Raw genomic sequence first — 56501 nt, 5'->3', positions numbered from 1 at the left:
ATCGAATTGGAGAAAGGATGCCAGGATGGACGAGGAACTGCGGCGCTATGAGAAGATACGTGGCGCATACCGGTCGGTGGGGCGGCTTGCGAGTCTCTATGACGGGATGATGACGTATTCGACGCTGTCGGGCAAGTTCGTCTCGCGGCTCGTGTGGGGATTGGACCGCAGCGGTGTGCAGCGCTATGTGACGCTGGCGCTCCGTGCGGCACACGAGGGGTTCGCGGGGCGGCTGCTCGAGGTACCCGTGGGGACGGGGTGTCTCTCGCTGCCCATCTATGCGGAACTGCCCCATGCGGAGATCACCTGCCTCGACTACTCGCCTGCGATGCTCGCAGCGGCGCGCGCCCGTGCGGCGGCGCTCGGCATTCAGAACGTTACCTTTACGGAGGGGGACGTCGGGCATTTGATGTTCGACGATGCTGCCTTTGACGCGGCAGTTTCGATCAATGGGTTTCATGCCTTTCCCGACAAGGAGGCGGCATGGAGCGAGGTGCACCGCGTGCTGCGTCCCGGCGGACGCCTGACGGGGTCGGTGTTTGTCCTGGGGGAGAATGCGCGGACGGAATTCGTGGTGACACAGCTCTACACGCGCATGGGATTCTTTACCCCTCCGTATGACACAAAGGAGAGCCTGACAGAGCGGCTGAAGGCCCTCTATCGCGAGGTTTCCGTAGAGTGCGTGGAGTCACTCGCCTGTTTTTCCTGTGTGAAGTAGGGGGATGCCTACTCAAGTGAAGGAGGATATTCTATGAAGTCTTGTACCCTTTCCCGTTTCCTTGCTGCCGCTTTTGTCGCCGGCAGCGCGTTCATTGCCGCGCCTGCGGTCTATGCGGCGGATGCACCTGCCGCACAGGCGCAGGAGGAGCAGGCTCCGTTCCAGGGCGATGTTGTCCAGCAGCACATGATGGCGACGATTGAGCGCTTTGAAAAGGGCGACATCGCAGGCCTTCAGGCTGAGGCAACGAAGGATCTGCGTGATCATCTGACGTTAGATCAAATCAATGAGGCCAAGGGGCAGTTCGCACCGAACTGGGGGACGCGTGTCTCTGTCGGCAAGACGTATATGACAGCGGGACAGGAGAACAATGCCTGGTTCGTTGTCTGCGAGATCGCCGTCGGCTATCAGTCCACGGCTGTCGTCTATCGTCTCAGCTACGATGCGAATATGCAGCTCGCAGGATTCTACGTCCGCTGAGCCATTACCTGCGAAAGAGCGCACATGGCAAACGCCGTGTGCGCTCTTTGCATGGTCGCCCCGAATAATAAAAATGCCGCATCTGCCGCGCCAAAGCGGGGGCAGATGCGGACACGATGATGTTTAAGCCGCGTCGTTATAGACGCTCTGGTCATTTGTGCTGTCGGCCTTGATCGGGATGGGGGCTGCATCGCGCTGGAACGGTGCTGCGCTGTCGTAGGTGGTCTGTACACCGAAGAGCGTCGTATCACTCTTTGTTTGGATGTAGAGCTCCGTACCTGCGGGGAGATCGACGTTCTTGCCGTGGACGAACGCGCCCGCGACAACGCCGATGGGACCGAGGACAACGATGCCCGCGAGGGATGCGCCCGCAGCCATGGCGAGGTGCTCCATTTCTTTCTTCGCTTCTTCGCCGATATAGGTCGTCACGTATGTCCCGTCGAGTGCTTTCGTCTCCTTGAAGTCGATCTGTACCTCTGCATTGCGGCCGAAGTTGCGTGCCTGCCGCACCTTCGTGACAGTGCCCTCACCGCGCGAGCCCTTCGTGAAGACGAGTACGTCGTTGACGAAGACATCATCCGCGATCTGGTACTCAATGGTGTCGCCCACTTTGAGATTCTTCGCGTTGACCGGGGTGACAAGGGCAATCTTGATGAGTGTGTTTGCTGGGACGGAGACGGGCATGACGGGGATCTCTGCACGTCCAAAGGATGCGGTCGAGAGGGCGGCAATGCGCTTTTTGAACGTACCCTCGGAAGTCTTGCCGAGGAGTGCCGTCTCGAGTTCGCCGACGCGCTCCTGCACGGAGCGCATGCTCGTCTCGTGGTTGATGTTCCACTCGATGGCGTTGAGATCCATTAGAACGGACGGCGATGCGCTGTTCGTATAGACCTCCTCGTAGATCGCATCGATGCGCGCCATGAGGCTGCCGCCGCGATGTTTTCCGTCGTAGTCGCGCTCCAGGCGGTTGATGCGGTCGATGAGCGCACCCGTCTGCTCGCGTCCGTAAGTGTCCTGCTCGATGAGGGAGAGTTTTGACTGGACGGCATTCGGCGGCTCAGCGGCAAACGCCGGACCAGCGGACGTGAGTGCCATGACGAGGGCCAGCACAAGGGCGCAGATTTTCTGTCGCATGGATTCATCCTCCTATGTTGCCTTTGGCTGCTTTGCCAGCAGCTCTTCGATAAAATCCTCGATGCTCTGCATCGGCGAGGTGATGGAGTAAGGCCGCGGTGCCTCCGCTGCCTGTGAGGTACGCAGCACCTCCTTGGTGTCATAGACACAGACCTGTATGGACAGAATCTGATAGGTACACACCTGCCGATTGAAGCGCATCCGATAGAGGTAACGGCGATTCTCCGCAGCCTTGATGACGGCGACGGTGGCCTCCCGCTCTGCATCCGAGAGGGGGACAATGCTCGCGGCATCCACGTAGTAGCCTGTATCTCCGTTCGCGTCGGCAAAGCGCATATCTTCTGCCGCCTCGCAGGTACTGAGACTGAGGCATAAAACGAGGGCAACGAGCAGCCCGCCAATCGAAAAATGCTGCATGTGGGGAATCGCCTCCTTTGCTTTCTCTCTGATTCCGATCTATTATAGAGGAATTTTTTTGATGCGTCAAATGTAATCTGCCCCGCTTCCGCGGATGGAGCGGGAGTCACAGCGCTCTTTTCAGTTGCGAAAATTCCGTTTATGATGTAGTATAAGAGCGTCAAATCACTTTTAAAAGACATCGAAAAGACAGGAGAACGCGCCGATGACCACAGCCCTTACTACGCGTATTTTGCTCGCACTGACCGCCGCATGTGCGGTTCTTCCGGGTGCTGCACACGCATCGTACAATGGGGACTCGGACACGGGATTTCAGCATTTGGATTTCGTCGAGAATGAACGTCGTGAAGCACGTGCAAATCGCCTCTCGCCGGAGCAGGAGAAGCTGCTCGCCGATGCAGCAGCCCTGAAGAAACACCTGCGCCATCCCGTTGCCGCAGATCAGCCCTCGCCCATTGCGTTTGAGGGCGACGATCTGACCTATGATGAGAGCACGGGCGAGTTTACCGCAAAGGGACATGTGGATATTGTTCAGCTTGAGGCGCGGCGCTTTCAAGGAGACTATGTCGAGGGCAATACACAGACGGGGGATGTCTCCGTTCCCGATCGTGCACATGTGCTTCAGCTGACGCAGGGAATGCCGCGTGTTACGCTCGACGGCTATCGCATCAACTATAACTATCAAAAGCACACGGGGTCGATGGAGAAGGCGGACGGCAAGGCCGGTGCCTACTATATGACGGGCAAACGCTTTGAATTCTATCCCGACAAGATCGTTGTCTATGACGGTACACAGACGAAGTGCGGGGCAAAGAATCCGGACTATCACCTCAGCGCGGAGAGGGCGGAACTCTACCCCGGAGATCACCTCGTTCTGCACAACGTAAAGTTTTGGCTGAAGAACAAAGTCATCTATACGAAGAAAGAACATGAGGTTGATGTTGCGCACCCGATGCAGCGTAATTTCCCGCGCGCAGGCTATGACAGCAATGACGGTGCATGGGTGGAGCAGACCTTTGAGCAGAATGTTGCGCCGCGTGTAACAGCAGCCGAGCATATTCGCGTGACAGCCAAGCGCGGCTGGCGCAGTTCCTATGATCTCGGGTGGGCAAATGCCGGTGCCCGAGCCATGGTCACCTACGGCATCTTCGAGGACGGCAACAGCGAGTGGGTCAAGAAGATGCCGTCCCTTCTCACGGACTACAGCCATCGGCTTGGCCGATCGCCGATCACCTATCGTCTCTTCTCGGAATACGGACGCTGGTACGGCAGCGGAATCCACAGCAATCATTGGCAGTACGGCGTGTCGCTCGTGCATGATACCATCCCCTTCCACGGCTTTCGATTGGATCTCGCGGCAGGATATTCCATTACACGTGAGAGTCACGACCATTCACGCGTGCAGGGCATGAACGTCAGCGCTTTTCTTGCAAAGGCATTCAATGACCGCTTTGCTGCCTATGTCGGCGGTGTATACACGAAGAGCTCCAAGGAGAACGCCCTTTTCTCCTACGATCAGGAGGACTACTCCCGCGTGCTTATGAGCGGGCTGAGTTACCGCATCGGTGAGCGTGACCGCATTGCGGTCGGCACGAAATACGCCATGGAGCCGCACCGATGGACGGATGTCGATTACTATTGGTTCCACGATCTGCACTGCTCACAGATCATTCTGCGCTATCGTTCAAAGCAGAATACGTGGCGGATTAAATGGGAGTTTACGCCATGGTAAATGCTCTTGCACGCCTAAAGGATGCCGCCGTACTTGTCGTTGGGGACATGGTGGCGGATGTCTACCTCGACGGAACAATCTCGCGCATCTCGCGCGAGGCACCCGTGCTCGTCCTCGAGCAGCGCACGGAGCGCGTCGTGGCGGGCGGTGCGGCAAATGTGGCAAACAATGCGGCGACACTCGGCGGGCGCTCGTATGCTGCGGGGGTTTGCGGCACGGATGCAGGAGGCGATGCCCTCTGCTCCGTCCTTGGGGAGAATGGAGTCGATACGACGGGCTTTGTCCGTGATGCGGCGCATCCGACCATCACGAAGACGCGCATTATCGCGGGCGGACGGGCGACGGTCAGTCAGCAGATTGTGCGCGTTGACCGCGAGTGGCATACACCGCTTGCAGCGGAGGCAGAGGAGCACCTTTTGGCAGAGATCACGCGCCTCCTCCCACAGGTGCACGCGGTTGTGCTCTCGGACTACGGATCGGGCACGGTGACGGAGCGCGTGCGCCGCACGGTGATCGCAGAATCACGGCAGCGGAGGATTCCGAGCATCGTGGATGCCCGCTATGACATCCTCAGCTATGGGGGCATCGGCTACGTCAAGCAGAACGATGCGGAACTGGCGGCGGCGCTCGGGCGCGAGCTGCGTTCGGCGGCGGATATTCATGCGGCAGGCCGTGAACTCCTGACGCGGCTTTCGGCGGTCGGCGTGCTCATCACGCGCGGTGCTGACGGCATGACACTCTTCCTCGCGGACGGGTCGGCGACGGATATTCCCGTGAGCGATCACAGCGAGATCTTCGACGTCTCGGGAGCGGGGGATACGTGCGTCGCCGTGATGGCACTCGCCCTTGCTGTGGGCGTTGATCCCGTGACAGCGGCACGCCTCAGCAACACGGCGTCCGGCATTGCTGTGCGGAAACGCGGGACGGCGACGGTAGCATGGGCGGAGCTGCATGCGGCGCTCACGGCGGAAGGGGACGGTCATGCTCATACCTGACGAACACATCGAGGCGTATGCGGCGGCACTGCGTGCGGCAGGGGTACGTGTCGTCTTTACGAACGGCTGCTTTGACATCCTTCATGCGGGACATATACGTTATCTCACGGCGGCCCGTGCGCAGGGGGACCTGCTCATCCTTGGGCTGAACAGCGATGCCTCTGTACGGCGGCTCAAGGGGGAGACACGCCCCGTCAACAGCGAGCAGGATCGCGCGGAAGTCGTCGGAGCACTTTCCGCCGTCGATGCGGTGGTGATCTTCGGCGAGGATACGGCGGAGACACTGATCGCGAAGGTGCGCCCTGCGGTCTACGTAAAGGGCGGCGACTATACGCGTGAGACGCTGCCCGAGGCGCGCATCGTCGAGGCGTACGGCGGCGAGGTTGTCTTGGTCCCGCTCGTCGCGGGGAAATCCACGACGAACATCATCGAAAAGGCAGGGAGAAAATCGTGAAAGGAGGGCAGTTCATGAAGAATATCTTGGTCGTCAAACTGAGTGCGATCGGCGATGTGATTCATGCGCTGCCCGTTTCCTATGCCGTCAAGGAGACCTATCCCGATGTACATCTGACGTGGGTGGTCGAGCCGCCCGCCTATCCCCTGCTTGAGGGGAATCCCTGCATCGACGACATCATTCTCTTTGACAAGGCGAAATTCCGCAGCGTCGGCGGATTCTTCCGTGAATATCCGCCATTGCGCCGCCGCCTGCGTGCACGCCGCTATGATGTTTCGCTCGACCTGCAGGGGCTCTTTAAGTCGGCGGCGATCGTCTATACGGCAGGGGCAGCGGAGCGCGTTGGTACGGCGAACATGCGTGAGGGGGCGGATCATGTGAGCCGCCCCGTGCGCGGTGCACACGCACATGGACACATCGTTGAACGCTATCTGGATGTGGCGCGTGCCATCGGCTGCCGCGTGGATGCGGTGCGCTTTCCCATCGCCGTCTCGGATCGTGACCGTATGGCGGCGGAGACCCTGCTGCGCCGTGAGGGCGTGCCGGACGAGCGGACGTTTGTCGCCTTTGCTGTCGGCGCGAACTGGCCGAATAAGCGCTGGCCGGCGGAATCCTTTGCCGCGCTCGGTGACCGCCTCTATGGGCAGCATATCGTGCCTGTGCTCGTCGGCGGGGGACATCTGGATGAGACAATCGCCGCCGATATCATGGCAGCGGCGGAAATTCCGCCCGTGAATCTCGTCGGACGGACGAACCTGAAGCAGCTCGCGCAGATCTTTACGCATGCCGCACTTGTTCTGGGCGGTGATACGGGACCTGTGCATCTCGCAGCGGGACTCGGGCGGCCGACCGTCATGCTGATGGGGCCGACGGATGCGAACCGCAACGGGCCATACGGGCAGAAAGGGAACGCCATCGAGGCTGACCGATCCTGCCGCGGCTGCTGGAAACGCGCCTGCCCGAAGGGGCTGGACTGCCTTGCGGCGATCACGGTGGATGAGGCGGCAGAAAGGATCGGGGCAGCACTTCGTCATGCGAAGCAGCCGCATAGGGAGGAGCACCTTGTATAAGAATATACTGGTCATTAACCTTGCGTTCATTGGAGATATCGTCCTCGCCGTACCTGCTGTACGAGCTTTGCATGAAACTTTTCCGGACGCCCGTATCACGATGCTGACGGTACCGTTGACAGAAAGCATTGCACGGATGAACCCCTATCTTGACGATGTGCTCATCTATGATAAAAAAGGCCGTGACAAGGGAATACTCGGGATGCTGCACATGGCACGCCGCCTTCGGGAACGCCGCTTTGATCTTGCCGTTTGTATGAATTTTGCGCCGCGTGGTGCAGCCGTCGCATGGCTTGCGCGGATTCCAAGCCGATTTGGTTACGATGCACAGCATGGAGGCTTCTTCTTGACGAAGACAGCACCGGCAGACCGCTCCCAGCCAAAGCATGAGGTGCAAAACCAGCTGGACTTTCTGCGGACATTTGACATCACCACGTGCGATGCCAGCCTGGCGCTCCATATACCGGCGCAGATTGAGCATTCATTTCGCGAAAAGAGTAAGCCCCTGGGGCTCGCTGACCGGGGCTGTCTTGTCCTGTGTCCCTGCGGCAGAGTCCGGCGGCGCAGTCTCGGCGCGGAGACAACAGCCGCCTTGATTCATGACTTTTCCAAGACGGAGGGAGCACGGCCGGTCTATCTGATCGGCAGCGCGCAGGATCGGAGCTTTCTCATGCAGATTGCGCAGCGGGCCGCACTGGATGAACACCATGTTCTGGCGGGGACCTTCTCCCTTCCGGAGATTGCGGTTCTGCTGCGCGATGCAGATGTCCTTGTCTCGGTGGATACGGGACCTGCGCATATCGCCCAGGCAGTGCATTGTCCCGTCGTGGAGATCTTCAGTACCGGCGACCCGCGTATCTGGGGCCCGCGGGGAGCACATGATGTCGTTCTCGTCGAGCCGCGCGATCCTGCGACGGGGGCATTGCCCGCGACAGAATGTATCGAGAGCATTGCGGAAGAACGCATTCTCACTGCCGTCCAGGATATCCTGCGAAAGACGGCACATGAAAAAAAGAGGTGAGCAATGGCTTCGCAGATCTACCGCAACATTCTTGTCATCCACCTCATGCACCTCGGGGATCTCATGCTCGGTACGCCCGTGCTCGCCGCCCTGCGTCAGCAGTATCCTGCGGCGCGCATCACCCTCCTCGCGGACAAGAAGCTCGCAGATGTCGTCGCCGCAAACGAGCATCTCGACGAATGCCTTCTGATTGACAAAAAGGGCGCGGACGGCGGCATTCGCGGTATCCTGCGCTGTGCGATGCGCCTGCGGAAGCGGCACTACGATCTCGTCATCAATCTCCACCGCAACGAGCGCGCTTCAGCACTCGCCGCGCTCAGCGGCGGACGGCGCATCGTCGGCTACGCAAAGCCCGGCTTCTCCCTCGCCTTTGACCATGTCAGCCCAAGTCAGAATCAGGTGATGCACGAAGTGCAGTCACACTATGCGGCACTGCGGGCGGCGGGCGTGCTCGCTGCGGACGGGACGGCGGGGCTCGAGATGTGGATTCCGCCTGCCGCGGCAGAGGAGGCAGAGCGGCTCTGGACGGAGCACTTCGCCCCGGCCGACAAGGTGATCGCACTCAATATCGGTGCGAGCTGGGCGACCAAGCGATGGATCGATGACTACTTTGCCCGCGTCGCCGACACCTACCTCCGCCGCGGCTATCACATCGCCGTCATGGGCGGGCCGATGGATATAGCGATGGTGGAGGCCTGCCGTGCACACATGCAGGAGCGCGGGAATCCTCATCTGCATGTCTTTACGGGGCAGGTCAGCCTCGGCGTACTTGCGGGACTCCTCTCCCGCTGCATCCTCTTCATCACGACGGACTCGGGGCCGATGCACGTCGGCGTCGCGATGCACGTTCCCGTGATCTGCATGTTTGGCGCATCGCCCATTCCCGGGTTCTACCCCTACGATGCGCGGAGCATCTCCGTCCGTGCGCCCGTCCCGTGCCACCCCTGCCGCATCCACGAGTGTCCGCTCGGAGGCGAGGAGCACATGATGTGCATGAAACGGATGCCGCCTGACCTCATCTTGCAGTATGCCGATCAGATCCTGCATGAGCAGGAGGAGCGTCCCGCCTGTGACCTGCCCGCGCCGACGGACCACGAGACGCGGGTCGTGGAGATGGCGGACGGGGGATTTGTCCTTGCGCCCAAGGGAGCAGCAGGGCGGGTCGTCCGTTCGAGTTTACCGCAGAGCAGATAGGAGTATTTTCATGGATATGGAAAAAATCCGCCGTGTCGTTGCCGAAAAAAGCACGCGCAGCAACATCCTCGTCGTTGGCGATGTCATGCTCGACAAGTACTATACGGGCGAGGTGACGCGCATCTCGCCCGAAGCACCGGTGCCGATCACCCACGTGACGGGGACGCGCGAAACGCTCGGCGGGGCGGCAAACGTCGCACACAACCTTGCGCTCCTTGGGACGAACGTCAGCATCGCGGGCTACGTCGGCAGGGATGCGCACTGTGACAGCCTGCTGGGGAAGTTTCAGGCGCGCGGCATCGACTATGCGGGGCTCATCCATACGGAGCGCCCGACGACGACGAAGATCCGCATCATCGGCGGGCATCAGCAGATGCTGCGGCTCGACTTTGAGGATGTAAAGCCCATCGACGGCGCAGATGCGGAACAGTACCTCGCCTACATCGAGCAAAAGCTGAGCGAGAGCATGGACTGTGTCATCATCTCGGACTATGGCAAGGGTGCATGCACAGAGTACGCCTGTCAGCACATCATCCATGCCGCGCACGATCACGGCGTGCCCGTCATCGTCGATCCGAAGGGCCCGCAGTGGGCAAAGTACAAGGGGGCGGACTATGTGACGCCGAACCTGAAGGAGATCAACGAGGTTCTCCTGGAGCCGATCGCCAACGAGAACGGCGCGGCGGAGCGCGCGGCACACTATGCCATACGCAAGTTCGGCGTGAAGAACGTCATCCTGACGCGCTCGGCAAAGGGCATCTCGCTCATCCATGGACAGGAGGCCGTCCACATCCCGACGCGGGCACAGGAGGTGTTCGATGTCTCGGGTGCGGGCGATACGGTGATTGCCGTCTTTGGACTGGCTCTTGCGGGGGGACTGAAACCCGCAGACGGCGCGGCACTCGCGAACCTCGCGGCGAGCGTCGTCGTCTCGAAACTCGGAACGTATGCCGTGAGCCGTGAAGAACTGCTCCGCGTGCTCGATCGGCAGGAAGGGGCAGATCTATGATTATCGTTACCGGCGGTGCCGGCTTTATCGGCAGCAATATCGTCCATGCGCTGAATGCACGCGGCTATCGCGACATCCTCATCGTCGACGATCTGGAGGACGGCGAGAACTACAAGAATCTGCGCGGTCTCCATTTCATCGACTATCAGCACAAGGACGATTTCCTCCACCTCGTCGAGGAAGGCGACTTTGACGGGACGGACATCGATGCGATCTTCCATGAGGGCGCGTGCTCGGATACGATGGAGTATGACGTCAACTATATGATGAAGGTCAATTACGCCTACTCCAAGGCACTCCTGCACTTTGCGATGGGCGCGCGCATCCCGTTCTTCTATGCCTCCTCCGCCTCCACTTACGGCGGCGGGGCAAATGGCTTTACCGAGGGCGATGCGTGTGAGGACGCCCTCAATCCCTATGCGTTCTCGAAGCTCGCGTTCGACCGCTATGTGCGGCAGGTCATTCCCGAGGCACGCAGCCCGATCGTCGGCCTTCGCTACTTCAACGTCTATGGTCCCCAGGAGCATCACAAGGGCAAGATGGCGTCGATCTTCTATCAGCTCTATCATCAGATTCTCGATGTGGGCGAGGCGCGTCTCTTCCGCGGGACGGACGGCATCGCGGACGGCGAGCAGCGGCGCGACTTTGTCTATGTCGGCGACGTCGTGCGCGTCAACCTGCATTTCTTTGAAAATGGCGGGGAGAGCGGCGTTTACAACTGCGGCACAGGTACGGCACATACATATAACGAGGCGGCACATGCCGTGATCGCCGCACTCGGCAAGGGGCAGATCGTCTACCGCGATTTCCCCGAAGTGCTGCGCGGCAAGTATCAGAACTACACACAGGCGGACACACGAGCACTCCTCGCAGCGGGCTATACGGGCGGCTTTACCCCAATGGAGCAGGCGGTGAAGGAATACTGCGACTTCCTGAACGCGGGGGGCTACTTCTCCTATGCCGAATAAGGCCATCTTCTTCGACCGCGACGGGACGCTCAATGTCGATGTGCACTACCTCCACGATCCTGCGGAATTCGCGTGGACGGAGGGGGCGGTCGAGGCGATCCGCTGGGCGAACGCACACGGCTTTCTTGTCATTGTTGTCACGAACCAGAGCGGTATTGCGCGCGGCTATTACGGTGAGGACTCTGTCCGCCGCCTGCATGACTGGATGAATGCTGAGCTTGCACAGCATGGTGCGCATATTGATGCGTTCTACTATTGCCCGCATCATCCGGCGGGACGTGTCCCTGCCTATACATGTACGTGTGACTGCCGCAAGCCTGCGCCCGGGATGCTCCTGCGTGCGATCACGGAGCATGATATTGACCCCGCCGCATCGCTGATGATCGGCGATGCGCCGCGTGATATGGCAGCGGCAGAGAAGGCAGGCGTGCGGGGAATGCTCTACGAAGGAGGAAACCTTTTGGCAACGGTGCAATGTGCGGCAAAGTCGCTGCTGGGGGAAGGATATGACCATTGAAACGCTGAGCGACCTAAAAAGAACGCCTGTGGTGCGGCTTCACACGTGCGCATTTTATTTGCTCTGCGGGTTTGGTCTTTTCAGCAGCATATCAATTGGTGCCAGCAATGTATTTCTGGGGATGCTTACCATTGTTTTTCTGTGCCGTCTTTTGCTGAAACATGATGATTGGAAGGATGTATTGCCGAGCGGACGGATCCGCACGGCCTTTTTGGCTCTGATGGGGGCGGTGCTGCTTTCTGCGGTCTTTTCAACAGATGTTATCCTCAGCCTGCGAAGGTTTGTCGAGTACTATGGATATCGTATGATTGGTCTGTATGCTGTTCTGCTGATGGTACGTGAAAAACGCAGATTGTTGTGGATCGGTATATGTATTGCCGTCTCGTTTATTATCAATGATTGCGCAATTGTCTTCCAGGGAATTCAGGGAAACTTCCGGGCAGGCGGTTTTGCTTTCAGCATGGTTGCAGGAGCGACTCTGTCAATGTTCATCCCCGTATTGCTGATATTTTTGCATGAGAAATATTCCGACAGACGCTGGCGCGCCGCCGTGTCGGCGGTGCTTATTCTCAGCGGTGCGGCTCTTCTCTATAACGGTACGCGGGGGGCATGGGTTGCTGTGCCAATTGTTTCGTTTGTCTGTGCAGTTTTTATGATTCGGCAGAAGAAAAAGCTATTTGCCGGGGCGGTTCTGATACTGGCTGTGTTCTCCGCGGCATTTGCCCTGTCCCCCACGCTCTCGGCACGGCTTGTTTCAATTACGGATATAAACGTCCAGACCAATTGGGAGCGTATCCTCCTTTGGAAGAGCGCCTGCCACATGTTCCAGGATCATCCGATGTTTGGGGTTGGTTTTGGATGTTTTGAGAGACAATATCAGGAAACATATATCCTGCCCGGCGCGAAGGAACCTCAGTTGTTCCATGCACACAGCAATGTCATGAATACGCTTGCTGAATGCGGTGCCATTGGTCTTGGCGCGTTGCTTTTTTTCTGGTGTGTGCTGATTACCTATGGATTCCGTACGTGGCTGGCAACGCACAACATCGCCGCGCTGATCCTTTCTGCTGTCTTGCTCGGATTGATTTTGCAGGGGCTGACGAACTATAATATGGGGACTTCCATGGTGATGAAACTGCATTGGCTTTTGTTGGGGCTTTGCTTCTCCTGGCTGAGAGCGGATGCTGTGAGATAATTTTGATCGAGCTGCTTTTGTCGTCTTAGAGTGGAGAGAATATATGAAAATCGCTATCTTTGAGAATATCATGACACCAGGGGGACATGAGGTCGATTTTGATCGTATCCTTGTGGAGGAGTTAAAAACTCTTGGTCATGAAGTCTGTTTTTATGTCCCAGAAGGATTTCAATTTAGCATGGACTATCATGTTCCCGTGAATTATCTCAAGGGCAAGGTAGCTCCTTATACGACGGCACGCGGCTTCGGCAAGCTGATGGTTTCATTGCGTCGTATGCGGCGGCGCTTTTCTTGGTACCGTCAGCTTTACCATGCAGCAACAGAGAGAGCATTCGATGCACTCATTGTACCGACAGCTACATATCGTTATTTGCGCACGCTAAGACATAGTGTCCTGCGTTGTTCACCGATTCCGGTTTTGTTCTTTCATCATGGGATTACACCGCGTGATGCATCAGCTTTTTTCGATGCCGTCAAGTATTTATTGCCTTATCCAAATATTCGCCCTACGGTGATTACATTTGGGGAAAAAATATTTCATGAACGACTAACGAACCTTCATTACATTACTCCACCAACTTATATTCCTCGTGATATAGAGACTGCTTTACGTCCTCCTGTGAAAGCAGATGAACCGATTGTCATTGGCTTTTTTGGGCAGTTTCGCCGGGAAAAGCGACTTGAGGATTTGCTGAAAGTTTATCTTGCAGGGAACTATACGCGTCCCGTCCGCTTGTTTGTCCAGGGAGCAACAATGCATGAGGAGGACGCGAAGGAATTTGAACGCATCATATCTGCATATGCAGGAAATGGTATCGAGTTTCTGCACCGTGGATTAATCGGGGCAGAGTGGCAGCGCGCTATCGCGAGTGTCGATGCCTTGCTTTTACCATATTCGGCGGCGCGATATCGCTATCAGTGCAGTGCCATGCTCTTTACAGCGATTGGGTTTCAAAAACCTGTCTTGGTCAGCGATGACATGAATCCTGAAGTGCTGACGCGATTTCCTATAGGTGTTACCTTTCCGAGCGGTGACGATCATGCGCTTGGCAGAGCTTTGGAAACGTTTATCAATGAGTATGACTGTCGTGCACCGCAGTGGCATGATGCTCTTGTGCATGCAGAAAGCGAATATTCTCCTGTGCGCTTTGCGCAAAGCATCGTTGCGGTTATAGAAGGAGCTTTGTAAAAATGACACAGCCAGAGGAAAAGGAAGGTCTTATGAGTCTGAATGTATCGGTACTTATTCTCGCAAAAAATGAGGAGAAGAATATAGAGGCCTGTATTCGCAGTGCCTCCTTTGCAGGAGAAGTTCTTGTTATTGATGATTTCAGCACAGATCGGACGGCAGAATTGGCCAGAAGCCTTGGTGCACGTGTTTTAACACGGGCACTGGATGGAAACTGGGGAGCACAGCAGACTTATGCGATTGAACAGGCGCAGTGCGATTGGGTATATTTCCTGGATGCGGATGAGCGAATATCTCCGAAACTTGCAGAGTGTATTCGAAAAGTTGTTACGGAAGATGATCGCCGATATGTATATTTCAATGGACGTCTCAACTATTTTTGGGAACAGCCGCTTCGTCATGGTGGCTGGTTTCCAGGTTACGGCTTACATTTAGCTCCGAAAAAAGGAACAAGTGTAACGGGCTTTGTCCATCCGACAATCTGTCACTCTTATAAGATTCGAAAATTTCCCTCGGATGCATATCTTGTTCACTATCCCTATCGTGATTGGGAGCATCATTTGAACAAACTGAATTTTTATACGACCCTTGCAGCGAAAAAGCGCTATCAGGAGGGATATCGTGCACATATGTTCGATATTATCCTGCGACCGATTTGGGCGAGTTTTCGTATGTATTTCTTACGAGGGGGCTTCCTGGATGGACGTATCGGTTTTATCCTTGCTTCTTTTCACTTTTTCTATACAATGGAGAAGTATGTGAAACTCTACTACATCGATAAAACAAATAATCATGTCGGCGATTTCTCATAATAGAGGATAAACGACGTACGGACCAACGCAATACCTGTCATCCGCAGTACATCTTTTTTGCCTGCACTTTGGCGGAAAATTTAGTGCAGAGCCCCCCTCTCTGCATAACGGTTCTGCACCTTGTTCTGGAAAAGATCTACGTCAATCTGAGGGGCTGTTTTATCAGCGATTTCTTAAAACACCCGACCATAAGAGCGCATTGCTCTTGTGGTCGGGTGTTTGTGTACAGCTTATTTTTCACTCGTTGCAGGCGGTGTGCTCTGCACGCTCTCCACATTCAGTCCCGGTGTAATGCCGCGTGTGTAGCGGCGTTCCATGCGGTCGTGGACGTGGGCGTATTTCGCCGTGACCTTGGGGCTGCGCTGGCGCAGGGTTTCCTGTACGACACGCAGGTCTTTGGTCTCCTGATAGAGGTTCGTACCGCAGCTGTGGCGGAAGAGGTGGCATGCATAGCCGGGCTGCTTAAGCCCCGCCTCGGTGAGCGCCTTGTTGATAACGTAGCGGATGCCGACGCGTGAGATGCGCCCCTTGGGATTGTTGTTCGCGCAGGAGATGATGGTCGGCGTGAGACGGCTCTCGGGCGGAACAGCACCGCGCTTCTCGATGTATGCACGCAGAATGCCGAATGTCTCCTCACAGGGGTAGATGATGCCCGCGTGTCCCTTGCCGCGGATCTCGATGCGTCCGCGCTGCCAGTCGATGTCCTCGTCGGAGAGACGCATGACCTCGACGACGCGCAGCCCCTCGACGCCCATGAGGTAGACGATGAGGAGGTTGCGCAGACGGCGCAGTTCGTTCTTGTCAGCGGCAAGCCCCTCGCAGATCTCCTTGATCTGATCGACGGTGAGGTATTTATAGTCTTCGTCGAGGTGCTGCGGGTTGCGTAGCTGCAGGTCAGCGCAGGGGTTCTCTGCGATGAAGGAGAGGCGCTGGGCGACCTTGTAAAAGGCCCGAATCGCGGCACCCTTGATCATGAGGGTGGCGGCACTGTAGCCGCGCGTCCGCATCTCCTCCATATAGACGCGAATTTGGTAGTCATGCACGTCGTTCAGCGGATGAAGTCCCTGCTCCATGCACCAGTGGAGAAAGAGGCGGATGGCAAGCTCGTAGGTGTCGCGTGTGTCTGCCGTCGGCGCACCGCCCGCGATGTAGCGCGGGAGGTACTCGTAGAAATGTGCGATAAAGTACTCCGGCGTAATGGCGTCCTGCCGCACACTGAGCGACGGCGCATCCATGCGGCGCACAGCTGTGGGCGCATTTTCCCCGCGTCGGGCGGGAACGCCCATCTCCTGCGATCCTCCGCTGCGATAGGGTTCATTTGCCGTCAAAGAATCACCCGCTTTCGTCTTCTTTTATTGAGGAAATTATAGCATGAAGAGGGGGGCTTAGCAACAGGTGATAAAACAGGGAGTGCCAACGGCACTCCCTGTTTGTATAAGGGAAACACTGATAAATTCAGCATTATGGTTCACTGCGATGAAATTATTTCTCCATCAGCAGTGATGCGGCACAGGCGGCAAGCATCTTTAATGCATAGACGAGAGCGCGCTCATCGAAGTTGAAGTGCGAGTCGTGATGCCCCGCGGCGAGATCGGCACCGATCATCATGTATGCCGCCTGTCCGCCTCTCTGCTGCACTCGCTCCATGAAATAGGAGAAGTCCTCACTCGCGCCGAAGTTGGTCTCGGACATGATGTCCTTGAACAGTCCCAGCTCCCGTGCGCGGTGTTCGAGATATGCGGCGAGCTCCGGCGTATTGCTGCCGCCGGCGGCACCGCCCGTTTTCTCGATGCTGACCTGCACGTCGTACATCTGCGCCGCCGCCTTGATGATGCGCTCTGCCTCGGTTTCCATATAGTGATTGATGGCGCTCGTTGCGCCGCGCGTCTCGAGGGTGATCAGGCCTTTGTCGCCGATGACGTTGCGCCCGCTGCCCGCCTCCATGCGGCCGACGTTGATGCGCGATGCGCCGCCCGAGTGGCGCGCGATGGCGTGGAGGTTGAGTGTGGCACAGGCGGTGGCGAGGACGGCGTTCTTGCCTGCCTCAGGCGCGGCACCGGCGTGGGCAGGGACGCCGACGAAGCGGGCGTCATATTTGCTCGTTGCAAGGAAGCCGACAACACTGCAGGCGATGCTGCCCGTACTCTTTGCCTTAAAACCAAAGTGTGCGCCGAGCATATAGTCTACATCGTCCACGACGCCCTTCTCCGCCATGGCACGCGCGCCGCGCACGCCCTCCTCAGCAGGCTGAAAAACGAGTTTGATCGTCCCCCTGAGTCTGTCCTTTAGTGCCGAGAAAATGCGCGCGACACCGAGTCCGACGGTCGTGTGTCCATCGTGGCCGCACGCGTGCATCGCACCGGGGTGACAGGAGGCGAATCCTTCGCGGTTCGGGAAATGTTCCGGTGCATCCGTCTCAGTTACATCGTTGCTGTCCATGTCGAAACGAAGACCGACGACGGGGCCCGCTCCGCAGTGCAGCACGCCGACGACACCTGTAAAGCCGCCGTCCATTTTATCGAGCCACTGCGGGTCTGCCCCCTCACGGGCGGCACGCTCCTTCTCACGTGCGAGAACGTCGGGCGAGGGCACGCCCATGCGGGCATTTTCCTCCATGACCTCGCGTCCTGTGTGCACCTCCCAGCCGAGCTCCGTGAGCGTCTTTGCCACAATCGATGCCGTGCGGAACTCGGTCCAGCCCGGCTCCGGGTGCTGATGGAGGTCGCGCCGCTGACGCGTCAGTTCCTCCTGCATTCCATCGGCAAGGCGCATGATCTCTGCATCCAGTTCCATGATATTTCCTCCCTTGTTGTTCCGCAGGCGAAATGACGTCAGTCATTCGATCTGCTGTTCCTTATCCCTTGGCGACTTCCTGTACGAGTGTGAGCGTCAGCTCTGCCGCATCATAGAGATCCTGCACAAGGATGCTCTCCTCCTTTGTGTGGCAGTCCGTCATGCCGACGGCAAGGACAGTGGTCGGCACTCCGTAGGCATTGAAATGGTTCGCATCCGAGCCGCCGCCCTCCTCCTCGAGCACAACGGGAAAATTGCACTTCTCCGCCGCGCGCCGCAGGTAGCGGATGGGCAATGCATCGGCAGGCAGCTCGTACGGATCATAGTCCTTCTTGATCTCGATCTCGGCACGGCATCCCGTCCCCTCAAGCGCGCCGTGGACGGCGTCCACCATGCGCTGTGTGAGGGCGTCGAGCTTCCCCTTGTCGCGGCTGCGCGTCTCGAAATTCAGCGTGCAGAACTCTGCGACGACATTCGTCGCTGTGCCGCCCGCGATCCTGCCGACGTTGCAGGTCGTCTCCGCATCGATGCGCCCTTGTGGGACAGTCGTGAGCACCCGCCCCGCCGCTATGATCGCGTTCCGCCCGGCCTCGGGGTCGATGCCTGCGTGCGCCGCCTTGCCGATGATGCGCACCGCCAGCTGATTCTTGCCCGGTGCCTTAAACGCCGCTGTCCCTGCGTGCCCGTGCGTATCGAGCGTATAGCCGAAATCCGCGTGGAGCAGCGATATATCGAGACAGCGTGACCCGTTGACCCCGCCCTCCTCGGCAACGGTAAAGACAACTTGCAGGTCGCCGTACGGCAGATTCTGTTCCTTCAGACAGCGCAGGGTCTCGAGAATGGCAGCGACGCCTGCCTTGTCGTCCGCACCAAGGATGGTCGTGCCGTCGGAGCGGATCACGCCGTCCTTGACGATCGGCTGGATATTTGCACATGGCTCCACACAGTCCATGTGTGCTGTGAGCATTACGGTCGGCGCGCCTGCCGCCGTCCCTTTAAAATTTGCGACGATATTGCCGCAGTTTCCGCCGAGAAACTTTCCCGCAGCATCCTCGTGGATCTCTGCTGCGCCGAGTTCCTTCAGACGTGCTGTGAGGAGATCGCCGATTTCGCGCTCATCAAGCGTCGAGCAGCGGATGGAGACGAGCTCCAGGAACTCATCCAGGACTCTTTTTTGATTGATCATGAGATACCTCCTTTCAGAGGAAGAGCACAATCATAAACGTGATGGTTGTGAGGAGCATCGGGAGTGCGTTGCGCTTCGTCATCTCCATCGGGCTGACCTTGGCAAGACCTGCACAGACGATGGCGGCACCGGCGACAGGGGACATGGAGCGGCCGATCGCACCTGCCATCTGGGCGAGTGAGCCGAGATCGACGATGGTCATGCCGAAGGCCTCGGCGTGCGGGGTAATTGCACCATTAAACGCGAGTGCCGCGGCGTCGCCTGAGCCGGAGATGATCGCGATGACAAATGGACCAAATGCTCCCGCGATACGCGCGATGGACTCGGAGCCCTTCATTGTCTCGATGAGTGCGCCCGTCAGCCCCATGGCGGTCATGCCGGCGGTAAAGACAGCAGCGGCGACGATGAGTCCCATGACACTGCCGTAAGCACTGCCCATGCCGTCGAAGAACTTCTTTGTGACCTCCTGCGGGCTTGTGCGTGTGACGATCAGGGAGAGGATGCAGCCCGTAATCATGGCGGTTGGGACGCTCACCAGCGGCAGGACGGCGACCTGCTTGCTGCCGAGGACGAGCAGAATGAGCGGCACGAGGGGGACGATGGCGTAGAGCGGATTGATGTGGAAATTTTCATCCCGCTCCTCCTCCGCAAGTTCCTCGAGATAGGCGGCGCGGCGTTCCTCGTTTGGCCCTTCGCTGCGGATGATCGCAATCGCGGCGAGCGTGACGGCACAGACAATGGATGCAGCGATGGCGGACGGTGCCTCATTCATGATGACTGACATGATGTCTGTGCCCGCAAGATCGGCGACGAACGGGTTGTGCGATGTGCCGGGGCTGATCGCACTGCCCCATGTCCCTGCGAGAACGGCGGCGCCTGCCATGGCGGGATGCACGCCCGCCGCGATGAGGGCGGGAATGAGGATGCTGCCCACTGCTGCCGCGCAGCCTGCCGCGCTCGGGATGGCGATATTGATCCACCAGGTGAGCAGCATTGCGAGCGGGATCAGGACGAATTTCGTCCGCGTAATGACGCCCGAGATCGATGCGACGAGGTGACGGTCGCAGCCCGTCAGCTTCATGACGTAGGAGAAGCCCATGACCGTACAGATGACGGGAACGAGTGTGGTGTGCACCATGGTCTTGCTGAACGTCGTAATGGCGCTGTCGGCGACACCGCCGATGATGCACATGAGAAGTCCGGCACCGAAGAGTACCATACGCGTCTCATATTTTTTGATGATCGCGACAAATGCGAGGACAACGATAATTCCTCCCGCAATAGCCAATGAAAAAACCTCCTTAGAAGTAAAACAGCGAGACAGCCGCTGCCAAAGCTGCCAAAGAGATGGCTGCCTGTATTGATTCGACGTGTGATAAAAAAATCCTCCACAGAGCACCATGCGCTGTGGAGGTCTTCCGTCTTATTTGGACGAAAAAATCTATGCCGATCCGAGCAGATGCTTTATCCGTGATTCCCTAAAAATGACCCAGCCGGCATGAACGCCTTACTCGGCGATGCCGGGGCGTGTCATCTGGCGCGGCGAGAGGATGTGCGACAGCTCCTTCTTCGTGAGGATGCCGCGGTCGAGGATGATCTCGCGGATGGGCTTTCCTGTCGTATACGCCTCCTTCGCGAGCTCAGCGGATTTCTCATAGCCGATGTGCGGCAGGAGCGCGGTGACGATGCCGACGCTGTTGTCGAGCCATTTCTGGCACTGCTCGACGTTCGGCTCGAGGCCGATGAGGAGCTTGTCGACAAACGTATTGACGGCACGCGTGATGTAGTTCAGCGAGTTGAACATATTGAACGCCATGACCGGCTCCATCACGTTCAGCTCGAACTGGCCGTTCTCTACACCGAACGTCACGGCGAGATCGCCTGCGATGACCTGATAGCACGCCTGATCGAGAACCTCGGCAATGACGGGGTTGACCTTGCCGGGCATGATCGAGGAGCCGGGCTGGCGCATCGGCAGATGCAGCTCGTTCAGCCCGCAGCGTGGTCCCGATGCCATGAGACGGAAGTCGTTCGCCATCTTGATGAGGACGAGCGCGGCATTCTTGAGCGCCGAGGAGAAATCGGCGAACGCATCTGTGTTGTTTGTCGCATCGATGATGTTCTGCGACGTACGGTATGTCTCCCCCGTGATCTCCGAGAGACGCTTGGCGACCGCCTTGATGTACGCGGGTTCCGCGTTCAGCCCCGTGCCGACGGCGGTGCCGCCCATGTTGATCGTGTGGATCGCGCGCTGGACAATGCGCGTGCGCTTCATGCAGCGGCGCACAGCGGAGGCATAGGCACCCATCTCTTGCCCGAGCGTGATGGGGACAGCATCCTGCAGATGCGTACGCCCCATCTTGAGGATACCGCGATAGGCGACAGCCTTCTTTTCCAGTTCGGCCGCAAGACGGTCGAGCGCGGCGAGGAAATCGTCCCCCTTCTTTGAGAGACAAACCTTGATGCCTGTAGGGAAGGAATCGTTTGTCGACTGCGCCATGTTCGCATGGTTGTTCGGCGAGATGATGTCGTAGCGTCCCTTGGGCTCACCGCGCAGTTCAAGCGCACGGTTGCAGAGCACCTCATTCATGTTCATGTTGATCGATGTGCCCGCACCGCCCTGAATCGGGTCAACGGGGAACTGGTCGATCAGTCCGCCTGCGATGATCTCATCTGCCGCCTGCACGAGCACATCGCCGATCTCGCACGGCAGACGTCCCGTATCCATATTCGCGAGAGCCGCCGCCTTTTTCACCTTCGCAAGAGCAATGATGAAATCGGGGTCGAGCTTCTGCCCCGTGATGTTGAAGTTCTCCACGGCACGCATCGTCTGTACGCCGTAGTAGACCTCGTCCGGTACCTCCAGCTCGCCGAGAAAATCGTGTTCTTTTCGCATCGTGATCTCTCCTTTTTACATCCGCACACAGATTATCAACAATTGTATACAGTATACCACAAAAAAGAAAAATAGATAGAGGTGCAGGAAAATAAAATTATCCTATACTTTAGAGAAATACTGATAAAATGAAGTCCGTCGAATTGGTGCAGATTTTTTGTTCTGTCAAGGAGACAAACCGGACGCACAGCAGAGGCTATGTGGAGGATTCTAGGGCACAGACAGGGCGAAAAAGATCTACTAAGACGGCGGTGCTGAGTTTATCAGTACTTCCCTAGGAAGCACCGATCCATTCGACGCCCGATTGGCGCATACGATTTACGTCCCTTCTGCCATGGATAACATCAACCATACAGCAGGAGCGAGACCGTTTATGTCGAATTGTCAAAAAAGACGTAAGGAAGAGCAGCGCTTCCTTTTAGGAGGTTCGATATCATGCCATTTGCGATTGTACGCAACGATATCACAAAGATGCAGGTGGACGCCATTGTCAATTCTGCGAACCCCCGCGCCATTGTGGGCGGCGGTGTGGATCGGGCCATCCATCAGGCGGCGGGAGCGGAACTCCTAACCGCGCGCAGGAAGATCGGCAATATTGCCGCGGGTACGGCTGCTGTTACGCCTGCGTACCGCCTCCATGCCCGTTATGTCATCCATACGGTGGGGCCGGTCTGGCAGGACGGCAGTCATGGGGAACGCGAACTTCTCAGCCGTGCGTATCAAAACTCCCTTCGGCTGGCGGCAGAACGCGACTGCTCCTCCATTGCTTTCCCTCTCCTGTCCGCGGGCGTGTTCGGCTGTCCTTCTGAGATCGCGATTGCTGCAGCAGTGCAGGCCATTCGTGATTTCCTGCAGGAACATGACATGGACGTCTATCTGGTGGTGTTCGACCGAAAGAGCTTTAAGATCTCAGACACGCTCTTTGACGACGTGCAGAGCTATCTCGACGAAAGATATGTCGCGGAACTGCTGGATGAGGAATATCGCGGCGATGATCGCGACCGTCGGATCACGGTCTGTCACGAGACGGCATATTTGGATGCTGCGGAGGCCTGCGTGAGAGAAGCTGCGCCGACGCCTGCGGCGGAGGATGCTGATGCGGGCGCCGGCTCGTTGGAGAATTTACTGGACGAAATCGACGATACATTCTCTGAGACACTTCTTCGGCTCATTGACCTCAAGGGAAAGAGTGATCCGGAGATATATAAACGGGCGAATGTGGATCGCAGGCATTTCTCGAAGATCCGCAATAATCCCGCCTACCAGCCCAGCAAGAATACAGCCCTGACCCTCGCTGTGGCGTTGGAACTCGATCTCGAGGAAACGCGTGATTTTATCGGACGCGCGGGATATGCGCTCTCCCGCAGCTCCAAGATGGATGTCATTGTGGAGTATTTTATTGAGCGGAAGGAGTACGATATCTTCACCATCAACGAGACACTCTTTGCGTTCCAGCAGCCCTTGCTTGGCTGCTGAGGGATGCATGCGGATAAATATAGCGATTCTTTCGATGTCGCCTGACAGGCGACCCTGCGCCTCTGCATTTTTGCTAGAATGAAGTCAGCTAAGGAAGGAGGCACTTATCATGAAGAAAGGCTTAACGGAGATCGTGTTCATTCTGGATCGGAGCGGTTCGATGGCCGGCTTGGAGGCGGACACCATCGGCGGGTTCAACGGGCTCATCAAAAAGCAGCGCAAGGAGAGCGGGGAGGCTCTTGTCTCCACAGTGCTGTTCGACGATGTGTGCGAGGTGCTCCATGACCGCGTGCCGATGGAGCAGGTGGAGGAACTGACTGCGGACACCTACTTTGTCAAGGGCTGTACGGCGCTCCTCGATGCCGTGGGCGGTGCGATCCATCACATCGGCAACATCCACAAATACGCCCGTGATGAGGACCGGCCGGAGAAGACGCTCTTTATCATCACCACGGACGGCATGGAGAACGCCAGCCGCCGTTATACCTATGACAAGGTGAAGCAGATGATCGGGCGGCAAAAGGCAAAATACGGCTGGGAATTCCTCTTCCTCGGGGCGAACATAGACGCCATTGAGGCGGCGGGGGCCATCGGCATCTGCGCGGATCGTGCGGTCACTTACCAAAGTGACCAACAGGGGACGGCGCTCAACTACGAGGTCATGCAGGAAGCCATACATCATGTGCGGACTTGTGCCGCTCCGCTGACGAGCGCGTGGAAAGACCGCATCGATGCGGATGTGCGGCGCCGCAGAGGAAAACGCCGACGCGATTGATGACGTAAAGGTGTGTGACCTTCATACAACGTCAAAAAGGGACCGCATGGAAGATTTATTTCTTCCATGCGGTCCCTTTGGTGTCTGTTTGGCATGTGGGATCAGTGAATTTCGATCTGCTTGCGCTCAGGGGCAGATGCCGATTTCGGCAGGTTCACCTGCAGGACGCCGTCCTTGAACTCGGCGCGGATGTTCGCGTCGTCGATGCCGTCGATGTAGAACGAGCGGCTGACTTCGCCCGTATGACGCTCGCGGCGGATGTAGTTTCCGTTGTCGTCCTTTTCATCCTTTGACTCGTTGCGCGTCGCAGCGATGGTGAGGTAGCCATTCTCGTAGCGGAGACTGATGTCTTCCTTCGCCATGCCCGGCAAGTCGGCGCTCAGCTCGTAGTGGTCGCCGCTGTCCTTCACATCAACCTTGAATGAGGATGCCCCCCAGTTCGCTGCGGGGAAGCTGCTGTCGAAGAAGGAATCGCGCATGGCGTCGAAGAGATCAAACGGGGTATTATGCTCACGTGAGGTAAGCCCGCGATGTCCGCCAAAAGGTACAAGTCCAAACATGATGATCAACTCCTTAGATCTTTTTGTTGGCTGATGCGCTGTTTGGTATCCGCCTCAGCCATGTGAATATCTTTATTGGGAAGGTGCTTCAATCACCTTTCGATTGTTATTATACTGCTAAAAGTCAAAAAGTCAATAGGTCAAAAAGAAAAAATTGAAAAATTTTTGCACGGCGATATAATAAATAAAGATATATGTTATTTCGTGAATGGAAGCGGAGGAAACAATATGGCAGATATGGAAGTTCTTTTTATCGGCTACCCGAAGTGTTCGACGTGTCAAAAGGCGGAGAAATTCCTGCGTGCGCATGGCTGTGCGGCACCGATGCGCGACATTAAGACACAGAACCCGACGGTAGAGGAGCTGCGTACGTGGCACAAGAAGAGCGGACTGCCGCTGAAGCGGTTCTTCAATACGAGCGGGATGATCTACCGCGACCGCGGGCTGAAGGATACGCTGCCGGAGATGTCGGAGGAGCAGCAGTACGCCGCGCTCGCCTCGGACGGGATGCTCGTGAAGCGGCCGCTCCTCATCACGAAGGACCGTGTCTTGGTGGGCTTTCGCGAGGCGGAGTGGGCAGAGCTGTTTGCGTAGGGGATGATCCCGCAGGCGCGTTTTGAAAGAAGGATTTCGATGAAACGAGAGTACATGGACGGCATCCTCTATGCGATGCTGTTTGCCGTGCCGGCCTACGTGCTGGGGCTGTATTTCCCCATCGTGGGCGGACCCGTGTTCGGCATTCTGCTCGGGATGCTGTTCGCGAAAAAGCGGCGTCCGGAGAAGACGGAGAGCGGCATCCGCTTTACGGGCAAGAAGATTCTCCAGTATGCGATCATCCTGCTCGGCTTTGAGATGAATCTCTTTCACGTTGTGGAGGTGGGAGAGCAGTCCCTCTATGTGATGGTCTTTACGCTTGCGGCAGCGTTCCTTGCGGCGCTTGTCGTGGGACGTTTGATGGGGCTTGATCGCGACATGACGGCGCTCGTTGGTGCGGGAACGGCGATCTGCGGCGGCTCGGCGATTGCGGCGGTTGCCCCTGTGATCGGGGCAAAGGATCGGGATGTGGTGATCTCGATTGCGACGATTTTCTTCTTTAACGTGATTGCGGTCTTTCTCTTTCCGTTCCTCGGGCACACGATGGGGATGTCCGATCAGGGCTTCGGCATGTGGGCAGGCACGGCGATCAACGATACGTCGTCCGTGGTTGCGGCAGGCTATGCGTACAGTCACGATGCGGGCGCGTATGCGACGATTGTGAAGCTGACGCGTACGCTGATGATCGTGCCGGTCTGCCTCTTCTTCGCGCTGCTCGTGATGCGCGGGGCGAAAAAGAGCGGCGCAGGGTTCTCTCTTCGGCGCATCTTTCCGATGTTCGTGCTCTACTTCATCGTCGCGTGCATTGTGAATACGACGGGCATTCTCCCCGCAGAGCTCTCGCATGGGCTGGGGATGCTCGGAAAGTTCGCGATTGTGCTCGCGATGAGTGCGATCGGGCTGAACACGGATCTCCCGTCGCTCGTAAAGAATGGGGCGCGGCCGCTTGCCCTCGGGATGGTGTGCTGGGCGGCAGTGGCGGTGACGTCGCTCGTCGTCCAGCACGCATTGGGGCTGCTGTAAGAGGGGACAATGGGGAATAAAAAGACAACGAATCAAGAAAATGCCGCAGCGGATGAACAGGACGTCGAGCTGCGGCCGTTCCCGCCGTTTCTGCCGCCGCAGGCGACAGTGCTGATGATGGGGAGCTTTCCGCCGGCAAAGGAAAAACGGGCGATGGCATTCCACTACCCGAACTTTCAGAACGATATGTGGCGCGTCTATGGGCTCGTGTTCTTCGGTGATGCAGCACATTTTCAGGTGCCGGGGGAGAAGGCTTTTGATGCGGAGCGCATCAAGGCATTTCTCACGGAGCGCGGCATCGGCTCGTGTCCCGGCGTGCGGCGCGCCATCCGCACGCACGGCAATGCGTCCGACGCCTATCTGAAGGTCGTGGAGACGGTGGAGCTGCCTGAGATTCTGGCCCAGATTCCACAGTGCCGCCGCATCTGCACGACGGGCGGAAAGGCGACGGAGATCCTTTTTGATCTGCTCACGGCGGAGAAGAAGGGCAAGGATGTCAAGACGGGCGAGACCGTTCCTGCTCGCTGCGGCGTGCGCGATCTCCTCGTCACGCGTCTGCCGTCCACTTCGCGTGCCTATCCGATGAAGCTTGAGAAGAAGGCGGAGGCGTATCGGCAGTTTTTCCGCATGGCGGGGTTCACGGTGGCGGAGTAGAACGAAAAATAAAAGACAGGTCAACGGCTGCGTTTCATGCCGTTGACCTGTTTTTCGTAGAAAAACTTCAAAAATATTTTAAAATTAAGCAGGGATATGAGGGGGGGTAGAATTAATAGATGTAGATGAGAAGCACTGCGCTTTAAGTTACAAAGGAGATGTTTGTTATGGGCAAGTTTAAGAAGGCGCTCTTAGGGCTGGTCGGTATTGTGGTTGTCGTCAGCTTGGTTGGTTCTTGTGGTGGCGGTGGAAAGGATAAGTCAGACAATGCGAACAAGGGGAATTCAACCACTACCACACAGCAGCAAGAAAAACAGAAGGAATACGCAGAGGCGGATATCAATGTGCTGCTCAGTGAAGCAAAGGATAATGCTGCCTCTGCGAATCAGAATTATAAGGGAAAGGCAGTAAAGATCATTGGTGGACATATCGGTAATATTGATTCGGATGTGAAGTATATTACCATTGATGGCACAGCAGCAAAGTACACGATGATTCACATTCATTGTGATGTAGATGCTAAGAATAAGGAACTAAAAGATGCTGTTCTGGCATTGAAAAAGGGGCAGAATGTCACGGTATATGGGACGATAAAGGAAGTCGGGGATATCATGGGATACTCCATGAAACTGGATAAGGTGGAGTCGGCACAGTAAAAGAAGTACCTATTCCGTCAAGAGATGAGAAAAACAGCTTATCCAAAATGTTTGTTTCGCAGCGAGAGAAGTGCCTAAGATGCATCCATCAGGATTCCGTTCGTGAGGTATTCCTGCTCGGCTTCTGTAATTGCGATATCGATATACGGGTGAGATGATTTCGCTCTTCTGCGGGGATTTCTTTGGCATTAGTTGATGATGCTGCTGATGGTTGAGTATTTATCATCTGTGTGTATCCCCCAGTGGACATCTGAATAAGTCAAACGGCACGATGTGAGATGATTCATACCGTGCCGTTTTTGTATTCTCTTAGAACAAGTCGTTTGCAAGGACGATGGTCTGCTCGCGTGAGGGTCCGACGGAGATGACGCCGAGGGCGATGCCCGTGATCTCTGCCATGCGCTCGAGGTATTTGCGTGCCTTTTCGGGGAGGTCGCCGTAGCTGCGGATGCCGGAGATGTCCGTCTTCCAGCCCGGGAAGGTTTCATAGACCGGCTCGACCTCGGCGAGGACGTTGAGGCTTGCGGGAACGCCCTTGAGGAGCTCTCCCCTGTACTTGTAGCCCGTGCAGATCTTGATCTCGTCAAAGCCGTCAAGGATGTCGAGACGTGTGACCGCCATGTAGTCGATGCCCGAGAGCATCCCCGCATGGCGGACGACGACGGCATCGAGCCATCCGGTGCGGCGCGGACGCCCCGTGACGGTGCCGAACTCATGCCCCGCCTCGCGCAGTTTCTCTCCGATGGGATTCAGCTGCTCTGTGGGGAAGGGACCCTCGCCGACGCGTGTGCAGTATGCCTTGACAACACCGACGACCTTGTCGATCTTCTTCGGCGCAACCCCCGCGCCGATGGTGACGCCGCCCGAGATGGGGTGTGAGGCGGTGACGTAGGGGTAGGTGCCGTAGTCGATGTCCAGCATGGTCGCCTGTGCGCCCTCGAAGAGAATTTTGCGCCCCGCGGCGATCTCCTCGTTGATGAGGGGAATGGTGTCGGTGACGAGCGGACGCAGACGTTCTGCGTAGCCCTGGTACTCCTTCAGCACCTCGTCATAGTCAAGAGGCTCATGGTGGTAGACGGCGGCGAGCTCTGCGTTCTTGTTGTCGAGGTTCTTCTTGAGCTTTTTGGCAAACTCTGCGCCGTCAATGAGGTCACAGACGCGGATGCCAATGCGGTCGTCACGATCCATGTAGCAGGGGCCGATGCCGCGTCCCGTGGTGCCGATCTTGTCTGCGCCGCGCTGGGCGTCGCCGATGCCGTCCATCAGTCGGTGGTAGGGCATGACGACGTGCGCACGGTCGGAGATGCGAATGTTCGATGTGTCGATGCCGCGCGCCGCCATGGCGTCCATCTCCTGCAGACAGACCTCGGGGTCAAAGGCGACGCCGTTCGCGATGATGTTGTGCGTGCCCTTGTAGAGGATGCCTGAGGGCAGGAGGCGGAGTTTATACTCTTCGCCTGCCGCGACGACGGTGTGTCCCGCATTGCAGCCGCCCTGATAGCGGACGACGGTGTCTGCCTTGCTCGCGAGGTAGTCGACGATTTTCCCTTTGCCCTCGTCGCCCCACTGCGTACCCGTAATAACGATGGTTGACATAATGAGTCCCCCTTATTTCTTCTCCTTAGAGATCAAATCGTGCAAAGATGTCGTCGACGTTGCGCAGGAAGTACTGGTAGTCAAAGCACGCGTCGATTTCCTCCTTCGTGAGGTGGGCGGAGATGTCGGCGTCCTTCTCGACGTTCGTGCGGAAGTCCTCCTTGTCGAGCCAGCGCTTCATGGCGTTGCGCTGCACCCAGACGTAGGCAGTCTGACGCAGGATGCCCTTGTTGACGAGTGCCGTGAGGATGCGCTGACTGTAGATGAGACCACCCGTGCGGTTCATGTTGTGCAGCATGGCGTCTGGGTAGACGAGGAGCTTGTCCACGATGCCGGTCAGCTTGTGCAGACAGTAGTCCACATTGATCGTGCTGTCGGGCAGGATGACGCGCTCGACGGAGGAATGCGAGATGTCGCGTTCATGCCAGAGGGTGATGTCCTCCATCGCCGCGACGGCGTTGCCGCGCACGAGTCGTGCCATGCCCGAGACGCGCTCGCAGTTGATCGGATTGCGCTTGTGCGGCATCGCCGACGAGCCCTTCTGTCCCGCCTTGAAGAACTCCTCTGCCTCACGGATGTCCGTGCGCTGGAGGTTGCGGATCTCGGTGGCGATTTTTTCCAAGGTGCTCGCGATGATGGCGAGTGTCGTGACGAACTCGGCGTGGCGGTCACGCTGGATGACCTGTGTCGCCAGACGGACGGGCGTCAGCCCCAGTTTTTTGCACGTCAGTTCCTCGATGCGCGGGTTGATGTTGGAGTAGGTGCCGACGGCGCCCGAGAGCTTGCCGACGGAGACGATTTTCTTGGCATGCGTAAGACGCTCGATGTCGCGCTCGATCTCTGCACTCCAGAGCAGAAGCTTCAGCCCAAAGGTCATCGGCTCCGCGTGGATGCCGTGTGTACGTCCAATGCACGGCGTATGACGGAACTCGTTCGCGCGGCGGCGGAGCACGGTGCGGAATTCCTGCAGATCGTCGAGGATGATGGCGGCGGCGTCGCGCATCATGACGCAGTATGCCGTGTCCTTCACGTCGCTCGAGGTGAGTCCCTTGTGGATGTATTTCGAGTCCTCTCCGATATTCTCCTCGAGGTTCGTGAGAAAGGCAATGATGTCGTGGTCGGTGGTCTTTTCGATCTCGTTGATGCGCGCGACGTCAAACTTTGCCTTTGCCTTGATGTTCTCTACGGCGGCGGCGGGGATCTCGCCCAGTTCCGCCATTGCCTCACACGCAGCGATCTCGACGTTCAGAATGGTCTGCCACTCGTTCTGAATTGACCAGAGATGCCCCATTTCCGGCCGCGTATAGCGTTCTATCATGTGCGTCCTCCTGCCTGAAAATAAACAAATTTATCCTGCACTATCATATATCTCCATGGGACGATTGTCAATGTTATGCGGAGACAGCGTTTTGTATACGGGATATTCTCATGCGGATTTCAGGGTTCTTACGATATAATAGAAATGTTTATTGCGGAGGGGGGCGATCGGATGTTTCGCCGGATTCTTGCTGTCGGCGATGTGCACGGGGAGGCAGACGGCCTCGAGCGTCTCTGGAAGAAGATTGCGTTTGACGATGAGCGGGATCTGCTCGTCTTTCTCGGCGACTATATTGACCGCGGCGCCGCGCCTGTCCGTGCCCTGCAGTTCGTGCAGCGGCAGGTGGAGAAGTACCGCAATGTCCACGCACTCATGGGCAACCACGAGGCGATGATGCTCAGCTATATTGATGCGTATGGACTGGGGCGTACGATCATGGGGCACTTCGATCTCTGGCTGGCGAACGGCGGCAGGATCACGAGGAAGCAGCTTGCCGCTCTGCCAAAGGCGGAGGCGGAATCGCTGACGGCATTCGTTCGGTCACGCCCGATTTCCTTCCGCACATTGCATGCCGGTGAGGACATTCTCTTCGTTCATGCGGGTGTGAATCCTGCGGCGGAGGACTGCCGGGAGGATATGCTTTGGATTCGTGAGAAGTTTTTCGCGGGGTATCACGGCAGCACGTTGGTTGTTGTCGGACATACGCCGACGCAGATGCTGCGGCGCGGCGGCGCAGCGGTGCCGCTCTTTCTGCCGAACAATATCATCGCCTGCGACACGGGCGCGTATCTGCCCGGCGGACGCATCAGCTGTGTGGACACGGCGCACTATCTGCGCCTGCGAGCGGGCGGACATGCGCTCACGGCGGGAGAACGCGCATCCTGCTATATGCAGGCGGAGCGCGGGTAAGGCTCGTGTGATTCCTTAGATGTATCAGTGATTCCTTTATATAGGAGAGAGGAAGAAATTGATGGAAAGGAAAAAGACGTTTACGCGCCGTATGTTTATCAAGGCGGCGATAGCGGCGGGGACAGCCGCTGCAGGCGGTGCGGCGCTCTGGAAGCTTGCCGGTATGGAGTGGCTGCGCAGGAAGGGGCTGCATCCCTTTCCCAATACTCTCTATATCGAACGCCTGCGGCAGATCATCACCTCGGATCCCGGGAGCAGCCGTGTCCTCATGTGGGAGACCGATGCAGACGGGATGGATCAGATGGTCGAGATACGGGCGGAGAACTCGGAGGAAATCCGGCGCATCCCTGTGAACGATGCAGCGTTTTCCGATGATGGTGTGACGGTGTATCAGTATACGGCGGAGATCGACAGGCTGGTACCGGGGACGAAGTATCGCTATCGCATTGAGGCGAATGACGGGGCGACGGGCTGGCAGGAACTCTATACCCCTGCTGCTGATGCACCGTATAAGATGCTTCTTTTTCCCGACAGCCAGTCGAGCGACTATGCGGATTGGCAGCAGCTTGCACATCTTGCGTGGGCACGCAACACAGATGCCGCGTTTTTTGCCTGCCTTGGCGACCTCGTGGACAACGGCGAGGATCGTGCGCAGTGGACAGCGTTCTTCACCGGGCTGGATGAGATGGAGCGCGTGATTCCGATAGCTCCCGTCATGGGGAATCATGAGACCTATGACCGCCAATGGGAGACGCGTCTGCCGACGGCATACCTGAACTACTTTAAGACGCCGCGCAACGGGAGCAGACAATTCGAGCGGTACTACTATTCCTTTGATTACGGTAATGTGCACTATATCGTCCTCTGTACTCAGCAAAAGGAAATCGGGGATTTTCAGGACGGTCTGACCGAGGAACAGCTGGCATGGATCCGCCGCGACTTGAAGGCACATCGGCGTAAGTGGAATATCGTTCTCATGCACAAGGACGTGCTGCGATACCGTATTCATGGACGCCCCGAGCGCAGTGAGGGCATTGATGAGGAGATCGGACGCGTATGGATGCCCGTCTTTGACGAACTCAGCATTGATGTTGTCTTTACGGCACATCTGCATACATACCGCAATCGTGGGCATATCTACGGTTTTGAGAAAACGCAGAACCGCAAGGGACCGCTCTATATCCTCACGGGTGTTGCGGGGAATGTTCGCTATCCGAATCTTTGGGTTGACCATGCTTTTGATGAGGTGACGCTTCCGCAGCCGGAGACGGATAACTATCTCACGATGGAGGTCCGGGATGATCGGCTTGAGATCGCGTGTTTCCTGTCCGACGGCACGGAGATGGATCGTGTGAAGGTGACGAAACGGTAAGGGGATCGTCCGCTCGTGTGCAAAGTGACTCGATGGAACTGCTGCACAAAGCTTCGGCTTCGTGCAGCAGTCCCGTCTTTTTTATATGCAATCGATATACAACTTTAGTAAACCTACATAGAATATTCTGGTTGACAATAAATAAAATAGCGAGTAAGATAAAGCAAGTCTATGGGTCTGTCAGTTTTTATGGAGGTATCTGAAGATTATGAAGTTACGTGAAGTAATCCTATGCGGGCTGTTTATCGCGCTCATTACGGTCGGGACGTTCGTGCGCATCCCTGTGGGTACGGATGTCTACACGCTGCAGTTCCTCTTTACCCTGCTCGCGGGGCTGATGCTCGGTGCGCGGCTTGGTGCGCTCGCCATCGGCACGTATGTACTCATGGGGCTCGTGGGGATTCCCGTGTTCGCCTCGGGCGGCGGCCCTGCCTATGTGCTTCAGCCGACGTTCGGCTATCTCGTCGGCTTCATCCTGCAGGGCTGGGTGACGGGCGCGCTGGCGCGCCGCGGCGTGCCGACGTTCCGGCGTGCACTTGCCGCGTGTGCAGCAGGCATGGTGGTGCTCTATGCCCTCGGCATCCCGTATTTCTACTTCATATCGAACTACATTATCGACGCGCCGATCGGTTTCTGGGTGGCGGTCTGGTACTGCGGCGTGCTGCAGGTTCTGCCGGACTTCCTGCTCTGCGTCGCGGCGGCGTACGCCGGGATTCGCCTCTACAAGGCGGGGCTCTGGATTCGTGAGACGCAGGAGACGCAGCCGCGGAGCACTGCTCCCGTGCAGGGGGCAGCGGTGCATGCGAATCGCATGGATGTCTGACAGGAGGCGCATCATACGTGGGTAAGGCGTTATTTGTCACGGGAACGGGGACGGACATCGGCAAGACGTATGTCACGGGGCTGATTGTGAAATGTCTCCGTGACGCGGGGGTTGCGGCGGGCTACTATAAGGCGGCACTCTCGGGCGCGGAGGTCGCCGCGGACGGTACGCTCCTGCCGGGTGATGCGCTCCATGTGGCGCGTGTCGCGGAGCTCGATGCGGCGGATGTCACTGTCTCCTATGTCTATCGAGATGCGGTCTCACCGCATCTCGCGGCGCAGATCGAGCACCGCCCGATGGATTTTGCAAAGGTGGCGCAGGACTACCGCCGCGCGAAGGAGCGCACGGACTATCTGACGGTGGAGGGGAGCGGCGGCATTATCTGCCCGCTGCGCTGGGACGGCGATGAGCACGTCGTCCTTGACGATCTTGCCGTGCGGCTGGGGCTCGCTGCGCTCGTTGTTGCCGATGCAGGGCTCGGAACGATCAATGCCGCTGTGCTGACGGCAGAGCATCTGCGTGCGCGCGGCATTCCCCTGCGGGGCTTTATCTTCAACAATTGGCAGGGCGGTCTGATGCAGGAGGACAATGTGCGGATGGTCGAGGAGATCACGGGAGCGCGTGTCTTGGCGTGTGTGCCGCACGGCGCGGCGGAACTGCCGATGAGGGCGGATGCGCTTGCCGCGCTGTATGAGTAATGTGTGTTTAGGGAAGCACTGATCAATTCAGCCCGCGGCTCTTGACGCCTATTTTCCCGCACTTCGGCGGAAAATCTACGCCAATCCTGGGGACTGTTTTATCCGTGATTCCGCAGGAGGAGAGCTTTTATGCCGACGATTGAGGAGCGTGACCTGCGCCATATCTGGCACCCGTGCGCGCAGATGAAGGACTATGAGCAGCTGCCGCCGATGGTGATCGATCACGCAAAGGGGGCATGGCTCTACGATGTGCACGGCAAGGGCTATCTCGATATTATCAGTTCGTGGTGGGCAAATCTCCTCGGACATACGAACGAGAAGATCGATGCGCGGATTACGGCGCAGCTGAGGCGGCTCGAGCACGTCGTCTTTGCGAATTTCTCCCATCGTCCCGCGATTGAGCTTGCAGAGCGGCTGGCGATGCTCGTGCCCGAGGGACTGACGAAGTTCAATTTCAACGATAACGGCTCGTCCGCTGTAGAGGCGGCGCTCAAGATGGCGTTTCAGTACTGTCAGCAGACAGGGCGTACGAAAAAGACGCGGTTTATGTGCCTTTCTGAAGGGTATCACGGAGGGACAATCGGGGCGCTCTCCGTGGGGGGCGTGGATCTCTTTGCCGAGATGTACAAGACGATGATGATGGACACTATCCATATCGAGGCACCCGACTGCTATCGCTGCCCCTATGGGGAGACGCGCGACAGCTGCTCCTGCGCGTGTTTTGAGCATGCGGAGCGTGCCTTTGCTGCACACGGACACGAGACGGCGGCGATGATCGTCGAGCCGCTCCTGCAGGGGTGCGCGGGGATGCGCATCTACCCCGAGGACTATCTCAGGAAGCTGCGCGCCCTCTGCGACGCATACGATGTCCTGCTCATCGCCGACGAGATTGCGACGGGGTTCGGGCGCACGGGACGGCTCTTTGCGTGTGAGCGTGCGGGCATCACGCCCGATCTCATGTGCCTCTCAAAGGGGCTGACAAGCGGCTATATGCCCACGGCCATCACCGTCGTCAAGGAAAAGATCTACGACGCGTTCTATGCGGACTGGAGCGAGGGCAAGGCGTTCATGCAAGGTCACACGTATGCGGGCAATCCGCTCGGCTGCAGCGCGGCGCTCGCCGTGCTCGACATTCTCGATGAGGAGAATATTCTGGAGCGCGCGGAGGAGACCGCATCGTGGCTGACTGCGCGCATGACGGAGACGTTCGGTGCGCATCCGAACGTCGGCGAGATCCGTCGCATCGGGTTGATTCACGCAGTTGAGCTGGTCGAGGATCGTGAGACGAAGCGTCCTTTTGACGGAGGACGCCGCCTTGGCTATGCGATCTATCGCCGTGCGCTCCGGCACGGGCTGCTCCTGCGCCCGCTCGGCGACGTGCTTTACTTCAATCCGCCGCTGAACATCGGGCGTGATGACCTCAGCACCGCCATCGCATGGATGAAGGCGTCGATGGATGAGGTGCTGGGGGCATAGGAACTCTGTAGAGGAAGCTGCCGCACGAAAGGAAAAACTTCGTGCTTTGTGTGTAATGTGTGTTTAGGAAAGCACCGCGTGTATCAGTGCTTTCGTAGGAGGGGTCATTTTTATGCCGACAATTGAGGAGCGCGACCTGCGCCGGATCTGGCATCCGTGCGCGCAGATGAAGGACTATGAGGAGCTGCCGCCGATGGTCATTGACCACGCAAAGGGTCCATGGCTCTGCGATGTGCACGGCAAGTCCTATCTCGATATTGTGAGCTCTTGGTGGGCAAATCTCCTGGGGCATTCCAACGAGAAGATCAACGCACACATCAAGGCGCAGCTCGACCGCCTCGAGCATGTGATCTTTGCAAATTTCTCGCACCGCGGCGCGATCGAACTTGCCGAGCGTCTGACGGCGCTTGTGCCCGAGGGACTGACGAAGTTCCACTTCAACGACAATGGTTCCTCTGCGGTCGAGGCGGCGCTCAAGATGTCCTTCCAATACTGCCAGCAGACGGGGCGCACGAAAAAAATTCGCTTCATGTGCCTCTCGGAGAGCTATCACGGCGAGACGATCGGCGCGCTCTCGGTGGGGAGCATGGATCTCTTTGCCGAGATGTACAAGCCGATGATGATGGACAACATCCATATCGAGGCGCCCGACTGCTACCGCTGTCCCTATGGGGAGACACGCGGCACCTGCTCCTGCGCGTGTTTTGAGCATGCAGAGCGTGCCTTTGCCGCGCACGGGCACGAGACGGCAGCGATGATCGTCGAGCCGCTCCTGCAGGGGAGTGCGGGGATGCGCATCTATCCCGAGGAATATCTCAGGAAGCTGCGCGCCCTCTGTGACGCGTACGATGTCCTCCTCATCGCCGACGAGATTGCGACGGGGTTCGGGCGCACGGGACGGCTCTTTGCGTGTGAGCGTGCGGGGATTACGCCTGATCTCATGTGCCTCTCGAAGGGACTGACGGGAGGCTATATGCCCATGTCCATCACCGTCGTCAAGGAGAAGATCTACGAGGCATTCTATGCCGACTGGAGCGAGGGCAAGGCGTTCATGCACAGTCATACGTACGCGGGGAATCCGCTCGGCTGCAGCGCGGCGCTCGCCGTGCTCGACATTCTCGATGAGGAGAATATTCTGGAGCGGGCGGAGGAGACAGCATCGTGGCTGACTGCACGCATGACGGAGACGTTCGGTGCGCATCCGAACGTCGGCGAGATCCGCCACATTGGGCTGATTCATGCGGTTGAGCTGGTCGAGGATCGCGAAGCGAAGCGTCCCTTTGATCCCAGTCGCCGCCTTGGCTATGCGATCTATCGTCGTGCGCTCCGGCACGGGCTGCTCCTGCGCCCGCTCGGCGACGTGCTTTACTTCAATCCGCCGCTGAACATCGGGCGCGATGATCTCAACACCGCCATCGCACAGATGAAGGCGTCGATGGATGAGGTGCTGGGAGTACAGTGAACGGATGAAACATGGGGCTGCTGCACGAAGATGTTGGATTCATGCAGCAGTCCTTTTGCGTGGAGACTTATTTTTGCCGATTGAACGCGAGGGATATTCCGTGCTATAATAACAGCATTAAAGTTCGTGCAAAGGGAGGTGCGGCAATGGCGCTGGATGAGTTTGCGTGGCGCGTGCGTCTGGCACGCCGGCGCAAAGCGCGTCAGCGTAAATTTCGTGTGGCGGCGGGGGTGATCGCTCTGACGATCACGATTCTCGGTTGGTATCTCGGCTACTATATTCAGCGCCCCTCCTATGCGCTTGAGCAGGCTGCGGCAGCGCTTGCTGCACATGATGTGCAGGCCTTTCAGCGCCGTGTCGATATCGCATCGATGACGGCATCGGGCTATGATGATCTCACCTATGTGCTCTTCTCGGGGGATACGCATCTGAAGGCAAAGGAACGCAGCGCCTCGGGGAAATTCTACGAGAAGATCAAGGATAGTGTTGCGGCAGGGATCGTGGACAGTATTGAGACGGCTGTCGGGAGCGGAACGTGGCCGTCCCCGGAGGGGGTGGATCCTCTGAAGGGGCGTCAGCTTGGTATCGATTTTGAGTATCTCATGGAGTACAGTCACCTGCGTGATACGACACTCCTGCACATTGACAGCGTAGAGCGGGATGGGAGTGCCGCGACGGCGAACATCACCGTGCGTGACGAGGGGACAGCGCTGGAGTTTCCCCTCCAGCTGCGCATGGAGCGCGGCGATACGGGCTGGCGGGTCGTACGCGTGACGAATTACCGCGCCTATCTCGAGGCCGTGCAGAAGGCTGCGGCAAGCAATCTGGGACGTTACATCGATGCAACGCGTCCTATTGTGGATCGCTATAATGGTGTATTTCGCTCGAAGCAGCGGGAGTTCCGCAATCTGACCGAGACGGGACGCAGTACCTATACGACGGTGTACCGCAAGTCGCTGACACATCTCCTGCAGGAGGATATGATTCCCCTGCTCAAGAAGTATCAGAAGGAGCTGGACGGCGTAGATGTTCCCCACGGCGCACAGTATCTTGCTGCACAGCGCAAGGCGGCGACCGAGGCGTTTATCGGCGCGTATGAGAGCTTTGTGAAGGGGCTGAACGGAGGCACGACCGAGGACTTCGCTCGAGCAGAGACCCTGCACAAGATGGCACTTACCTATGATCTGCGCGTCGGTGACATGATTCGGCGCGGTGCGGTGAGCGCGGAGACGCCCGCGACACCGTGAAAATGGATGAAAAAAGCGCTGTACGATATCAAATATCGTACAGCGCTCTTTTGCGTTGTCGTCAGAACGCGGGAACAATCGCGCCCTTGTACTTATCGTTGATGAAGTTCTTGACCGTCTCAGAGTGGAGCGCCTTGATGAGCGCCTGAATCTCGGGGCGGTTCTCATCGCCCTGGCGGACGACGAGGATGTTGACGTACGGCGAGGTTTTGTCCTCCATAATGAGGGCGTCGCGCGTCGGCACGAGATCCGCCTGCATTGCCCAGTTCGTGTTGATGACGGAGATATCGACGTCATCCAGCGTGCGCGGCAGCTGCGGCGCCTCGATCTCCTGGATCTTGAGGTACTTCGGGTTGTCGACGATGTCCTGCACCGTCGCCGTCGTACCGGCACCGTCCTTCAGCTTGATGAGGTTCGCACGCGCGAGGAGCAGCAGCGCACGGCCGCCGTTCGTCGGATCGCTCGGGATGGAGACGGATGCGCCGTCCTTCAGCTCGTCGAGCTTCTTGATCTTGTGCGAGTAGACACCCATCGGCTCGATGTGGACACCGAGAACGTTCACGAGCTTCAGCTCGGGGTGCTCCTCAACAAAATTCTTCAGGTATGGCTCGTGCTGGAAGAAGTTCGCGTCGATCTCCTTATCGTTCGTGGCGATGTTCGGCTGAACATAGTCGTTGAATTCGACGATCTCGAGTTTTACGCCTTCCTTTTCGAGCTCGGGGCGGATCGCCTCGAGGATCTCCGCGTGGGGAACGGGCGATGCACCGACCTTGACGACCTTCTCCGCCTTGGCGTTGTCGGCGGGCTTGTCTGCGCTGCCGCCGCAGCCGGCGAGGGCAAATGCGGTGACGGCAAGCACAAGAGCGAGCAGTTTTTTCATAAAGTACCTCCTTTGAAAAATTGATCTCTAAGAATTTATTTCTTATTCAGCCGTGCGGCGAGGGTATTGCCTGCAAACTGCACGAGCTGGACGAGAACGATGAGAATGACGACGGTCGCGAGCATGATGTCGGGGCGGAACCGCTGATAGCCGTAGCGGATCGCGAGATCACCAAGACCGCCGCCGCCGATCGCACCGGCCATGGCGGACTCGCCGACGAGTGCGATGACGACCGTCGTGAGCTGGCTGACGATGCCGGGCATGGACTCCGGCAGGAGCACGCGCGTCACAATCTGCAGCGGCGTCGCCCCCATGGAGAGCGCCGCTTCGATGAGACCGTGCGGCACCTCGCGCAGCGAGGTCTCCACCTGCCGCCCGATGAAGGGGACAGAGGCGATGACGAGCGGCACCATCGCCGCCGTCGTGCCGATCGCCGAGCCGACGATGAGACGGGTCAGCGGGATGATTGCCACCATCAGGATGATGAACGGGATGGAGCGGATCGCGTTGACCACCGCGCCGATCGAGCGGTTCACCGCCGGCGCATCGAGGATCTCGCCCCGCGCTGTCACGTGCAGGAGCACACCGAGCGGGATGCCGAGCGCACTCGAGATGACCATACTGACCGCGACCATATAGACGGTCTCTCCGAGTGCCTTAGTCAGCAGGGGAATCATTTCGGCGGACATAGCCGATCACCTCCTGTTTCAAATGCCGTTCCGAGAGATAGTCAATGGCGCGCTGTATCTCCTCCGGTGCACCGCGCATCCCGATAATCATGCGCCCGAACGGCAGCTCCTTGATCTGGTCGAGTGTACCGAAGAGCATCGTCACCTCAATGGTTGGGAAGCGGCGGATCATCTCCGCGAGCACGGGATCGTCCGCGCGCTCGCCGAGGAATGTAAGGCGCAGGAGCATATAGCTCCCCTCGCTCGGCGCTTCTTCGATGGAATTTCCGCGAAATGCCGTCGGCAGCTCGTTCGATAGGAGCACGCTGATGAACTCCTTCGTGATCGGCTGCTGCGGTGCGGTGAACACGTCCACCACATCGCCCTCCTCGGCGATGATGCCGCCGTCGAGGACGGCAACGCGCTCACAGATATCCTTGATGACCTGCATTTCATGCGTGATGACGACGACGGTCAGTCCCATGCGGCGGTTGATGTCGCGGATGAGCGCGAGGATGGACTTCGTTGTCTGCGGGTCGAGCGCCGAGGTTGCCTCGTCACAGAGCAGTACCTTCGGATCTCCTGCGAGTGCGCGCGCGATGCCGACGCGCTGCTTCTGCCCGCCCGAGAGATGGCTCGGGTAGGAATTTGCCTTATCGCCGAGCCCGACCAGCGTGAGCAGTTCCGTCACCTTGGGGCGGATCTCCTCGGCAGACTTTCCCGCGAGCCGCAGCGGGAATGCCACGTTGTCGTAGACCGTCGCAGAGGACAGCAGATTAAAGTGCTGAAAAATCATGCCGATGTGCCGCCGCTCCTCGCGCAGCTCGCTCTCCGAGACCTGCATGAGATCGCGTCCGTCCACGAGGACAGCGCCGCTCGTCGGGCGCTCAAGCATATTGATGCAGCGGATGAGCGTCGATTTTCCTGCGCCTGACAGCCCAATGATGCCATAGATGCTGCCGCGTTCGATCGTGAGATCAATGCCGCGCAGGGCATGCACATCGCCTGCGTATGTTTTGATGATATTCTTTAGCTGTATCATATGGTAGCCTCTCTTCGTTGATACCGATTAAACGTAGCATAGACGCGCCGCTTTGTCAATGACGCGATGTTTCCAAGATTTTATCTATTTATAGATAGAAAAGATTCGGTTGTCAGTGATGCGAATTTTCGCTATAATAGAAACAGAACAATCACACCCGAGAACCATGCATCGAGCGGCAGTCTCTTGTCGCTGCAGGGCAGAGGGGATATTTTCATGAGGAGGATTTCACATGGCAAAGGTAGCAGTTGTGTACTGGTCCGGCACGGGCAATACGCAGAAGATGGCAGAGGCTGTCGTCGAGGGGGCAAAGGGCGCAGGTGCCGACGTCGAGTGCTTCGAGGTGGACAGCTTCTCCGTCGATCAGATCGACGGCTTTGACGGTCTCGCACTCGGCTGCCCCTCGATGGGGGCAGAGGAGCTGGAGGAGGGCTCATACGAGCCGTTCTTCGCAGCTGCGGTTGACAGCGGCAAGCTTTCTGGCAAGCCGGTCGTGCTCTTTGGCTCGTGGGGCTGGGGTGCAGGCGCATGGATGGAGACGTGGTCCGAGCGCACGAAAGAAGCGGGCGCCAATCTCGTCGATACCTTCATCGTCGAGAATGAGCCGGACGATGAGGGCATCGAGGGCAGCAAGAAGCTCGGCGCAGCCATTGCCGGTGCGTGCTGATCAGCACACCTGTTATTCTCTTTTGACGGGCAGAGTCGCTTCACGTGGAGCGGCTCTTTTTCTGTGAATTTATTGCAGGATTTTTACTCTATTATAGAGAACTTAACAAGATATGGCATAGGGATACTGAGAAAAAGGGAAAGGAAGATGATCTATGGAAACAGAAGCGGCGTCTGCAGCGGTGCAGACCGCGGGCTTTATTCATCCGGTGATGGCGGATGTTATGACAATATTGTCGTTTGTCCTCGTTATTGCGAGTGTCGGTATCGCCTCCGTGGCGGCCTACTATGCATGGCGGCAGACAGGCGGAACAGTTGATGCGCTTGAAGGGAGTGTCGCGTGGCTGCGCAAAGAAGCGGAGCGTCTCTCGAATGAGATCAAAAGCGCTGCAGCAAAGGACAGCATGACCGCTAGTGAGATCACCCAATTGAAGGAGAAGATCGCACAGCTCGAGACAGCTCTTGCAGAGGGAGGGGGACGGCCGGCGGCACCGTCATTGGCGAAGGAATCTGTGCCAGAGGAGACGCAGGTTCCAGAGCCGGAGCTGTCGGCGCCTGAGCCAGAACAGGAGCTGCCGGCGCCGGAACCAGAACCGGAGCTGCCGGCGCCGGAACCAGAACCGGAGCTGCCAGCGCCTGAGCCGGAACCTGAACCAGAACCGGCATCGGAGTCGGAGAAGCACGAGGAGGAAGACGAGGACGAGGATCTTGACCTCGACGCCCTCCTTGAGAGCAAACCGATCTGGCAGGATCTTCTCGACGACTACCATGCCCTGTGCGAGAACTTTGACCGCACGAAGGGCGCGGAGCTGTGCGTGCCGCTCATCACGAAGTACGGACTGCACCTCCTTGTCTGCTCCGATCACGCGGCCGTCGAGAATGGCAAGACGATGCCGAAGTTCGAGACGGTCGAGGACCTCAATGAGGCTACCTTTTGGGCGTATGACATTCCGGGACAGCCGGGCGACTTTGCCGTCATCCCGAGCCCCATGTTCCCCTACGATCAGAAAATGCACGACGATGGCGGCATGAAGGAGACGTTTGCCACACGCTATGAGGCAGGAAAGACATATCATCATATCACCGTTGATATGCCTGCGCTCTTTACCCAGCGCAATGAAAAGTGGCATATCGAGCAGCCGGGACTCCTGCGGCTCGCGGAGTAAAAGCCAATATAGAACAAAGAACCGTATGCGAGGGGCGTGCCTCGGTACGGTTCTTTTTCAAAAAATGACTGACATTAGTGGCTAGGTATTTATTTCTTCTTCCCCTTCTTGGCGTCCGTCTCCTTCAGACATGCCTGCAGGAGAATCTGGTTGATGAGGATGTCAGGATTCGCGGGGGCGATGGCAGCAGCGTCTGCGAGGGTTTTCCATGCACCTGCGTAATCCTTCGTATGGATGAGGGCGACGGCGAGAGCGCTGTATGCGTCGGTATTTTGTGCATTATGTTGGATGGCATCACGCAGGATGGGAACTGCCTGTGCAGGAGCGTTTTCTGTGAAGAGGGTGAGTCCGTAGTTGTAGAGTGCTCCGGCATCGTTGGGAGCAAGTCTTAGGTATGCCTCGTAGGCACGGCGGGCTTCTTTGCGGTTGCCTGTCGCCGTGTGTGTGAGGGCAATGCCGAGGTATGGTTCGGGGCGGCGAGTACTGCGTTTTTGTGCGGCGTTAAAGTCAGCGAGTGCGGCAGAGGCATTGCCACGGTGGAGGTAGACGAGTCCGCGATAGATGTAGCCGTCGACGTCGGCCGCCTGCATGATGCGCGCGTTGGCGGCATGGAGGGAGGCGTCGGAGCCGTCAGGGAGAGCAGCGCGGTCACGGATGGCGAGGATACCTTGTCCGTAGGTGGTGCCGGGGACGGCCCAGACGCCGTTGAGCTGTACCCAGTGCGTGAGTTTGCCGAAGATGTCGGGGCGTTTTGTGCGGAGAAGGTCATAGCGCGGATCAACAATAGGGCTGTGCGGCGGCGTTGTGCTTGCGTAGGCGAGGAGATGCTGGATGTGCGCGCGCGCGCCCGTGCGCATGTCGGGGAAGGAGAGTCCCTTTGCGCCGTTCCCCGTTGCGCCGAGTCCGCAGAAGTTGTTCTGCCGCCAGTCCACGTCGCCGCCGTAGGCGAAGAAGCCCGTTTCTTTGTACGCCTGTGCGAGGGCGACGTCGGGGCGGATGCCCTCGCGCTCTGCTTCCTCGTAGTAGGCGTGGACAAGTTCCTTGGGAGAGCCCGTGAGCTTTGGCTTTGGGTTGCGGGCGAGGAGGCAGGCGAGCATCTGCTCCTCGGATGCAATGGGCTCACCGAGGATGGTGACCTCGGCGGGGGGCTGTGTGGGGACGGTGAGGATGTCGAAATGTGGGGCGGGAAGAGCAAAGGGCAGACTCGCAGCGAGTTTCGCGTCAATCACTTTCGTCTGCGGGAGTTCGGCAGGGAACGCAGGCCGCGGGATGCTTGGTGCACTGTCCTTTGATGCGGGCGCAGGCACAGCGAAGGAATGGGGGGCGCAGAGGAGAGCGGCGGCAGCGAGGGCAGCGGGCAGTGTGGAGAGTTTCATGGTGATCGTCCTTTCTATGGATGCGGTGACCGTTTCCTTTCGAAATTTACAGTAAAACGTTCGTCTACGGCACAAGTCACTTTGTTCCATAAAGCATGCCGACACCGCGCAGCATAAAGCGGAGGAGGGCGGGCATGGGGATGTTTCGCTCGGTATTCGGGAGGTAGGATACGTCGGCAATGCCATGCTGTTTGAGGCAGGCAACGAATTCATCCATGCTGCCGTACATATCCTTGTTCCCATAGGTGTCATGCAGGGCAAACGCACCGCCTTTTTTCAGTACGCGCAGAGCTTCCTCAACGAGCATGAATTTGTCCTTTTGCGTGCGTACTTCGTGAAAAACAAAGTTGCTGACAACAGCGTCGAAATGATTGTCGGGGAAGTCGAGTTTCGCTGCGTCACCGTGCTGAAATGTGCAGCGATCTGCGACGCCTTCGGCGGCGGCGTTTGTCTCGCACTGTGCCTGCCCATAGTTCCACATTGGCGGCCAGTAGTCGATGCCCTGTACCGCAGCGAGCGGAAAGCGTTTCGCTGCGGCAATGCTGAGTGCGCCCGAGCCGCAGCCGACCTCAAGCACCCTGCCGCGGCCGTCCCACGGCAGATGATCGAGCAGATAGCTGTGAATGCGGCGCATGAGCCCGCCGCCTTCGAAGTCGAATACACGGCGGCAGTAGTACATATAGATGACGACAACGGTTGCGACGAAGGAGAGAATGAAAAGGATGAAGAAGGGGGCCGTCACGCGGTCGAAAATGAGCGCATAGAGCGCGGTGAACATGTAGAGTCCGCCCGCAATGGATGCGAGAGTTTTCATCATCGGTGCGGAGATCCAATTGCCATAGTTCGTTTTCATCTTTCATCTTCCTTTTGCAATGATGCGATCACTTCATCGACCTCACGGTTTACCTCTGCGCGCAGCCCTTTGAGTACGGGAGAGAACGCTGACTCTTTCACGCCATAGGTGTGCTGCAGGTCGTATTCGAGGGGCAGCCATGCAGCAGGACCACACTCGTTGTGCGTGATGACTGCCTCCATGCGGTCGAGTGCCTTGAGGAGGCGGGCTTCCTCGGTCTCACACATATCCATCTCGTCAAAAAGGGCACGTATCTCCTCCGTGTAGGGAGTGGGCAGTGCGGCGATCCATTTGTCGCGGAGCTCGTGCTCACGGGCACGGTCGGCGTCTGTTTTTTCAAAGGTTGGGATGTCGCCTGTAAATACCTCTCCTACGTCGTGCAGGAGCGCCATGAGGAGGACGCGCGTGAGGTCGGCTTTGGGGAACTGGTCGTGCAGAAAATACACCATCAGCGCCATGCGCCAACTGTGCTCGGCGACACTCTCCTGTCGTCCGGATTTCATCCAAGCGTGGCGCGTACGCTCCTTGAGCCCTGCGATGACGTGCAGGATGGACAGATAATCGTTTGGGGTCATAGCTGCTCCTTTACTGTTTCCTTGAATGATTATAACATATTGGTGAACCTTGGGGGAGATGATATAGTAATGAAAGTGTTTCGCAATAGACTTGTCAACGAGCCGTACATATAGTATGATATGATACGTCTTTTTGTATGAGGAGGGCGTGCTGGTGAAAGAGACGATGGGGGTGCTCGGCCCCGCGGGGACGCACAGTGAGGCGGCGGCACGCTATCTCGTGGAGTGGCAGAAACTTGACCGCGAGATTGTCTGCTATGGCGATATCGGGGCGTGTCTTCATGCGGTGGAGACGGGAGCGGTGGATGCGGCGTTTGTCCCTGTGGAGAATTCCCTCGAGGGGGCAATCGCCGTGACGCTCGATGTGCTCGCACACACGGATGTTCTGCGTGTGAACCGTGAGGTGATCTGGCCTGTCCACAACTATCTGATGGCGCGGCGCGCAGATGTGGAGATCCGTACGATCTACTCTCATGCACAGCCCATCGCGCAGTGCGGGACGTTTCTCCTGCAGTACTGCCCGCAGGCGGAGCTCATCAAGACGGCGAGCACGGCGCGTGCGGCGGAGATGGTTGGTGCATTGCCTGTAGATGCGGGAGCGGCGGCGATCTGTACGCGGCGGGCAGGTGTGTTGAATGGTCTGGTGGAGATCGCGGGCAGGATTGAGGACAGCGGAGCGAACTGCACACGTTTCTTTGAGGTCGTGCGTGCGCAGGAAACATCGCCCCCCGCAGCACCCGATACGGTGCTGCTGGTGGCACAGATCGACGGTTCGCGTCCGGGGGCACTCTACAATGTCCTCGGTGAGTTTGCCCGCCGCGAGGTGAATCTCACGCGCATTGAGTCTCGCCCTGCACGGACGGAGCTGGGCGCGTATCTTTTCTTTTTTGATCTCGATGCGCACAGCGATGCCGCAGAGGAGGCGATCGCCGCCGTCGCACGGCGGAGCATCTGGCTGAAGGAGTTGGGGCGATTTCCGGTACATCTCGCTCACAATGAATAGGGAGCACCGCTGTTTTTTAGGGATTTAGGGAATCGCTGATAAAACAGGCTCTCAGATTAGCGTAGATTTTTGTCCGATTGAGGCAGCAAACCGGACGCATAGCAAGAGCTATGTGGAGGATTCTAGGGCACAGACAGGGCGAAAAAGATGTACTAAGACGGCGGTGCTGAGTTTATCAGTGCTTCCTTAGGGATAAAGGAGTTTTACGATGGTTGTTATTATGAATGCGGATGCCACGCAGGCTGATATTGAGGGCGTCATTCAGGCAATTGAGGAAAAAGGTCTCGAAGCAAAGGTGATGGAGGGCGCGCATCAGAAGATCGTCGGCGTGATCGGCGACAAGACGAAGCTCGCCGCAACGCCCTTGGATGCGATGCACGGCGTTGAGACGACAGTCGCGATCTCGAAGAGCTATAAGCTCGCGAGCCGCGAGTTCCATCCCGCCGCGACGGTGGTGGATATCCGCGGCGTCAAGATCGGTGACGGCACGCCCGTGGTCATGGCGGGACCCTGCGCAGTGGAGTCGCGTGAGCAGCTGCTCGAAACAGCAGAGATCATCAAGGAAGGCGGCGCGCAGTTCATCCGCGGCGGTGCATACAAGCCGCGTACCTCGCCCTACGCGTTCCAAGGACTCGAGGAGGAGGGGCTGAAGTACCTCGCCGAGGTGCGTGAGAAGACGGGCCTTGCCGTTGTGACGGAGGTCACGGTGGTCGAGGCAGTGGACACGGTCGCCGCCTACGCCGATCTTCTGCAGGTCGGCGCACGCAATATGCAGAACTTCGGCCTTCTGCGTGCGGTTGGACGTGCGGGCAAGCCCGTCATGCTGAAGCGCGGACTCGCCGCGACCATCGACGAGTGGCTGAACGCTGCTGAGTATATCATGAATGAGGGCAACCCGAACGTCATTCTCTGTGAGCGCGGCATCCGCACGTATGAGACGTATACGCGCAACACGTTTGACGTCAGCGCGATTCCCGCGATCAAGCACCTCTCGCATCTGCCGATCATTGCCGACCCGAGTCACGGTACGGGAAAGTGGCGCATGATTAAGCCCGTGTCCCTCGCCTCTATCGCGGCAGGAGCGGATGGGCTCATCATCGAGGTGCACCCGAATCCCGCACGAGCCCTCTCCGATGGACCGCAGTCGCTGACGCCGGAGAACTACCGCAATCTCATGGCGAGCGTGCAGAAGCTCAGCCGCTTTATGAAGGATGAGCAGATCGAGCCGATGGTGATGGAGTAACGATACGGACATAGAAAACGGGACGATCGATATGTAGTGACCCCCAAAAGTTAGATCCCTCAAATCTAACTTTTGGGGGTCAGGTCAAGATCGTCCCGTTTTTGTGCTTCGGTGAAAAATATTGTCTTAGACTTCGGCGATGACCTCGATCTCGCAGAGTGCACCTGCGGGCAGGGCCTTTGCAGCGACGCAGGAGCGGGCGGGTTTGCCCGTGAAGTGGCGGGCATAGACATCGTTGAATGCGGCGAAGTCCGCGATGTCCGCGAGGAAGCAGGTGGTCTTGATGGTGTGCGAGAGGTCGGTACCGGCAGCACTGAGGACGGCGGCGAGGTTCTTGCAGACCTGCTCTGCCTGTCCTGCCACGTCCGTTGCGGTGATCTTGCCGACGGCAGGGTCGATGCCGATCTGCCCCGAGGTGTAGACGAGGCTGCCGACGCGCATCGCCTGGCTGTAGGGCCCGAGAGCGGCGGGGGCGCTATCGCTGTGAATCATTTCCATAGAAAAGCTCCTTTCATCAATAAGGGCTGATGTACGAAGCATTCTGTTCCGTACATCAGCCCTTCCCATTTTCCCCTCCGCCGCTTTGCGAGCCCTTTCCCCTGCCGCGAGCGGAGGAGTATGGGATATATACAGATGCAGCGGGCTGTGTAAGCCGTATAGGGGGCATTTGCTCCGTTTAGTGAATCGTCGTGACGCGGACGGCGATGGCACCGCCCTCGTTGTAGGTCATGCCGGAGACCATGACAATCTTGTCGCCGTGGTCGACGTAGCCGTTCTCGAGGGCACTCTGCGTACAGGAGTCGAGCATGTCCTCGGCGCTCGTCCACTTGCGTCCCTGGATGGAGTAGACGCCCCAGCGCAGGTTGATGTGGCGTGCAACCATTGGGCTCGGCGCGTAGGCAACGATGGTCGCCTTTGGGCGGTATTTCGACACGACGCGCGTCGTGTAGCCGGACTGGGTCGGTGTGAGAATGGCGGTGGCACTTGTCTCGTAGGCAAGCTGAACCGTTGCGTGAGAGACGGCATCCGTTGTGGAGGAACGCTCGCGGATCTGACGTGCGCGGATGAGTGTGTCGTACTCAAGCGATGCTTCACAGCGCAGAGCGATGGTGTTCATCGTTCTGACTGCCTCGACCGGGTAGCTGCCGTTTGCTGTCTCGCCGGAGAGCATGATCGCGTCTGCACCGTCGAAGATGGCATTGCCGACATCGGAGACCTCAGCACGCGTCGGACGCGGATTCTCCGTCATGGATTCGAGCATCTGCGTGGCGACGATGACGGGCTTGCCGACCGCGTTGCACTTGCGGATAATCTCTTTCTGGAGGACAGGGACGTCCTCTGCGGGAACTTCGACACCGAGGTCGCCGCGTGCCACCATGATTCCGTCGGAGACAGCGAGGATCTCGTCGAAGTTGTTGACGCCTGCGAGGTTCTCGATCTTCGGGATGATTTCCATGTGACCGCCGTGCTTTGCGATCAGGTGACGGATCTCTTCTACGTCCGCAGGGCGCTGGATGAACGATGCTGCGACAAAGTCCATATCGTTCTCGATCCCGAAGATAATGTCGCGTTCATCCTGCTCGGAGATAGCGGGCAGACTCAGCTCAATGCCGGGCGCTGCGACGCGCTTACGCGTAGACATCGCCCCGCTGTTCAGGATGGTGGTCACGATGTCCTTGCCGCGAATCTCATCGACGACGAGCTCCACCAGCCCGTCGGAGAGCAGCAGTTTGTCGCCCGGCTTGACCTCAGTGTAGAGCTTCTTGTGGTTGACGCTGACGTGTGTCTCATCACCCGGCGCATCGTCATATGTGAGGGTGAATTTGTTGCCCTTTTCGAGGTGTACCTTGCCGGCGGCGAATTCGCCGAGACGCATCTCCGGTCCCTTGGTGTCGAGGATCAGCGAGATTACCTTGCCCGAGCGCTCTGCCGCAGCGCGTACCTTTTTGATGCGTTCCAGATGCTCCGCGTGCGAGCCATGGGAGAAATTGAAGCGAGCGCAGTTCATCCCGCTCTCGATGAGTGCATCGACGATGCCGTCCGGATCCGTGGCAGGACCCTGTGTGCATATAATTTTTGTCTTTTTCAGCATGACATATCCCCCGTCTTTTTATCCCTGAGTTTACAACTATCAACATTTTACACTCTTTTGAAAGAGAAGTAAAGATGCTGTGCATACCATACAGCCTGTCAGCAGATTTATTTTCTGTATTTCCCAAAATATGAAAGAATACACGGATGCAATTTGACAAGAGGCTTTTTTTTCGCGTATGATGGAGACTGTTTTTATAGGAAAGGGTGATACGATGGATTTTCTCAACTCGGCTGTGGGGGCGATCAACGACTTTTTGTGGACTTATATCATCATCGTTGTTCTTGTCGGCTGCGGACTGTGGTTCACGCTCTCGACGAAGCTCGTCCAGCTGCGTGCGCTGCCCGAGATGGTACGCCTCCTTGCGGGCGATCTCGGACGCCGCCCGAGCGGGCGCAAGGCGATCTCGTCGTTCCAGGCGTTCTGTGTCAGCACGGCATCGCGTGTCGGCGTCGGCAATATCGCGGGCGTTGCCATCGCCATTGTGACGGGCGGCCCCGGTGCGGTGTTCTGGATGTGGGCGATTGCCTTCGTTGGGACGGCGACGGGGTTCGTAGAGAGCACGCTCGCGCAGATCTATAAGATTCCGCGCGGCCACGGGCTCTTTCACGGCGGCCCTGCCTACTACATCCAGAATGCACTCGGTCAGCCCGCCGTGGCAAAGCTCTTTGCCGTGCTGATCTCCGTGACGTTCGGCCTGATCTACGTCTCGGTGCAGGCGAATACGATTGCGCTCTCGGTGGAGAAGGCGTTCGGCGTGGAGACGTGGATCATGGGCATCGCCCTCTCGGTGCTGGCGGCACTCGTGATCTTTGGAGGGCTCAGCCGCATCGCGACGTTTACGACGTTCCTCGTGCCGATCATGGCGGGGCTGTATCTCCTCATCGCGCTCATCATTGTCGTCATGCACATCGATGCCGTGCCGGGGATGTTTGCCCTCATTCTGCACGATGCGTTCAGCCCGCAGGCGGCGGTCGGCGGCGGCATCGGCACGGTGATCCTCACGGGGATCCGCCGCGGCCTGTTCTCGAATGAGGCGGGCGAAGGCTCGATCCCGAATGCGGCGGCGACAGCGAGCGTGACCCATCCGGTAAAGCAGGGGCTGGTGCAGGCGTTCGGCGTCTACGTCGATACGTGGGTTGTCTGCTCGGCGACGGCGTTCATCGTGCTTCTCACGGGGCAGTATACGATCGGCGGCGACGTGAGCGGCATCGCACTCGCACAGGATTCGCTCGCGAGCGTCTTCGGTACGTGGGCTTCGTCGCTCCTCTCGATTCTGATTTTCCTCTTTGCGTTCAGCTCGGTCGTCGGCAACTACTACTACGGCGAGATCAACATTCACTTTTTCGGTGCGAATGTAAAGACGGCGCTCAATCTCTACCGCGCCGCCGTGGTCGTGATGGTGTTCTTCGGCTGTGTCGCTGCGTTCCAGCTCGTCTGGAACCTCGCGGATCTCTTCATGGCGATGATCTGTCTCACGAATCTCTACGCGATTACGCGGCTTGCGCCCTATGCGCGGATGGTGCTCCGCGACTATTTTGCGCAGAAGACGGCAGGGAAGAATCCCATTTTTGATCCCGCCATACTGCCCAATCAGCGCGGCATAATGGCATGGAACAAGGATGAGTTTCACGCGCAGAAATACGAATAAGAAAAATAAGATCATGTTTGGGGGGCGCTGCATGAAGCGAAAAGCTTCATGCAGCAGTTCCTCTTTCTTTTTTCTGTGAAAGTCTTTACTTTTGATGCGCGCTTTCGTAGAATAGAGAGCAAGAACAATACGCGCGTGAGCGCAGGATCGAGACGGGGGATGGTTTTATGCTGAAAAAGGCAATCGCGGTCGTCACGTCGGGGGGAGACAGCCCCGGCATGAATGCGGCGGCACGTGCTGTGGTGCGTACGGCACTCTATGAGGGCGTCGATGTCTACGGTGTGCACAACGGCTACAGCGGCATGGTGCACGACGATATTGAGCCGCTCACGTCGCGCAGCGTCAGCGATCTCATCCAGCGCGGCGGCACGTTCCTCGGCACGGCGCGCAGCAAGACGTTCATGACGCCCGAGGGGCGCAAGACAGCCTATGAGAATCTCCGCAAACGCAATATCGAGGGGCTCGTGATCATCGGCGGCGACGGCTCCCTGACGGGCGGCTCGCTTCTCAGCAAGGAGACGGGAATGCCGATCGTCGGGCTGCCGGGCACGATCGACAACGATGTCTGGGGCATGGACTATACGATTGGCTGCGATACGGCGTGCAACACGATCGTCGATGCGATCAACAAGCTGCGTGATACGGCGTCGGCACATCGCCGCATCATCATCGTCGAGGTCATGGGGCGTCACTCAGGCTGGCTGGCGATGATGTCAGGAATCGCGGGCGGTGCGGAGTACATCCTCGTGCCGGAGGTGGCGTTTGATCTTGAGGAGATTAGTCTGGAACTGAAGGAGATGTATGAGCGCGGCAAGCGCTACAGCATCATCGTCGTCGCAGAGGGCGCGGGCTCGGGCGTTGAGATCGGCAAGATCATCGGAGAGAAGACGCAGATCGATACGCGCGTCTCGGTGCTCGGACACATTCAGCGCGGCGGTTCGCCGACGGTGGAGGACCGCATCAAGGCGTCGATGCTCGGTGAGAAGGCGGCACTTGCGATCATCTCGGGTGTGACCGATGTGGTTTACAGTTTCAACGAGGGGCAGGTTGTGGGGGTCAACCTCTTCGAGGCGGTCAACAACAGCAAGACGCTCGATCCGGAGCTTGTGCGGCTCTCACGCGTGCTGGCATAATGGTGACTTGGCGGGCTGCGGTATGGATATGCCGCAGTCCTTCATTTTTCCCTTGACAAGAATTCATAAACCATGTAGACTACCCTATGTTGTTGTCCCATAAATGAATAGCTTCTCATGTGAGAGCACTGTGGAGAGTTGTCCGAGTGGTTGAAGGAGCACGCCTGGAAAGCGTGTGTGCGGTGATACCGTACCGAGAGTTCGAATCTCTCACTCTCCGCCATTTTTATTGATTTTTCTCAGGGCGGGCTGCAGTGCCCTGGTCTCGCGCAATGAAGCCCTGTGAACCCCGTCAGGTCCGGAAGGAAGCAGCGGTAAGCGGATCGTTTCATGTGCCGCGAGGGCGCCTGGGAACTGCGGTCTGCCGTGGGAGAAATCGGAACAGTGCAGCCCGTGACGGGCTGTTTTTTATTTGTCAAAAAGGAGGTGCACCGTGGCGTACGTTGCACTCTATCGGCGGTGGCGGCCGGAGCGCTTTGCCGATCTCGTGGGACAGGAGCACATCAGCCGCACGCTTTCCCGCGCAGTGACGAGCGGGCAGATCAGCCATGCCTACCTCTTTACGGGCCCGCGCGGCACAGGGAAGACGAGCACGGCGAAGATCCTTGCTCGTGCCCTCAACTGCGCCGAGGGACCGACGCTGACGCCGTGCGGGCATTGTGACTCCTGCCGCAGCATCAGCGACGGATCGTCAATGGATGTCTTCGAGATCGACGCGGCGTCCAACCGCGGCATCGACGAGATCCGTGATCTGCGCGAGTCGGTGAAGTTTGCTCCGACGGAGGGGCTTTATAAAATCTACATCATTGACGAAGTGCACATGCTCACGACGGAAGCGTTTAATGCCCTCCTTAAGACGCTTGAGGAGCCGCCCGAGCGTGTGATCTTTATTCTCGCAACGACGGAACCGCACAAGGTGCCTGCGACGATCCAGTCGCGCTGTCAGCGCTACGACTTTCATCGCATTACGGTGACGGAGATCTGCGATCGCCTTATTTATGTCTGCAAGGAGTCGGGAATTGAGGCGGAGGAGGATGCACTCGGCATCATTGCGGTTCAGGCGGACGGCGGAATGCGCGATGCTCTCTCGATTCTCGATCAGTGTACGGCTCTTGCAGAGGGGACATTGACAGCGGAGCGCGTGCAGGAGGCACTCGGCCTCGTCGGACGTGCATGGATTCGGCAGATGGCAGAGCAGATTGCCGCGCGCGACGCGGCGGCACTGATCACGCAGCTTAGTCAGCTCCTGCAGAATGGGCGCGAGCTGAGGCAGGTGCTCGTGGAGCTGGCACAGTACTTCCGCAGTTTGATGATTGCAGGGGTCGGCGGTACAATCAGCGCAGCAGAGCTCTGCGCGGGCGATGCAGAGCAGCTGCGTGCGGATGCGGCGCAGTTCTCCGAAGATGAGATCATGACAATTCTGCGCCGACTCAATGAGACGATGCAGGATCTGCGCACCTCACCGCAGCCGCGCATCGCGGCGGAGACACTGTTGATCGAGTTATGTCATGCAGATGGAGCGGCTGTGTCGGTGGGGGCTGCCGCACCTCATCCAGGCAGCGCGGATGCTGCGCATATCGCGCGGCTTGAAGCGCAGGTCGAAGAACTGGCAGCGCGCCTTGCCGCAGGCAGCGTATCTGCACCCATATCCGCCGCGGGGGGAGTGCCTCCTGCACCGACACCGCGCCCCCGCACGGCGAAGGCGGACAGCACCACAGCACCTAAAACTGCGTCGAAATCCGCTGCATCGTCTGCCGCAAAAGTGGCGGCAGACGGTGCACCACGTCAGCTCGACATGAAGGTCTGGCAGAGTTTTCAGGTGCGGCTCAAGGAGCGGAATCGGCTCGCGGCATCGCTTCTTTCGGGGGCAGCATACGAGGGGATGACGGAGACGCATTTTTTCATCCGACCGTCTTCAGATATGGCGCGTGACTACATTGCGAAACGTCATCGTGCCGTGTTTGATGAGGTGATGACGGCGCTGGCAGGCCGTCCGCTCTCCGTTGTCTGCACAGGCGGCGAGGAGGATGCTGTCCCTGCACCGCCGATCAAAGCCTCTCCTGACTATCCCGCGCCTGTTGCGGCACTGCTTGAAGTTGCGGGCGATGGGGCACGCATAGAGGAGGTAACGTCACCTGCACCGCCGCGCGCGGCGGAGAAGAAGCCTGCCCCGCCGCAGCAGAAGCAGGCGGAAGAGGATGACTGCGAGACGTATGAGCCAACGCCCGATGAGGAAGCAGAGATGTTTGATGATGAGCTTCCGCCTGATGCGCAGGCTTGACGTTGCGGACGGATTTTGCTAGGCTAAGAGTACTTTCGGGTGCTTTGTGGATGCCTCTATCAGCTCACTGCGCCCGCCATTTCCTCGGAGAAGGCGGAACTGCGGAGCGGTGGAAGAGGACCAATAATGGAGGAGAGATACTATGTTTAACGGCGGCGGAAATATGGCCGGCATGATGAAAAAAGTCCAGAAGATGCAGGCGGATATGAAAAAAATGCAGGATGAGCTGCGCAAGAAGACGGTCGAGGTTTCTTCGGGCGGCGGCGCAGTGAAGGTCGTCATGGACGGTGAAAAGCAGGTGCAGAGCCTCATTATCGCGCCCGCGGCAGTTGACCCTGAGGACATCGAGATGCTGCAGGATCTCATCTCGGCGGCGTTCAACGAGGCGACGAAAAAGGTGGACGACATGATGGCGCAGGAGATGGGCAAGCTGACGAGTGGGCTCGGCCTTCCGCCCGGACTGCTCTAAGATGCAGCAGGTTGCACCCCTCACGCAGCTCATCGAGCAGCTGCGCGCGCTCCCCGGCATCGGAGCAAAGACAGCAACGCGGCTTGCCTACCATATTCTGGATATGGATATGGAGCGTGCGAGGCGTCTTGCCGCTGCCATTACGGGAGCAAAGGAGAAGATCGGCTTCTGTTCCGTCTGCTTCAACCTTACGGACAGCGACCCATGTGCCGTCTGCACGGCGGAGAAGCGCGACCACACGACGATCTGTGTCGTTGAGCAGCCGCAGGACGTTGCGGCGATGGAACGCATGAACGACTATGACGGCGTGTACCACGTCCTGCACGGAGCCCTCTCTCCACTTGAGGGAGTGGGACCAAACGACATCCGCATCCGCGAGCTCGTCCTGCGCGCGGGCAAGGAGGACATACAGGAAGTCATTATCGCAACGAATCCCAATGTTGAGGGGGAGGCGACGGCAATGTATATCGCAAAGCTCCTAAAGCCGATGGGAATCCGCGTGACACGCATCGCCCACGGGCTGCCCGTGGGCGGCGATTTGGAGTATGCAGATGAGGTGACGCTATCACGCGCCATGGAAAACAGAAGGGAGATTTGATTTGGATATCGTTGCAGGAACCGCGGTCGCCGTTTTGATCTTTGCCGTCCTCGGCAAGGTGATTTCGTTGCCGTTCCGCATCGTGTGGAAGCTCATTACGAACAGTGTCGTCGGCGCGATTATTCTCTGGGTGGTTAACCTTTTTGGGGCAGGCATCGAAATTACCTTTCTGCGCGCACTGATCGCGGGATTCTTTGGCATCCCAGGCGTTGTCGTTCTTCTTATCGCACGCCTTGCGGGGCATTAAGGAACCAAGGATGACCTCCGCATGGTCAGTTTGACGCATTTTTTTGCAAGAAAGAGGAAAAAGGGGTTGACGGGACTCGTGACGTATGTTATATTATGACAGTCGCGCCGATGAGGGCGGCGGGCACGCGGAACGTGTC

General features: G+C 58.0%; 56 protein-coding genes, 1 tRNA gene and 1 other RNA gene. 40 read left to right on the top strand and 18 right to left on the bottom strand.

Going from position 1 to position 56501, the window contains the following annotated elements:
• The first annotated feature begins 25 nt into the window (after window positions 1-25).
• A complete protein-coding gene (locus HMPREF0908_RS05895; RefSeq protein ID WP_006690531.1) occupies window positions 26-718 on the top strand; it encodes a class I SAM-dependent methyltransferase in 693 nt (230 codons plus the stop codon).
• Between the two features lie 33 nt (window positions 719-751).
• The gene (locus HMPREF0908_RS05890) at window positions 752-1198 is read left to right on the top strand and encodes a DUF3887 domain-containing protein (RefSeq protein ID WP_006690530.1); all 447 of its coding nucleotides are present in this window, start codon (window positions 752-754) and stop codon (window positions 1196-1198) included.
• 123 nt (window positions 1199-1321) lie between these two features.
• Here the strand turns inward: HMPREF0908_RS05890 and HMPREF0908_RS05885 are convergent, their stop codons facing one another.
• Window positions 1322-2332: a hypothetical protein gene (locus HMPREF0908_RS05885; protein WP_006690529.1), complete on the bottom strand. Its 1011-nt coding sequence runs from the start codon at window positions 2330-2332 to the stop codon at window positions 1322-1324.
• Between the two features lie 12 nt (window positions 2333-2344).
• Window positions 2345-2749 carry a hypothetical protein gene (locus HMPREF0908_RS05880; protein WP_006690528.1) on the bottom strand — a complete coding sequence of 135 codons (405 nt, stop codon included), beginning with the start codon at window positions 2747-2749 and terminating at the stop codon, window positions 2345-2347.
• 205 nt (window positions 2750-2954) lie between these two features.
• Here HMPREF0908_RS05880 and HMPREF0908_RS05875 point away from each other — a divergent pair, with 205 nt between their 5' ends.
• From HMPREF0908_RS05875 to HMPREF0908_RS05820, 12 genes are read left to right on the top strand one after another with little or no spacing between them, the layout of a single operon-like run.
• Window positions 2955-4481, top strand: coding sequence for an LPS-assembly protein LptD (locus HMPREF0908_RS05875; protein ID WP_006690527.1), 1527 nt, complete (start codon window positions 2955-2957; stop codon window positions 4479-4481).
• The gene (locus HMPREF0908_RS05870) at window positions 4475-5476 is read left to right on the top strand and encodes a bifunctional heptose 7-phosphate kinase/heptose 1-phosphate adenyltransferase (protein ID WP_040572543.1); all 1002 of its coding nucleotides are present in this window, start codon (window positions 4475-4477) and stop codon (window positions 5474-5476) included. Before HMPREF0908_RS05875 ends, HMPREF0908_RS05870 begins: the two co-directional genes overlap by 7 nt.
• Window positions 5463-5930, top strand: coding sequence for a D-glycero-beta-D-manno-heptose 1-phosphate adenylyltransferase (gene rfaE2, locus HMPREF0908_RS05865; protein ID WP_006690525.1), 468 nt, complete (start codon window positions 5463-5465; stop codon window positions 5928-5930). The genes HMPREF0908_RS05870 and rfaE2 overlap by 14 nt, the downstream gene beginning before the upstream one ends.
• A 14-nt stretch (window positions 5931-5944) precedes the next feature.
• On the top strand, window positions 5945-7000 hold the full coding sequence (locus HMPREF0908_RS05860; protein WP_040572542.1) for a glycosyltransferase family 9 protein: 1056 nt from the start codon (window positions 5945-5947) through the stop codon (window positions 6998-7000).
• Window positions 6993-8021 carry a glycosyltransferase family 9 protein gene (locus HMPREF0908_RS05855; RefSeq protein ID WP_006690523.1) on the top strand — a complete coding sequence of 343 codons (1029 nt, stop codon included), beginning with the start codon at window positions 6993-6995 and terminating at the stop codon, window positions 8019-8021. The genes HMPREF0908_RS05860 and HMPREF0908_RS05855 overlap by 8 nt, the downstream gene beginning before the upstream one ends.
• Window positions 8022-8024: 3 nt before the next feature.
• Window positions 8025-9215, top strand: coding sequence for a glycosyltransferase family 9 protein (locus HMPREF0908_RS05850; protein ID WP_006690522.1), 1191 nt, complete (start codon window positions 8025-8027; stop codon window positions 9213-9215).
• A gap of 10 nt (window positions 9216-9225) precedes the next feature.
• Window positions 9226-10224 (top strand): D-glycero-beta-D-manno-heptose-7-phosphate kinase, encoded by a 999-nt coding sequence (rfaE1, locus tag HMPREF0908_RS05845; RefSeq protein ID WP_006690521.1) that lies wholly within the window; start codon window positions 9226-9228, stop codon window positions 10222-10224.
• Window positions 10221-11192: an ADP-glyceromanno-heptose 6-epimerase gene (gene rfaD, locus HMPREF0908_RS05840; protein ID WP_006690520.1), complete on the top strand. Its 972-nt coding sequence runs from the start codon at window positions 10221-10223 to the stop codon at window positions 11190-11192. Before rfaE1 ends, rfaD begins: the two co-directional genes overlap by 4 nt.
• Entirely contained in the window at window positions 11182-11709 is a 528-nt protein-coding gene (gene gmhB, locus HMPREF0908_RS05835) for a D-glycero-beta-D-manno-heptose 1,7-bisphosphate 7-phosphatase (RefSeq protein ID WP_006690519.1), read from the top strand. The genes rfaD and gmhB overlap by 11 nt, the downstream gene beginning before the upstream one ends.
• Entirely contained in the window at window positions 11699-12904 is a 1206-nt protein-coding gene (locus tag HMPREF0908_RS05830; protein ID WP_006690518.1) for an O-antigen ligase family protein, read from the top strand. Before gmhB ends, HMPREF0908_RS05830 begins: the two co-directional genes overlap by 11 nt.
• Before the next feature lie 43 nt (window positions 12905-12947).
• Window positions 12948-14093 carry a glycosyltransferase family protein gene (locus tag HMPREF0908_RS05825; protein WP_006690517.1) on the top strand — a complete coding sequence of 382 codons (1146 nt, stop codon included), beginning with the start codon at window positions 12948-12950 and terminating at the stop codon, window positions 14091-14093.
• A 2-nt stretch (window positions 14094-14095) separates the two neighbouring features.
• A complete protein-coding gene (locus HMPREF0908_RS05820; RefSeq protein ID WP_006690516.1) occupies window positions 14096-14905 on the top strand; it encodes a glycosyltransferase family 2 protein in 810 nt (269 codons plus the stop codon).
• 230 nt (window positions 14906-15135) lie between these two features.
• Here the strand turns inward: HMPREF0908_RS05820 and HMPREF0908_RS05815 are convergent, their stop codons facing one another.
• The 5 genes from HMPREF0908_RS05815 to HMPREF0908_RS05795 form a co-directional block, all read right to left on the bottom strand.
• Window positions 15136-16191 carry a tyrosine-type recombinase/integrase gene (locus tag HMPREF0908_RS05815; RefSeq protein ID WP_050755865.1) on the bottom strand — a complete coding sequence of 352 codons (1056 nt, stop codon included), beginning with the start codon at window positions 16189-16191 and terminating at the stop codon, window positions 15136-15138.
• A gap of 196 nt (window positions 16192-16387) precedes the next feature.
• Window positions 16388-17698 (bottom strand): amidohydrolase, encoded by a 1311-nt coding sequence (locus HMPREF0908_RS05810; protein ID WP_006690514.1) that lies wholly within the window; start codon window positions 17696-17698, stop codon window positions 16388-16390.
• A 61-nt stretch (window positions 17699-17759) separates the two neighbouring features.
• Window positions 17760-18884 carry a M20/M25/M40 family metallo-hydrolase gene (locus tag HMPREF0908_RS05805; protein WP_006690513.1) on the bottom strand — a complete coding sequence of 375 codons (1125 nt, stop codon included), beginning with the start codon at window positions 18882-18884 and terminating at the stop codon, window positions 17760-17762.
• 13 nt (window positions 18885-18897) lie between these two features.
• Complete coding sequence (gene dcuC / locus HMPREF0908_RS05800; protein ID WP_040572540.1) at window positions 18898-20172, bottom strand: C4-dicarboxylate transporter DcuC; 1275 nt, start codon at window positions 20170-20172, stop codon at window positions 18898-18900.
• A 219-nt stretch (window positions 20173-20391) separates the two neighbouring features.
• Window positions 20392-21780, bottom strand: a complete 1389-nt coding sequence (locus tag HMPREF0908_RS05795; protein WP_006690511.1) for an aspartate ammonia-lyase — start codon at window positions 21778-21780, stop codon at window positions 20392-20394.
• Window positions 21781-21908: 128 nt separating this feature from the next.
• Here HMPREF0908_RS05795 and HMPREF0908_RS11275 point away from each other — a divergent pair, with 128 nt between their 5' ends.
• The 3 genes from HMPREF0908_RS11275 to HMPREF0908_RS05785 all read left to right on the top strand — a co-directional run bounded on the left by HMPREF0908_RS11275 (window position 21909) and on the right by HMPREF0908_RS05785 (window position 24031).
• Window positions 21909-22058, top strand: a complete 150-nt coding sequence (locus HMPREF0908_RS11275) for a secretion protein HlyD (RefSeq protein WP_071585459.1) — start codon at window positions 21909-21911, stop codon at window positions 22056-22058.
• 157 nt (window positions 22059-22215) lie between these two features.
• Entirely contained in the window at window positions 22216-23256 is a 1041-nt protein-coding gene (locus HMPREF0908_RS05790; protein ID WP_006690510.1) for a macro domain-containing protein, read from the top strand.
• Between the two features lie 109 nt (window positions 23257-23365).
• Entirely contained in the window at window positions 23366-24031 is a 666-nt protein-coding gene (locus HMPREF0908_RS05785) for a vWA domain-containing protein (protein WP_006690509.1), read from the top strand.
• A 101-nt stretch (window positions 24032-24132) separates the two neighbouring features.
• Here the strand turns inward: HMPREF0908_RS05785 and HMPREF0908_RS05780 are convergent, their stop codons facing one another.
• The gene (locus HMPREF0908_RS05780) at window positions 24133-24591 is read right to left on the bottom strand and encodes an Hsp20/alpha crystallin family protein (protein ID WP_006690508.1); all 459 of its coding nucleotides are present in this window, start codon (window positions 24589-24591) and stop codon (window positions 24133-24135) included.
• Window positions 24592-24819: 228 nt separating this feature from the next.
• Between HMPREF0908_RS05780 and HMPREF0908_RS05775 the strand changes: the two genes are divergently transcribed.
• From HMPREF0908_RS05775 to HMPREF0908_RS05760, 4 genes are all read left to right on the top strand, one after another.
• A complete protein-coding gene (locus HMPREF0908_RS05775) occupies window positions 24820-25185 on the top strand; it encodes an arsenate reductase family protein (protein ID WP_040572539.1) in 366 nt (121 codons plus the stop codon).
• Between the two features lie 39 nt (window positions 25186-25224).
• Window positions 25225-26208, top strand: a complete 984-nt coding sequence (locus HMPREF0908_RS05770; RefSeq protein WP_040572538.1) for a YeiH family protein — start codon at window positions 25225-25227, stop codon at window positions 26206-26208.
• Window positions 26209-26217: 9 nt separating this feature from the next.
• A complete protein-coding gene (locus tag HMPREF0908_RS05765) occupies window positions 26218-26862 on the top strand; it encodes a hypothetical protein (RefSeq protein WP_006690505.1) in 645 nt (214 codons plus the stop codon).
• A 167-nt stretch (window positions 26863-27029) separates the two neighbouring features.
• Window positions 27030-27518: an OB-fold protein gene (locus HMPREF0908_RS05760; protein ID WP_040572537.1), complete on the top strand. Its 489-nt coding sequence runs from the start codon at window positions 27030-27032 to the stop codon at window positions 27516-27518.
• Window positions 27519-27827: 309 nt separating this feature from the next.
• On the opposite strand, the gene HMPREF0908_RS05755 is transcribed toward HMPREF0908_RS05760, so the two are convergent.
• Both HMPREF0908_RS05755 and purB read right to left on the bottom strand, forming a co-directional pair.
• On the bottom strand, window positions 27828-29114 hold the full coding sequence (locus tag HMPREF0908_RS05755) for an adenylosuccinate synthase (RefSeq protein WP_006690503.1): 1287 nt from the start codon (window positions 29112-29114) through the stop codon (window positions 27828-27830).
• Between the two features lie 25 nt (window positions 29115-29139).
• On the bottom strand, window positions 29140-30432 hold the full coding sequence (gene purB, locus HMPREF0908_RS05750) for an adenylosuccinate lyase (protein WP_006690502.1): 1293 nt from the start codon (window positions 30430-30432) through the stop codon (window positions 29140-29142).
• Between the two features lie 171 nt (window positions 30433-30603).
• On the opposite strand from purB, the gene HMPREF0908_RS05745 reads away from it, so the two are divergent.
• The 7 genes from HMPREF0908_RS05745 (at window position 30604) to HMPREF0908_RS05715 (ending at window position 38419) form a co-directional block, all read left to right on the top strand.
• The gene (locus HMPREF0908_RS05745; protein ID WP_040572536.1) at window positions 30604-31341 is read left to right on the top strand and encodes a metallophosphoesterase family protein; all 738 of its coding nucleotides are present in this window, start codon (window positions 30604-30606) and stop codon (window positions 31339-31341) included.
• A 61-nt stretch (window positions 31342-31402) separates the two neighbouring features.
• Window positions 31403-32713, top strand: a complete 1311-nt coding sequence (locus tag HMPREF0908_RS05740) for a purple acid phosphatase family protein (protein WP_006690500.1) — start codon at window positions 31403-31405, stop codon at window positions 32711-32713.
• A 208-nt stretch (window positions 32714-32921) separates the two neighbouring features.
• On the top strand, window positions 32922-33536 hold the full coding sequence (locus HMPREF0908_RS05735; RefSeq protein ID WP_006690499.1) for a biotin transporter BioY: 615 nt from the start codon (window positions 32922-32924) through the stop codon (window positions 33534-33536).
• 17 nt (window positions 33537-33553) lie between these two features.
• Window positions 33554-34234, top strand: a complete 681-nt coding sequence (bioD, locus tag HMPREF0908_RS05730) for a dethiobiotin synthase (RefSeq protein WP_006690498.1) — start codon at window positions 33554-33556, stop codon at window positions 34232-34234.
• A gap of 129 nt (window positions 34235-34363) precedes the next feature.
• Entirely contained in the window at window positions 34364-35710 is a 1347-nt protein-coding gene (gene bioA, locus HMPREF0908_RS05725; protein WP_006690497.1) for an adenosylmethionine--8-amino-7-oxononanoate transaminase, read from the top strand.
• 112 nt (window positions 35711-35822) lie between these two features.
• The gene (bioA, locus tag HMPREF0908_RS05720) at window positions 35823-37172 is read left to right on the top strand and encodes an adenosylmethionine--8-amino-7-oxononanoate transaminase (RefSeq protein ID WP_006690496.1); all 1350 of its coding nucleotides are present in this window, start codon (window positions 35823-35825) and stop codon (window positions 37170-37172) included.
• A 146-nt stretch (window positions 37173-37318) separates the two neighbouring features.
• Window positions 37319-38419, top strand: a complete 1101-nt coding sequence (locus HMPREF0908_RS05715; RefSeq protein WP_040572535.1) for a DUF2939 domain-containing protein — start codon at window positions 37319-37321, stop codon at window positions 38417-38419.
• 61 nt (window positions 38420-38480) lie between these two features.
• On the opposite strand, the gene HMPREF0908_RS05710 is transcribed toward HMPREF0908_RS05715, so the two are convergent.
• From HMPREF0908_RS05710 to HMPREF0908_RS05700, 3 genes are read right to left on the bottom strand one after another with little or no spacing between them, the layout of a single operon-like run.
• A complete protein-coding gene (locus HMPREF0908_RS05710; RefSeq protein ID WP_006690494.1) occupies window positions 38481-39299 on the bottom strand; it encodes a MetQ/NlpA family ABC transporter substrate-binding protein in 819 nt (272 codons plus the stop codon).
• Between the two features lie 35 nt (window positions 39300-39334).
• The gene (locus HMPREF0908_RS05705; protein WP_040572534.1) at window positions 39335-39988 is read right to left on the bottom strand and encodes a methionine ABC transporter permease; all 654 of its coding nucleotides are present in this window, start codon (window positions 39986-39988) and stop codon (window positions 39335-39337) included.
• Window positions 39957-41009 (bottom strand): methionine ABC transporter ATP-binding protein, encoded by a 1053-nt coding sequence (locus HMPREF0908_RS05700; protein ID WP_006690492.1) that lies wholly within the window; start codon window positions 41007-41009, stop codon window positions 39957-39959. The genes HMPREF0908_RS05705 and HMPREF0908_RS05700 overlap by 32 nt, the downstream gene beginning before the upstream one ends.
• Before the next feature lie 232 nt (window positions 41010-41241).
• On the opposite strand from HMPREF0908_RS05700, the gene HMPREF0908_RS05695 reads away from it, so the two are divergent.
• Entirely contained in the window at window positions 41242-41676 is a 435-nt protein-coding gene (locus HMPREF0908_RS05695) for a flavodoxin (RefSeq protein ID WP_006690491.1), read from the top strand.
• 154 nt (window positions 41677-41830) lie between these two features.
• On the top strand, window positions 41831-42841 hold the full coding sequence (locus HMPREF0908_RS05690; protein WP_006690490.1) for a TMF family protein: 1011 nt from the start codon (window positions 41831-41833) through the stop codon (window positions 42839-42841).
• Window positions 42842-42930: 89 nt separating this feature from the next.
• On the opposite strand, the gene HMPREF0908_RS05685 is transcribed toward HMPREF0908_RS05690, so the two are convergent.
• From HMPREF0908_RS05685 to HMPREF0908_RS05675, 3 genes are all read right to left on the bottom strand, one after another.
• Complete coding sequence (locus tag HMPREF0908_RS05685) at window positions 42931-44217, bottom strand: glucosaminidase domain-containing protein (protein WP_006690489.1); 1287 nt, start codon at window positions 44215-44217, stop codon at window positions 42931-42933.
• Between the two features lie 76 nt (window positions 44218-44293).
• Entirely contained in the window at window positions 44294-45070 is a 777-nt protein-coding gene (locus HMPREF0908_RS05680) for a class I SAM-dependent methyltransferase (protein ID WP_006690488.1), read from the bottom strand.
• A complete protein-coding gene (locus HMPREF0908_RS05675; RefSeq protein WP_006690487.1) occupies window positions 45067-45645 on the bottom strand; it encodes an HD domain-containing protein in 579 nt (192 codons plus the stop codon). Before HMPREF0908_RS05675 ends, HMPREF0908_RS05680 begins: the two co-directional genes overlap by 4 nt.
• A gap of 154 nt (window positions 45646-45799) precedes the next feature.
• On the opposite strand from HMPREF0908_RS05675, the gene pheA reads away from it, so the two are divergent.
• Both pheA and aroF read left to right on the top strand, forming a co-directional pair.
• Complete coding sequence (pheA, locus tag HMPREF0908_RS05670) at window positions 45800-46648, top strand: prephenate dehydratase (RefSeq protein ID WP_040572533.1); 849 nt, start codon at window positions 45800-45802, stop codon at window positions 46646-46648.
• A gap of 208 nt (window positions 46649-46856) precedes the next feature.
• Window positions 46857-47891, top strand: a complete 1035-nt coding sequence (aroF, locus tag HMPREF0908_RS05665) for a 3-deoxy-7-phosphoheptulonate synthase (protein WP_006690485.1) — start codon at window positions 46857-46859, stop codon at window positions 47889-47891.
• 126 nt (window positions 47892-48017) lie between these two features.
• Here the strand turns inward: aroF and HMPREF0908_RS05660 are convergent, their stop codons facing one another.
• Both HMPREF0908_RS05660 and pyk read right to left on the bottom strand, forming a co-directional pair.
• Complete coding sequence (locus tag HMPREF0908_RS05660; RefSeq protein ID WP_006690484.1) at window positions 48018-48389, bottom strand: RidA family protein; 372 nt, start codon at window positions 48387-48389, stop codon at window positions 48018-48020.
• A 178-nt stretch (window positions 48390-48567) separates the two neighbouring features.
• A complete protein-coding gene (pyk, locus tag HMPREF0908_RS05655; protein ID WP_006690483.1) occupies window positions 48568-49983 on the bottom strand; it encodes a pyruvate kinase in 1416 nt (471 codons plus the stop codon).
• 214 nt (window positions 49984-50197) lie between these two features.
• On the opposite strand from pyk, the gene HMPREF0908_RS05650 reads away from it, so the two are divergent.
• The 8 genes from HMPREF0908_RS05650 (at window position 50198) to HMPREF0908_RS05620 (ending at window position 56362) form a co-directional block, all read left to right on the top strand.
• Window positions 50198-51634 (top strand): alanine/glycine:cation symporter family protein, encoded by a 1437-nt coding sequence (locus HMPREF0908_RS05650; protein WP_040572591.1) that lies wholly within the window; start codon window positions 50198-50200, stop codon window positions 51632-51634.
• Between the two features lie 167 nt (window positions 51635-51801).
• Window positions 51802-52767 (top strand): 6-phosphofructokinase, encoded by a 966-nt coding sequence (gene pfkA / locus HMPREF0908_RS05645; protein ID WP_006690480.1) that lies wholly within the window; start codon window positions 51802-51804, stop codon window positions 52765-52767.
• Between the two features lie 132 nt (window positions 52768-52899).
• A tRNA-Ser gene (locus HMPREF0908_RS05640) sits at window positions 52900-52990 on the top strand.
• A gap of 33 nt (window positions 52991-53023) precedes the next feature.
• Window positions 53024-53123: signal recognition particle sRNA small type (gene ffs / locus HMPREF0908_RS11425), an RNA gene on the top strand.
• Between the two features lie 77 nt (window positions 53124-53200).
• Window positions 53201-55048 (top strand): DNA polymerase III subunit gamma/tau, encoded by a 1848-nt coding sequence (dnaX, locus tag HMPREF0908_RS05635; RefSeq protein WP_006690479.1) that lies wholly within the window; start codon window positions 53201-53203, stop codon window positions 55046-55048.
• 142 nt (window positions 55049-55190) lie between these two features.
• Complete coding sequence (locus HMPREF0908_RS05630) at window positions 55191-55517, top strand: YbaB/EbfC family nucleoid-associated protein (protein ID WP_006690478.1); 327 nt, start codon at window positions 55191-55193, stop codon at window positions 55515-55517.
• A gap of 1 nt (window position 55518) precedes the next feature.
• On the top strand, window positions 55519-56115 hold the full coding sequence (gene recR / locus HMPREF0908_RS05625) for a recombination mediator RecR (protein ID WP_006690477.1): 597 nt from the start codon (window positions 55519-55521) through the stop codon (window positions 56113-56115).
• Window position 56116: 1 nt separating this feature from the next.
• Window positions 56117-56362, top strand: coding sequence for a pro-sigmaK processing inhibitor BofA family protein (locus HMPREF0908_RS05620; RefSeq protein ID WP_006690476.1), 246 nt, complete (start codon window positions 56117-56119; stop codon window positions 56360-56362).
• Window positions 56363-56501: the final 139 nt, after the last annotated feature.

Source organism: Centipeda flueggei ATCC 43531, from assembly GCF_000160695.1.
Classification (GTDB): domain Bacteria; phylum Bacillota; class Negativicutes; order Selenomonadales; family Selenomonadaceae; genus Centipeda; species Centipeda flueggei.
This window is presented reverse-complemented; position numbering and strand designations above follow the sequence as displayed.

Coding starts and splice junctions, on each gene's coding strand:
- gmhB (WP_006690519.1), top strand. CDS start 11,182: ATGCCGAATAAGGCCATCTTCTTCGACCGCGACGGGACGCTCAATGTC.
- HMPREF0908_RS05850 (WP_006690522.1), top strand. CDS start 8,025: ATGGCTTCGCAGATCTACCGCAACATTCTTGTCATCCACCTCATGCAC.
- HMPREF0908_RS05805 (WP_006690513.1), bottom strand. CDS start 18,884: ATGATCAATCAAAAAAGAGTCCTGGATGAGTTCCTGGAGCTCGTCTCC.
- HMPREF0908_RS05830 (WP_006690518.1), top strand. CDS start 11,699: ATGACCATTGAAACGCTGAGCGACCTAAAAAGAACGCCTGTGGTGCGG.
- HMPREF0908_RS05675 (WP_006690487.1), bottom strand. CDS start 45,645: ATGACCCCAAACGATTATCTGTCCATCCTGCACGTCATCGCAGGGCTC.
- rfaE2 (WP_006690525.1), top strand. CDS start 5,463: ATGCTCATACCTGACGAACACATCGAGGCGTATGCGGCGGCACTGCGT.
- HMPREF0908_RS05700 (WP_006690492.1), bottom strand. CDS start 41,009: ATGATACAGCTAAAGAATATCATCAAAACATACGCAGGCGATGTGCAT.
- HMPREF0908_RS05870 (WP_040572543.1), top strand. CDS start 4,475: ATGGTAAATGCTCTTGCACGCCTAAAGGATGCCGCCGTACTTGTCGTT.
- HMPREF0908_RS05735 (WP_006690499.1), top strand. CDS start 32,922: ATGAAGTTACGTGAAGTAATCCTATGCGGGCTGTTTATCGCGCTCATT.
- HMPREF0908_RS05825 (WP_006690517.1), top strand. CDS start 12,948: ATGAAAATCGCTATCTTTGAGAATATCATGACACCAGGGGGACATGAG.
- HMPREF0908_RS05770 (WP_040572538.1), top strand. CDS start 25,225: ATGAAACGAGAGTACATGGACGGCATCCTCTATGCGATGCTGTTTGCC.
- HMPREF0908_RS05790 (WP_006690510.1), top strand. CDS start 22,216: ATGCCATTTGCGATTGTACGCAACGATATCACAAAGATGCAGGTGGAC.
- HMPREF0908_RS05630 (WP_006690478.1), top strand. CDS start 55,191: ATGTTTAACGGCGGCGGAAATATGGCCGGCATGATGAAAAAAGTCCAG.
- HMPREF0908_RS05860 (WP_040572542.1), top strand. CDS start 5,945: ATGAAGAATATCTTGGTCGTCAAACTGAGTGCGATCGGCGATGTGATT.
- aroF (WP_006690485.1), top strand. CDS start 46,857: ATGGTTGTTATTATGAATGCGGATGCCACGCAGGCTGATATTGAGGGC.
- purB (WP_006690502.1), bottom strand. CDS start 30,432: ATGATAGAACGCTATACGCGGCCGGAAATGGGGCATCTCTGGTCAATT.
- HMPREF0908_RS05755 (WP_006690503.1), bottom strand. CDS start 29,114: ATGTCAACCATCGTTATTACGGGTACGCAGTGGGGCGACGAGGGCAAA.
- recR (WP_006690477.1), top strand. CDS start 55,519: ATGCAGCAGGTTGCACCCCTCACGCAGCTCATCGAGCAGCTGCGCGCG.
- HMPREF0908_RS05695 (WP_006690491.1), top strand. CDS start 41,242: ATGGCAAAGGTAGCAGTTGTGTACTGGTCCGGCACGGGCAATACGCAG.
- pfkA (WP_006690480.1), top strand. CDS start 51,802: ATGCTGAAAAAGGCAATCGCGGTCGTCACGTCGGGGGGAGACAGCCCC.
- HMPREF0908_RS05745 (WP_040572536.1), top strand. CDS start 30,604: ATGTTTCGCCGGATTCTTGCTGTCGGCGATGTGCACGGGGAGGCAGAC.
- HMPREF0908_RS05740 (WP_006690500.1), top strand. CDS start 31,403: ATGGAAAGGAAAAAGACGTTTACGCGCCGTATGTTTATCAAGGCGGCG.
- HMPREF0908_RS05680 (WP_006690488.1), bottom strand. CDS start 45,070: ATGAAAACGAACTATGGCAATTGGATCTCCGCACCGATGATGAAAACT.
- rfaE1 (WP_006690521.1), top strand. CDS start 9,226: ATGGATATGGAAAAAATCCGCCGTGTCGTTGCCGAAAAAAGCACGCGC.
- bioA (WP_006690497.1), top strand. CDS start 34,364: ATGCCGACGATTGAGGAGCGTGACCTGCGCCATATCTGGCACCCGTGC.
- rfaD (WP_006690520.1), top strand. CDS start 10,221: ATGATTATCGTTACCGGCGGTGCCGGCTTTATCGGCAGCAATATCGTC.
- HMPREF0908_RS05765 (WP_006690505.1), top strand. CDS start 26,218: ATGGGGAATAAAAAGACAACGAATCAAGAAAATGCCGCAGCGGATGAA.
- HMPREF0908_RS05880 (WP_006690528.1), bottom strand. CDS start 2,749: ATGCAGCATTTTTCGATTGGCGGGCTGCTCGTTGCCCTCGTTTTATGC.
- pyk (WP_006690483.1), bottom strand. CDS start 49,983: ATGCTGAAAAAGACAAAAATTATATGCACACAGGGTCCTGCCACGGAT.
- HMPREF0908_RS05715 (WP_040572535.1), top strand. CDS start 37,319: ATGGCGCTGGATGAGTTTGCGTGGCGCGTGCGTCTGGCACGCCGGCGC.
- HMPREF0908_RS05875 (WP_006690527.1), top strand. CDS start 2,955: ATGACCACAGCCCTTACTACGCGTATTTTGCTCGCACTGACCGCCGCA.
- HMPREF0908_RS11275 (WP_071585459.1), top strand. CDS start 21,909: ATGAAGTCCGTCGAATTGGTGCAGATTTTTTGTTCTGTCAAGGAGACA.
- HMPREF0908_RS05885 (WP_006690529.1), bottom strand. CDS start 2,332: ATGCGACAGAAAATCTGCGCCCTTGTGCTGGCCCTCGTCATGGCACTC.
- HMPREF0908_RS05705 (WP_040572534.1), bottom strand. CDS start 39,988: ATGTCCGCCGAAATGATTCCCCTGCTGACTAAGGCACTCGGAGAGACC.
- HMPREF0908_RS05890 (WP_006690530.1), top strand. CDS start 752: ATGAAGTCTTGTACCCTTTCCCGTTTCCTTGCTGCCGCTTTTGTCGCC.
- HMPREF0908_RS05760 (WP_040572537.1), top strand. CDS start 27,030: ATGGGCAAGTTTAAGAAGGCGCTCTTAGGGCTGGTCGGTATTGTGGTT.
- HMPREF0908_RS05710 (WP_006690494.1), bottom strand. CDS start 39,299: ATGAAAAAACTGCTCGCTCTTGTGCTTGCCGTCACCGCATTTGCCCTC.
- HMPREF0908_RS05685 (WP_006690489.1), bottom strand. CDS start 44,217: ATGAAACTCTCCACACTGCCCGCTGCCCTCGCTGCCGCCGCTCTCCTC.
- HMPREF0908_RS05815 (WP_050755865.1), bottom strand. CDS start 16,191: ATGGGCGTTCCCGCCCGACGCGGGGAAAATGCGCCCACAGCTGTGCGC.
- HMPREF0908_RS05895 (WP_006690531.1), top strand. CDS start 26: ATGGACGAGGAACTGCGGCGCTATGAGAAGATACGTGGCGCATACCGG.
- HMPREF0908_RS05810 (WP_006690514.1), bottom strand. CDS start 17,698: ATGGAACTGGATGCAGAGATCATGCGCCTTGCCGATGGAATGCAGGAG.
- HMPREF0908_RS05820 (WP_006690516.1), top strand. CDS start 14,096: ATGACACAGCCAGAGGAAAAGGAAGGTCTTATGAGTCTGAATGTATCG.
- HMPREF0908_RS05660 (WP_006690484.1), bottom strand. CDS start 48,389: ATGGAAATGATTCACAGCGATAGCGCCCCCGCCGCTCTCGGGCCCTAC.
- HMPREF0908_RS05650 (WP_040572591.1), top strand. CDS start 50,198: ATGGATTTTCTCAACTCGGCTGTGGGGGCGATCAACGACTTTTTGTGG.
- HMPREF0908_RS05785 (WP_006690509.1), top strand. CDS start 23,366: ATGAAGAAAGGCTTAACGGAGATCGTGTTCATTCTGGATCGGAGCGGT.
- HMPREF0908_RS05690 (WP_006690490.1), top strand. CDS start 41,831: ATGGAAACAGAAGCGGCGTCTGCAGCGGTGCAGACCGCGGGCTTTATT.
- HMPREF0908_RS05795 (WP_006690511.1), bottom strand. CDS start 21,780: ATGCGAAAAGAACACGATTTTCTCGGCGAGCTGGAGGTACCGGACGAG.
- HMPREF0908_RS05780 (WP_006690508.1), bottom strand. CDS start 24,591: ATGTTTGGACTTGTACCTTTTGGCGGACATCGCGGGCTTACCTCACGT.
- HMPREF0908_RS05775 (WP_040572539.1), top strand. CDS start 24,820: ATGGCAGATATGGAAGTTCTTTTTATCGGCTACCCGAAGTGTTCGACG.
- bioA (WP_006690496.1), top strand. CDS start 35,823: ATGCCGACAATTGAGGAGCGCGACCTGCGCCGGATCTGGCATCCGTGC.